This is a genomic window from Acidovorax sp. 35-64-16, assembly GCF_002281195.1.
Taxonomy (GTDB): domain Bacteria; phylum Pseudomonadota; class Gammaproteobacteria; order Burkholderiales; family Burkholderiaceae_C; genus Acidovorax; species Acidovorax defluvii.
Map to the genome: position 1 here is coordinate 166,136 of NZ_NCFM01000001.1, position 56,571 is coordinate 222,706.

The window sequence follows — 56,571 nt, forward strand, 5'->3', positions numbered from 1 at the left end:
CATCAAGCGCTAGCCGCTATGGTTTTCAAAGCACCGTATCTACGTCGGTGATGCGCCGCACGATGTCCAGGGTCATGCCCTGGTGGTGCAGCAGGGCCTCGCCCGCCACGCCGTACCAGTAGGCTTCGCTGCCAGCAGTCTGGCGCCAGGCATGCAGGCGGCGCGTGAACAGCTGCAGGTCGTACTCCTCGGTGAAGCCGATCGCACCATGGATGGCATGCGCCAGCTCGGACACCACCAGCGCCGCCTCACTGCAGCGCGCCTTGGCCGTGGCCACGCGCAGGCGGTCGGGCACCACGCCCATCCCGTCATGTCCAGCGCTGCAGCCCAGCTGCGCAGCCATGCGCGCGGCAAACACGTGCTCGCTCATCACCGCCAGCTGGTGCTGGATGGCCTGGAACTTGCCGATGGGGCGGCCAAACTGCTGGCGCTCATTGGCGTACTGCAGGCTGCGCTGAAACACGCTGCTGAGCGCGCCCGCCATTTGTGCGGCCACCACGGCGGCCTGCAGGGTTCGGACGTCCAGCGCGCCATTGACTTCGACGGCGGGCGCGGCCTGCACCTGCGCGGCCGTCCAGGTCAGTGCGGCATCGAGCGCCAGGGCCTGGGCGGCGCCTTGTGCGTCTGCGGTATTCAGCAAGCGCCATTCCGTGCCCGTCTGCACCAGCACCGCGGCGGCCACCTGGCCACTGCGCACCAGCGCGCAGCGCAGGCCGCCATTGGCCAGATGCTCGCCGCGTGCCAGCGCGATGCTGCCTGGCGGACGCGCCACGCCGGCCCGCGCCAGCAGGGCACGCGCCACCATGGTTTCGCCCAGGGGCAAGGGCAGCGCATGCGCGCCACATTGCTCCAGCACGCCGAACACCTGGCCCAGCCCCAGCCCTGCCCCACCTGCGTCTTCGCTCAGCAGCGCGTCGGCCAGGCCGGTGGCTTCAAGCTGCTCCCACAAAGCGGTGGTGGCCTCGGCGGTGCGGCCACCCTCTTCAATGGCGCGCACCACCTGCGGCGTGCATTGGTCCGCCAGCACATCGCGGGCGGCGTCGGCAAACATGTCGTTGTTGTTCGTGGTCATGTATCTCTCCCAATCAACGCAAACCCAGGCCGCGGGCGATCATGCCGCGCAGGATGTCGCGCGTGCCGCCGCGCAGCGAGAACGAGGGCGAGGCCTCCGTCACATACTTGAGCGTCTGCAGCAGCTCGACCGGTACGTCTTCGGCATCGCGCGAGAACAGGTCTTCCGCAATGGCGGCAGGAATCATCTGCTCCAGCGTAGTGCCCAGCTCCTTGACCAGTGCGGCCTCGACGATGGGGCTGGCACCCTGGGTGAGCTTTTCCTGCACCGACACCGACATGGCGCGCAGCGGCGCGAGCTGAGTGAGCACCTTGCCTGCCAGTTGCCGGGCCGATTCGGTGCGGCCCTGGGGCGTGCGCACATAGTCCAGCCACTGGTCGAACAGCACGATGCTGGAGTACAGGCGCTCGGGCCCGCTGCGCTCGAAGGCGAGTTCGGCGGTCACCTGCTCCCAGCCCTGGCCTTCGGCGCCGACGATCGCGTCCGCACCCAGCTGCACGCTGTCGAAGAACACTTCGCAGAAATGGCTGTCGCCCGAGAGGTCTTCAATCGGGCGCACGGTGACGCCGGGCAACGACAGGTCCACGATGACCTGCGACAGGCCCTTGTGGCGGTCTTCGGTGGTACCCGAGGTGCGCACCAGCGCGATCATGTACTGGCAGTGGTGGGCGTTGGTGGTCCAGATCTTCTGGCCGTTGAGCACAAAGCCCTGGTCGTTGGGCGTGGCACGCGTCTTCACGCTGGCCAGGTCCGAGCCCGCATTGGGCTCGCTCATGCCAATACAAAAGAACGCCTCGCCACGGCACACGCGCGGAATGTAGAACTGCTTTTGTGCCTCGGTGCCGTATTTCAGGATCAGCGGCGCGCTCTGGCGGTCGGCAATCCAGTGCGAGCCCACGGGCGCGCCGAAGTTGAGGAACTCCTCGACCAGCACATACCGTGCAAAGGCGCTGCGCCCGCCGCCGCCATATTCCGTGGGCAACGTGACCCCGAGCCAACCCTTGGCGGCCAGCCGGCGGCTGAACTCGGTGCTGTAGCCGCTCCAGGAGCGGGCGCGGATGTGCGCGGGGATATCGCGTGTGGCCTCGGCCAGAAAGGCGCGCACCTCGGCGCGCAGGGCTTCGTCTTGCGCAGGGATGCGCGTGAGCGTGAGTGAATCCAGGGTACTCATCCCAATACTCCGTTGTCTCTATAGGTTTGCAGTGCCTCGGCCGTGAGGCCCAGGTGGCGGGTCAACACCTCGTCGGTGTGCTGGCCCAGCTGCGGGGGGGTGTGGCGATAGGAAACCGGCGTGTCCGACAGGCGAATCGGGCTGGCGACCAATGGCACCTCGCCTGCTTGCGGGTGCTGCATGGCAATTTGCAGGCCACGGGCTTTGACCTGCGGGTCCTCGAACACGTCGCGCACGGTGTTGATGGGGCCACAGGGCACGGCATGCTGCTCAAGCAGCGCTATCCAGTCGCGCGTGGTGCGCATGACGGTCACGGCGCGGATGCGCTCCACCAGCTCGGTGCGGTTTGCCAGGCGCGCCGCATTGCGCATGAAGCGTTCGTCCTGCGCCCAGCCGGGCTCGCCGATGGCCTGGCAGAAGCGCGCAAACTGGCCGTCGTTGCCAATGGCCAGGATCATGTGGCCGTCGGCAGTGGGAAAGTCCTGGTAAGGCACCGTGTTGGGGTGCGCGTTGCCCATGCGCTGCGGCACCTTGTCTCCATATAGGAAGTTCATGCCCTGGTTGGCGAGGCAGGCCACACCCACGTCGAGCAGCGCCAGGTCGATGTGCTGACCCCGACCGGTGTGTTCGCGCGCCTGCAGGGCGGCCAGAATCGCCGTGCTGGCATACAGGCCGGTGAGGATGTCGGTGAGCGCAACCCCCACCTTCATGGGGCCGCCGCCGGGCTCGCCATCCGAGCGGCCGGTGACGCTCATGAGCCCGCCCATGCCCTGGATCAGGAAGTCATAGCCTGCGCGCTGCGCATAGGGGCCATCCTGACCGAAGCCCGTGACGGAGCAATAGACCAGTCGCGGATTCATCGCGCTCAGGCTGGCGTAATCGAGCCCATATTGCGCCAAGCCGCCAGTCTTGAAGTTCTCGATCAGCACATCGCACTGCGCTGCGAGCTGGCGCACGATCTGCTGTCCTTCTGGCCGCGTGAAGTCCACCGTCACCGACTGCTTGTTGCGGTTGGTGCACATGTAATAGGCCGACTCGCCCGTGGGCTGGCCCTGAGGGTCGGTCACATAGGGTGGCCCCCAGGCGCGGGTGTCGTCGCCCGTGCCGGGGCGCTCGACCTTGATCACCTCCGCACCCAGGTCGCCCAGGGTCTGGGCAGCCCAGGGGCCTGCCAGCACCCGCGACAGATCAAGCACCTTCACATGCTGCAGCGCACCCGGCTGCACGGCGGGGCGTTCGCTCATTGCTGGGGTACCTTGGCCTGGGTCACGATGCGCTTCCACAGCGCGATTTCGTTCTTCTGGAACTCCTGCATCTGCGCGGGGCCGCCAGTCATTGGGGTAGCACCAATGCGCTCGTAGAACGCTCGGGTTTCGTCCATCTTGGAAATCGCCGTGAACAGCTCAGCCAGCTTGGCCGTCTCCGCCGCTGGCGTCTTGGAGCTCACCATCGCGCCCACCCAGGTGTAGGCCTCGAATCCGGGCAGGCCGGCCTCGCTGGCGGTGGGCACATCGGGCGACGAGTCCACGCGTTTGTCCGCCGCAACGGCGAGCACCTTCACGCGGCCACCCTTGGCGAGCTCTTGTACGGCAGTCACCTCGGCAAAGGCATAGTCCACCGTGCCTGACGCCACGGCGGTCATGGTTTCTCCTGCACCCTTGAAGGGCACATGCACCGTCTGCACCTTGGCCGCATCGTTGAGCAGCTCACCCATGAGCTGATAGCCTGCAGACCCGGCGCCGAAGTTGACCTTGCCGGGGTTCGCCTTGGCATAGGCCAGCAAACCCTTGAGGTCCTGGTACGGCGCCTGCGGGGTGACGGTGAGCATGGCGGGCGAGCGCATCATCATCGTCAGGGGGGCGAAATCCTTGACCGGGTCGTAGGGCAACTCCTTGAACAGCGCGGCGTTCACTGCGAGCGTGGAGTTGCTGCCAATGAACACGGTGTAGCCGTCGGCTGGCGCCGTCAGCACCTGCTTGACGGCGATGAAGCCGTTGGCGCCCGGCTTGTTCTCTACCACCACCGCTTGGCCGGTAAGGTCTTGCAGTTTGCGGGCGAAGTACCGTGCCGAGGTATCGGTACCGCTGCCGGGCCCGAAAGGGACCACAAACTTGATGGTCTTGGACGGAAAACTCTGTGCGTACGCGGCGGGCGCAAGTGCTGCGCCGAGCGTGATCAGAGCGGCGGCGCCGAAGGTGCCCAGGATGAATCTGCGCTGTTGCATGGGGTTTGTCTCCTTGAATGGTTTGCAGCTGTGTCGGCCCTTCGTGGGGCTCTGTCTGGCACTCTAGCCAGCAGAACAAACACCGTCTAATATTAAGAATTGAAAAGCCAATACCTTTTGGATATCGCATGAACCTGCGCCAGTTGCGCCAATTCGTCACGCTCGCAGAAACGGGCAACTTCCACCGCGCTGCAGAGATGCTGCACATGGCTCAGCCGCCGCTGTCGGTGTCCATCCGCAAACTCGAAGAAGAAATGGGCGAGGCACTGTTCGAGCGCCGGTCCACCGGCGTTTTCCTCACCACGGTGGGCGAGGCCATGCTGGCGGACGCGCGGCTCACGCTGTTCCATGCCGAGCAATGCCGCCAGGCCGTGATGGATGCGCGCCAGGGCCAGGGCGGGCTGCTGCGCATGGGCATCATCGGCTCGGCCACCTATGCGTTGCTGCCCGAACTGATTCCTTCGCTGCGTGAGCGCTTTCCCAAGATTGAGCTGGAACTGACCGAGGCCACCTCGTCCGAGATCCTCGACGGCCTGGTCTCGCGCCGCTTTGATGTGGGTTTTGTGCGCTACCCGGTGTTGCATCCGGCACCGTTTGAGCTGCTGCCCATGGACCGCGATGACTTCGTGCTCGCCGTCTCGGAACACAGCCCGCTTGCGGCGCACGACGCGATTGCGTTGTCAGACGCGGCCCGCCAGCCCTTCATCATGTACCCACAAGACAAAGTGCCCGGCCTCTCGACCCTGGCGCTGATGCGCTGCCAGCTCTCGGGTTTCACGCCGCGCGTAGCCCAAGAGGCCATGCAGGTGCAGACCATCATGAGCCTGGTGGCCTCGGGCCTGGGCGTGGGGCTGGTCGCTGGCGTGGCGCGGCTGGTGATGCCGCGCGGCGTGAAATGCCTGGCACTGACCGACAATCCGCCGGGGTTTCATGTGGGCATTGCGCTGGCGCGGTTGCAGGGCAATACCAGTCGGCTCGTCGAGCGCTTCACCGAGCATGCCCTGCGCTTTTCCACAGCGACCGATGTAACGCTGCCGCCCGCAGCGCAGCCGTCAGCCGGCTGAAGGCGTGCCCGCACCACGCCAGCGCCACCCCGCAGCAGGCGCTGCGTTCAGCCGGCGGCAGCGGCCGGCACCGCGCGGCGCTCCGCAAACGCCACATACCAATCGAGGCACTGTGGGTTGGCCATCGCATCCTTGTTGACCACCTTTTCCAGCGGCTGGCCCAGCAGCAGTTTCTTGATGGGCAGCTCCTGCTTTTTGCCGCTGAGGGTGCGCGGCACTTCGGCCACGGCAAAAATGTCGTCGGGCACGAAGCGCGGGCTGAGTGCGGTGCGGATGGCGCCGTGGATGCGCGCGCGCAGTGCGTCGTCGAGCACATGGCCGGGGCGCAGCACCACGAACAGCGGCATGTAGCTCTCGCGGCCCAGGTATTCGAGGTCCACCACCAGGCTGTCGAGCACCTCGGGCAGCGATTCGACGGCGCTGTAGACCTCGCTGGTGCCCATGCGCAGGCCGTGGCGGTTGATGGTGGCGTCCGAGCGGCCGTAGATGACGCAGCCCGCCGCCGCGCCAGTGCCGATCTGGATCCAGTCGCCATGGCGCCAGACGGCGCCCATGCTGGCCGGGCCGTCGCCGCCGCCGGGCTGGCGGCCGTGGCCCGCCGGGTACATGTCGAAATAGCTCACCAGATAACGCGTGCCGCGGTCGTCACCCCAGAGGTACAGCGGCATGGACGGAATCGGCTGGGTGCAGACCAGCTCACCCACGGCGTCCAGCACCGGGCGACCCTGCTCGTCCCAGGCCTCGACGGCGGCGCCGAGCATGCGGCACTGCATCTTGCCGGGAGTTTGCGGCAGTTCGCGGTGGCCGCCGATGAAGGCGCCGGCAAAATCTGTTCCACCCGAGATGTTGCTCCACCAGATGTCGGGCACACCCGCCTGTGCCATGAAGTCCGTGCCCCACTGCTGCACCTCGGCGCTGAGCGGCGATCCGGTGGAGCCCAGCGCGCGGATGGACGACAGATCGCCGCACTGCGCGGGCGTGATGCCCGCCTTCATGCAGTTGGCATAGAAGGCCGCGCCCGCGCCAAAGAAGGTCACGCCGGTCTCGGAGGCAAAGCGCCACAACAGGGCCCAGTCGGGGTGCTCTTTGCTGCCGCCAGGGTTGCCGTCAAAGATCACGCAGGTGGTTCCCGCCAGCAGGCCACCCACCTGCGCGTTCCACATCACCCAGCCGGTGGAGCTGTACCAGTGGTAGCGCTCGCCCCGGCTGTTGGGGGCGTAGCTGCAGCCGAGGTCGTTGTGCAGCGCGCCCAGTTGCAGCTGCACCAGCACCATGCCGCCGTGGCCGTGCACGATGGGTTTGGGCAGGCCGGTGGTGCCGCTGGAGTAGACGATCCACAGCGGATGGTCGAACGACAGCCAGAGCGGCTCGAACGCATCCGTTTCATGGTCATTCTGACCTGTAGCGCTTGTCCAGCTTGCGCAACCAGCTACTGAAACCGTAGCATTCAGATTGCCCAGCAGCAGCGCGTGCTGCACGCTGGGAAGCTGGGCGCGCAGCTCGGCCAGCACGCCCAGGCGGTCGTGGTCGCGCCCGGCGTAGGTCACGCCGTCCACGGCAATCAGCACCTTGGGTTCGATCTGGCGGAAGCGGTCGAGCACGGCGTGGGTGCCCATGTCGGGCGCGCACAGGCTCCAGACGCCGCCGATGCTCACCGTGGCCAGAAAGGCCACCATGGTCTCGGGCACGTTGGGCAGGTAGGCGGCCACACGGTCGCCCGGCTGCACACCCTGGGCCTGCAGGTGCAACGCCAGCGACGCCACCTGGCGGCGCAGCTCGGGCCACGACATCTCGCGGTGCGCGCGCTTTTCGTTGCTGCTGACGATGGCCGGCACGCCCGCCGCATGGGCGGCATCCACATGGCGCAGCACCTGGCGCGCATAGTTGACCTGTGCACCCGGGAACCACTGCGCGCCGGGCATGCGGTTGTGCGCCAGCACGGCGCTGTGCGGCGTGGGGGACTGGAGGTCGAAATAGTCCCAGATGCTTTGCCAGAAGGCGTCGAGGTCGGTGGTGGACCAGCGCCACAGCGCGTCGTAATCGGAAAACTCCAGGCCACGCTGTTCGCGCAGCCAGTTCTGGTAGAGACGTATCTGGGGAATATAGGGAGCACTCATGGCGGCAAGCCTAGCCCCGCGGCAGCGCGCGGCGCCACGGGGTTTTACCGCGTACCCAGTCGCTGGCGCGACAACCCAACCACCGCAACGGCAAGGTTTGCAGCGATTGCCCCCGCGCCGTGCATCCGCTCCCAAAAAGACAGCGGCGCGGCCTGCGGGAGATCGTGAACCCGCACCAAATCCCCTACCATGCGCGTCATCAATTCACAACGGAGAAATATCCATGGGCTTTATGACCTGGAGGGAGAAAAGCGCCGACGCGCTGCAACAGGGCGGCGTGATCGGACCGGACGAGCGGCTGCCCTGGCCGCAGACGGCAGTGATGGGCGTGCAGCACGTGATTGCGATGTTTGGCGCCACGGTGCTGGCACCCATCCTCATGGGCTTTGACCCGAACCTCGCCATCTTGATGAGCGGCGTTGGCACCTTGATCTTCTTCTTCATCACCGGCGGCAAGGTGCCCAGCTACCTGGGGTCGAGCTTTGCCTTCATCGGCGTGGTGATTGCGGCCACCGCCTACGCGGGCAAGGGGCCCAATGCCAATATCGGCCTGGCGCTGGGCGGCATCATCGCCTGCGGGGCGGTGTACACGCTGATCGGTGTCATCGTGCAGATGGTCGGCACGGGCTGGATCGAGCGCTTCATGCCGCCCGTGGTGACGGGCTCGGTGGTGGCGGTGATCGGCCTGAACCTGGCCGGGATCCCCATCAAGAACATGGCGGCCAGCAACTTTGACAGCTGGATGCAGGTGGTGACGTTTGTCAGCGTGGGCCTGGTGGCCGTGCTCACGCGCGGCATGGTGCAGCGCCTCTTGATTCTGGTGGGCCTGATCGTGGCCAGCATCATCTACGCCGTGCTGACCAACGGCCTGGGCCTGGGCAAACCGCTCGACCTCTCTGCCGTGCTGGCTGCGCCCTGGGTGGGCATGCCGGGCTTCTCGGCACCCGTATTCAGCGGCCCGGCCATGCTGCTGATTGCCCCGGTGGCCATCATCCTGGTGGCCGAAAACCTGGGCCACATCAAGGCCGTGACGGCCATGACCGGCAAGAACCTGGACCAGTACATGGGCCGCGCGTTCATTGGCGACGGCATTGCCACCATGGTCAGCGGCGGCGCCGGCGGCACTGGTGTTACGACTTATGCCGAGAACATCGGCGTGATGGCGGCCACCAAGATCTATTCGACCGCCGTGTTCCTGGTGGCGGCGCTCATTGCCGTGGTGCTGGGATTCAGCCCCAAGTTTGGCGCCGTGATCCAGGCGATTCCGCTGCCGGTGATGGGCGGTGTGTCCATCGTGGTTTTTGGCCTGATTGCCGTGGCCGGGGCCAAGATCTGGGTGGACAACAAGGTCGATTTCTCACAGAACAAGAACCTCATCGTCGCCGCCATCACGCTCATCCTGGGCACGGGCGACTTCACGCTCAAGTTCGGCCAGTTTGCGCTGGGCGGCATCGGCACCGCCACGTTTGGCGCCATCGTGCTGTACGCGCTGCTCAACCGCAAAAGCTGAAGGCGCGCCGACCGGTCGGCGTCGATCTCGGGTAAACCCTTATATATCTGACCGTCCCGGGTAAGATCAAAGGATTTGCCTGGCGCGCCTGGCGCGCCGGCGCCCATTCACCGTTGCGGAGTTTTCCCCATGTCTCTGGCCGATCGGGTACGCCACCCTGCCTTTCTTGAACGCGTCATGTCGGCCGAAGAGGCTGCGGCGCTCATTCCCGCTGGCGCCAACGTCGGCATGAGCGGATTCACCGGTGCGGGCCACCCCAAGGCCGTGCCCCAGGCCCTTGCAGCCCACGCCAAGGCCGAGCATGCCGCCGGCAAACCCTACAAGATCAACCTCTGGACCGGAGCTTCGACCGCCCCCGAGCTTGATGGCGCCCTGGCCGCGGCCAACGCCCTGGGCCAGCGCCTGCCTTTCAACACCGACCCCATCTGCCGCAACAAGATCAACACGGGCGAGATCGACTTCATCGACATGCACTTGTCGCACGTCGCCCAGCACGCATGGTTTGGCTTTCTCGGCCCCCTGCACGTTGCGGTGATCGAGGTGCTGGGCGTGACGGCAGACGGTCTGCTGATCCCCGCTGCGGCCGTGGGCAACAACAAGACCTGGCTGGAGATTGCCGACAAGGTGATCCTCGAAGTCAATACCAAGCCCTCCGCCAAGATGGAAGGCATGCACGACATCTATTACGGCACCGCCATTCCGCCACGCCGCGTGCCCATCAACATGACCCATGCGGACGACCGCATCGGCCAGCCCTATCTGCGCGTGGACCCGGCCAAGGTGATTGCCGTGGTGGAGACCCACAAGGGCGATCGCGACAACGTGTTTGCCACGCCGGACGAGAACTCCAACAAGATTGCCAGCTACATCATCGACTTTCTCGCGCACGAGATGAAGATGGGCCGGTTACCGAAAGAAATGCTGCCCATCCAGTCGGGCGTGGGCAACGTGGCCAACGCCGTGCTGGCAGGCCTGCTGCACAGCCCGTTCGAGAACCTGCTGGGTTTTACCGAAGTGCTGCAAGACGGCATGCTGGACCTGCTGCGCGCGGGCAAGATGAGCAAGGCCTCTGCCACCGCCATCTCGCTGAGCCGCAGCGCGCTGCAGGACTTCGAGGACAACATCGACTTCTACCGCGAACGCATCATCCTGCGCCCGCAAGAAATCTCGAACCACCCCGAGCTGGTGCGCCGCCTGGGCATCATCGCCATGAACTCGATGATCGAGGCCGACATCTACGGCAACATCAACTCCACCCACCTGATGGGCACGAGCATGATGAACGGCATTGGCGGCTCGGGCGACTTTGCGCGCAACGGCTACCTGTCGTTCTTTGTGACACCCTCGGTGGCCAAGAACGGCGCCATCAGCTGCATCGTGCCCATGGTTTCGCATGTGGACCACACCGAGCACGACACGCAGATCATCGTCACCGAACAAGGCCTGGCCGACCTGCGTGGCCTCTCGCCGCGCCAGCGCGCCCAGGTCATCATCGATCACTGTGCGCACCCCGATTTCCGGCCCATGCTGCAGGACTACTTTGACCGCGCCCAGCATTCATCGGGTGGCCTGCACACACCCCACCTGCTGAACGAGGCCTTGTCGTGGCACCAGCGCTTTGTGGAAACAGGGTCGATGCGAGCGCCTGCCTGAGCGGGACCTAAGCGTGGCATGGGCGTGTCCCCGCCCCTGCGCAGGGGCTGGCGGCGCAACGATTGCCGGCCTGGCGGATGATCATAGGCGCCGGCACTGCGCCGGTGCCAACGCCCGTTTTCTGGGCTGTGGGTCTGGCCGAGATCAGCCCAGGAAACGCCCCGAACCGCCCAGCACCCCCAGATCGACATAGCGCGAGCCCACATACGGGGCCTGACCGCTGTAGTCCACCACAAACCCGCCCAGATCCCAGTTGCGAATGCCTGCCAGCGCGCTGCGCAGCTTGGCACGCGTCGGGTCGGCGCCTGCGCGCTCCAGCCCTTCGGCCAGCACGCGCATGTTCACATAGGCCTCCAGGCTGCCCTGGGTGAACTCCTGCTTTCCATTCGCCCGCATGGCAGACTGGTAGTCGCGCACCACCTGTGACTTGGCACGGTTGGGATCGGGCACGACCATGGTGATGGCGATGCCGCTGCCGACATCACCCAGTTTCTTGAGACTGTCGCTGGGCAGGGTCACGCTCACGCCGGCCAGCAAAACGCCCGGCGCATTCTTCTTGAGACCCCGCACCAGCTCCACCGAAACGGTGCCGGCGGTAGCCAGCAGCACGGCGGCCGTGCGCGCCTCGGCCACCTGGGCCAGCACCTGCGAAAGGTTGGCGCCATCGGTGGCCAGCGCGGCCTGCACCGAGGGCTTGAGGCTTTGCTCGGCCAGCGAGCGGGTGGCGTCCTCGAGCATTTCGCGGCCGTAGCCGTTGTCCAGATACACCACCCCAATGCTCTTGAGACCCATGCCGGCAAGGCGCTGCACCAGGCGACGCACCTCGTCGGTGTAGCTGGCTCGCACATGGAACACATTGCGCGCGCCCTTGCGCAGCGACGATGCCCCCGTAATCGGCGCCACATACGGCACACCCGCCTCTTCGATCAGTGGCAGGATGGCCGTGTTGTTGGGCGTGCCAACGCATGACAGCAGTGCAAAGGTATTGCCCTGCGACAAAATCTGCTTGATGTTGTCGGTGGTGCGCTGGGGTACATACGCGTCATCCACGATATTGAACTGAAGCGTGCGGCCGTTTATGCCGCCCCGGCTGTTGATGTGTGCCAGCGCCGCTTCGGCACCCAGCTTCACGTCCTGGCCCAGCCCAGCCAGCGGGCCCGTGAGGGCGGCTGAGCAACCAATGGTGAGGGTTTTGCCGGTGATGCCCGCCTCTTGGGCAAAGGCATTGCGAAGAAAGGCAGGTGCGGCTGCAGCAGCGACCACAGCACCGGGGGCAAGAGAGACAAATTGGCGACGTTGCATGAGGGTCCGGACTCCGGGAAATAAGCACAATGACAAAAGCCCGGTGCGCAGCCCATGCGGGTGACAAGTTCAGCCAGCTACCAACTTCCGGGAAACCCTACATTCTAGTCGGCCACTCGCCACCGGCATCCTGCGCGCGCTCACCCACACTTTGGAGGAACCCATGTCCATCTGGAAGAAACCCATCTCGCTGTCTTTGCTCAACGAGACCAACGCCAACACTGCAGCCACGCACCTGGGCATTGAAATCACCGAAGTGGGCGACGATTTTCTGCGCGGACGCGTGCCGGTGGACGAGCGCACCCGGCAACCCTTTGGCATCCTGCATGGCGGGGTCAGCGTGGTGCTGGCCGAGACGCTGGGCTCCATCGGAGCCTTCTACGCCTGCCCCGAAGGGCACCGCGGCGTGGGCCTGGACATCAATGCCAACCATATCCGTGCAGCCAGCAGCGGCTGGGTGACGGGCACGGCCCGTGCCGTGCACATTGGCCGCACCACGCAGGTGTGGCAGATCGACATGGTCAACGACGCCGGCGAAGTGACCTGCGTTTCGCGCATCACCATGGCGATCCTGGCGCCGCGCTGAACCCACAGCGCGCCTGCGCACGCATCTGTGTCAGGCCGGTGCCCGGCTGCGACTTTGTTGCTGCGTGAATTTCAGCATGTCTTTGTCATAGCGCCGGATGTGCAGCGACAGCCAGTCCCGCAACACGGTAGACAGTTGCGAGGCCACGGTGCTGCTGCCGCCCTCGAACTTGCGCTGCAGGCCCTGCAGATCGGCCACGAACTGGTCGTGGCCCTGCTTGTGCTGCACCAGGCGCGGATAGCCCATGCGGGCCATTTCCTGCTCTTCACGCCGGATGTGCTCGACGGTGTCGCGGATCAGCTCATCCAGCAGGCGCCCCACCACCTCGTGGCCACGGCCCTCACTGGTGGCGGTGTGCAATTCGTTCACCTGCCTCACCAAAATCTGATGGTCCTTGTCGATGGGGCCGTTGTCGATGACCATGTCATCGGCCCATTCAAAATACGCCACGGCGAAGTCTCCTGGAAACAATTGAGGTAACGCGTGCGGCCCTCTGGCCTTGTCTCAGCGGCCCGACAAGGCCAGCTGGCCAGACGCCACACCCAGCTTGCCCAGCTCGCCCAGTTTGAACACGCTGACCGCCTGCACCAGCCCCTTGGCCTGGTGTTCGAGCGACTGTGCCGCTGCAGCGGCTTCTTCCACCAGCGCCGCATTCGATTGCGTCACCTGATCCATCTGCCCCACAGCCTGATTGACCTGGTCGATGCCCGAGGTCTGGTCCTGGCTGGCCGAGGTGATCTCGTTCATGATGTCCGTCACCCGGCGCACATTGACCACGATTTCATCCATGGTGCTGCCCGCGCGCTCCACCTGCTGGCATCCTTCCGTCACGTTGTTGACCGAGGTCTCGATCAGCGCCTTGATCTCCCGTGCGGCGGTGGCCGAGCGGCCGGCGAGGCTGCGCACCTCGCTGGCCACCACGGCGAAGCCCCGGCCCTGCTCACCGGCACGGGCAGCTTCCACCGCCGCGTTGAGCGCCAGGATATTGGTCTGAAAGGCAATGCCATCAATGACCCCGATGATGTCGGCGATCTTGCGCGACGAGGTGTTGATGGCCTCCATGGTGTGCACCACCTGCGACACCACCGATCCGCCCTTCACGGCCACTTGCGAGGCAGCCTCGGCAATTTCGTTGGCGTGGCGGCTTTGCTCGTAATTGCGTTTGACGGTGTCGGCCAGCTCTTCCATCGACGCAGCGGTCTGCTCCAGCGCACTGGCCTGCTCTTCGGTTCGCGAAGAAAGGTCAATGTTGCCCGCCGCGATCTGGCTGGTGGCCGTGGCGATGGCTTCGGTGCCGCCGCGCACATTGCTCACGATGTCGATCAGGCTCTCGTTCATGCCCCGCAACGCTGAAAGCAGTTCGGCGGTTTCGTCGCTGCCGTCCACCTCGATGCGGCTGCCCAGATCACCCGCCGCCACGTTCTGGGCCACCGCCACGGCACGGCGCAGCGGCATGATGATGGAGCGCGTGATCCAGTAGGCGAGGGCCACGCCGATCAGCAGGCCCGCGGCACCCAGTGCGAGCATCTGGATGCGCGCACTGGCAATGTCGCGCACCACCGTGCGACCGCCGGTCTCCACCAGTTTTTTCTCCAGCGCATTCATCGCATTGATCGGCTCCTGCAACGCATCCAGCGCAGGCAGCGTCTCGGACTTGAGCAGCGCGGTGGCCCCTTCGCGGTCGCCGGCTTCCACCATTTGCACGACCTTGCTGAACGACTGCACGTATTTGCCCCGCAGGTCCTTGAGGCGCAACAAAACGGCCTTGGCCTCGGGCAGATACACCCGCTGGTCGAGCACCGCGATGGCGTCGTCAATGGTCTTTTTGTTGGTGCCAATGGCTGCCTTGACCAGCTTCTGGTGCTCGGCATCAGAGGCAATGACCAGCTCCATGGTGCGCCGCGCATTGGACCGCGTGGTGGTGTCGATCACGCTGGCGGCCTCGGCCCTCACCCAGTCATCTTCGATGAGGCGGGTGTTGATCTCGCCCACTTTCCCCAGGCGCAGCACCCCGATGAGGGCAATGCCCAGCATCATCACGATCAGCAGGCCAAAAGCCAGGCCGAGGCGGGTGCCGATTTTGAGGTGGCTGATATTCATGGGGAGACCTCCGAAAAAGATGCAATTTGTTACCACTTTGCATTGTCGGTCGTTTTCTCCCGACAGGTTGCCGCGCATCCTTGACGCGTGTCAAAAGAACGCGGCGCACACCGCCCAGGGCCGCAACAGCCCCCTGGCCGCTACTCGGTGGCCGCCCGCGCCAACCGCTCGCTCTTCCAGTACACGTCGTCGCCGCCATCCATGCGGTTGAGCACACGCGACAGCACAAACAGCAAATCGGAAAGCCGGTTGAGGTAGTGGCACGGGGCCTCGCGCACGGTTTCGTGTTTGCCCACCGCCACCACGGAGCGCTCGGCGCGGCGGGCCACGGTGCGGCACACATGGGCCTGGGCGGCGGCGCGCGTGCCTGCGGGCAGGATGAACTCTTGCAGGCGCGGCAACGCGGCGTTGTAGTGCGCCAGCGCCTCATCGAGCTGCAACACGGCCTCGTCCTTGAGCAACTCAAACCCCGGAATCGACAGCTCGCCGCCCAGGTTGAACAGCTGGTGCTGCACATCGATCAGCAGCTCGCGCACATCCTGCGGCAGTGGCTCGCACAGCAGCAGGCCCAGGTGCGAGTTGAGTTCGTCCACATCGCCCATGGCGTGGGGGCGCGGGCTGTCTTTGGACACGCGCGTGTTGTCGCCCAGGCCGGTGGTGCCATCGTCGCCCGTGCGCGTGGCGATCTGTGTGAGTCGGTTGCCCATGTGTGTTCCTTGTGCTGCAGCGTGCATTGTCCGATACCGCGTTTGAAGGCGTGTTGCACAGGGCCATAGACCGTAAGCAGACCCTTACACCGCGCAGGAAAATGTTGGCTGGGGCAACAGCAGGCAAAAGTGCTGGTCAGGCACGGCATGCTGCGGTGCAATGAAACCCTGTTCAACTTTGACGGAGCTCTTCATCCCATGAAAGCCACCTCACGCCGCACCTTTGCCTTTGACACCCGCAGCGTATTGCTATTCACCGCACTCTCTCTGGGCGGCGGCGCTGCCCTGCAGGCGCAGACCGCACCGGGCGCAGCGCCCAAGGCACAAGGGGGGGCGTCTTTCGGACCCGGCAATTCGTCTTCTGCCAGTTCTCCCAACTACTCCACTGGCCCCGGCAAGGGCTCATCGGCCACAGCCGCCTTTGACCGGGCCGACGCCAATGCCGATGGCAAGCTCAGCCCCCAGGAAGCCGCCACACTGCCAGCCATTGGCAACCGTTTCGAGCAGCTTGACACCGACCGTGACGGGAGCCTGTCGCACACCGAGTTCGACAAAGGCGCCAAGTCCTGACCGTTGATACGCCGGCGGCGCGATAGCCGCCACTCCCGTTGAAAGCGCAGCGCCGCGATCGGGCTTAACCGCCCCATCGCGGCGCATTTGCGGGTGCCCGGTGGTATTCTTTTGCGTTACCCGGAGACCGCCATGAACGCCCCTGCCACCGCCTTGCACCTGCTGCCCCAAATTCACTTGCGCGAGGTGCCGCAGGCGCTGATCGACGCGCTGCAAAGCCGGTTTGGCGCGCAGTGCTCGCTGGCGCAAGCGGTGCGCGAACAGCATGGGCGCGACGAAGGCTCGCTGCAGGCGCCCCCGCCCAGCGCCGTGGTGTTTGCCGAAAGCACCCAAGATGTGGCCGATGCAGTGAAGCTCGCCAGTCAATACGACGTACCCGTGATTCCCTACGGTGCAGGCTCATCGCTCGAAGGCCACCTGCTGGCCGTGCAAGGCGGCATCAGCATCGACGTGGCCCGCATGAACCGGGTGCTCAGCATCAACGCCGACGACCTCACGGTGACGGTGCAGCCCGGCATCACACGCAAGCAGCTCAACGAAGCCATCAAGGACACAGGCCTGTTCTTTCCCATCGACCCCGGCGCCGACGCCAGCATTGGCGGCATGAGCGCCACGCGCGCCAGCGGCACCAACGCCGTGCGCTACGGCACCATGCGCGAAAACGTGCTGGCGCTCGAAGTGGTCACCGCCAGCGGCGAGGTGATTCGCACCGGCACACGCGCCCGCAAAAGCGCTGCGGGTTACGACCTCACGCGCCTGATGGTGGGCAGCGAAGGCACGCTGGGCGTGATCACCGAAGTGACCGTGCGCCTGTACCCGCTGCCCGAAGCCGTGAGTGCGGCCATCTGCTCGTTTCCGAGCATCGAGGCCGCCGTGCGCACCACCATCCAGACCATTCAACTGGGTGTGCCCATTGCGCGCGTGGAGCTGATCGACCGCCACAGCGTGCGCATGGTCAACGCGCACAGCAAGCTGAATCTGCGCGAAGAACCCATGCTGCTGATGGAGTTCCACGGCTCGCCCGCCAGCGTGAAGGAGCAGGCCGAAACCGTGCAGACCATCGCCAGCGAGTTTGGCGGCAACGCCTTTGAATGGGCCAGCACGCCCGAAGAGCGCACGCGCCTGTGGACCGCGCGGCACAACGCCTACTTTGCCGCCGTGCAAAGCCGCCCCGGCTGCCGCGCCATCAGCACCGACACCTGCGTGCCCATCAGCCGCCTGGCCGATTGCCTGCTCGAATCGGTGGACGAGGCCGAGGCCAGCGGCATCCCCTACTTTCTGGTCGGCCACGTGGGCGACGGCAACTTCCACTTCGGCTACCTGCTCGACCCCAACATCCCGCAAGAGCGCATTGCCGCCGAAGACCTGAACCACAAGCTGGTGGCGCGCGCGCTCAGCATGGGCGGCACCTGCACCGGCGAGCACGGCGTGGGCCTGCACAAGATGGGCTTTCTGCTCGACGAAACGGGCGTGGGTGCGGTGGACATGATGCGCGCCATCAAGCGCGCGCTGGACCCGAAGAACATCCTGAATCCGGGGAAGATCTTTGCGCTGTGAGTGCGAGGCAGCCCGCACGCGAAACACTCCATTTTTGATAGCTAGTAGCGCTTTAAACATAAGCGCCACAGGCACTTTTACCTTAAAACAGAGCCCCACCAACGCGGTACGATGGCCCTGCGACCCGGCCACGCACCGCACACCCGATGTGCCCCGCGCCGGTGCTGGCGCCTGCGCTGCATCGCTGCCCTGCCCTTGCCTTTCCCCGCGCGATCAAAGCCATGCCTGAAACCAAAACCGTCCTGCTCTTTCTTGTCACTGCGCTGGCAGAAATCGTGGGCTGCTATCTGCCCAGCCTCTGGCTCAGCCACGGCAAAAGTGCATGGCTGCTCGTTCCTGGTGCACTGAGCCTGGCGGCCTTCGCCTGGCTTTTGTCGCTGCACCCCACGGCGTCTGGTCGGGTGTATGCCGCCTACGGGGGCGTGTATATTTTTGTGGCCATTGTCTGGCTGTGGGCGGTGGACGGTGTTCGCCCCACGCCGTGGGACATTGCCGGCGCGGCACTGGCGCTTGCAGGCATGGGGGTCATCATGTTTGCCCCGCGAAGTGCATGAACTGAGCATCGCAGATGCTTCGTCGGGTGCGGCGCCGGTACGGCCAAACCCGCGACAATCACCGACCTCCCCCAGCCCGTTGGCCTATTGGCCCATCGGCCCCACTTTCTGGAAACCCTCATGACCTGTTCATCCCCTTCGACCCGCACCCTCATCAAAGCGGTGCTCGCCAGCGCTGCGGTGGCACTGGCCGGCCTGGCGCAGGCCCAGGCGGTCTTCAAGATCACAGCAATCCCCGACGAATCGCCCACCGAACTGGCGCGCAAGGCCGCGCCGCTGGTGAAGTATCTGGAGCACAAGCTGGGCACCCAGGTGGAATTCACGCCCGTGTCCGACTACGCCGCCGCCGTGGAGGCGCTGGCCAACAAGCAGGTGGACATGGCCTGGTATGGCGGTTTCACCTTTGTGCAGGCCAGCATCCGCTCGGGCGGCAAGGTGGTGCCTTTGGTGCAGCGCGAAGAGGACGAGAAATTCCGTTCGGTGTTCATCAGCGCCGACCCCGCCATCCGGGCGCTGGCCGACCTCAAGGGCAAGACTGTGAGCTTTGGCTCGCAATCCAGCACCTCGGGCCACCTGATGCCGCGCAGCTACCTGCTGCAGGCCCAGATCGACCCGGACAAGGACTTCAAACGCGTGGCCTACTCGGGCGCACACGACGCCACCATTGCCGCCGTGGCTTCGGGCAAGGTGGACGCGGGCGCGCTCAACATTTCGGTGTGGGAAAAGTTTGTGGCCGACAAGAAGGTGGACACCGGCAAAGTGAAGGTGATCTTCACCACCCCGGCCTACTTTGACTACAACTGGACGGTGCACAGCGACATGCCAGTGGCCCAGCGCGAAAAACTTGCCAAGGCGTTTCTCGACCTGAACCGCAACACCCCCGAGGGCAAGGAAATTCTGGACCTGCAGCGCGCCACGCGCTTCATTCCCACCCAGGCCAGCAACTACAAGGGCATCGAAACCGCAGCGCGCAGCGCGGGCCTGATCAAGTGAACGGGTATTTGCTATTATTTTAATAGCTGCTTGCGCTTTTGCAATAAGCGCTGCAGCCTGATTTGCCCATGAAAGTTCAGCTGGACAACACCACCGTGCGCCACCCGGCCGCACGCGCCGGTGCACCCGCAGCGCTGCGTGGCCTGGATCTGGTGGTGGCGCAGGGCGAGCAGGTGGCGGTGATCGGCCCTTCGGGCGCGGGCAAGACCACGCTGCTGCAGCTGCTGGCCTGCGCACAGCGGCCCGACGAGGGCAGCTTGCAGCTCGATGGCATCGACCCCTGGGCATTGCCGCGCCGCGCATTGCAGCGCTTGCGCGGTCGCCTTTTTCTGGCGCCCCAGGTGCCGCCGCTGCCACCCCGGCAGCGTGTGGTGACGGCGGTGCTGGCGGGGCGCCTGCCGCACGAAAGCCTGTGGGCCAGCGTGCGCAGCCTGGTCTATCCCACCGGCATCGGGCTGGCCGAGGCCGCGCTGGCGCATTTTGACGTGGCCGACAAACTGTTCGACCGGGTAGACCGGCTCTCGGGCGGCGAGCGCCAGCGGGTGGGTCTGGCGCGGGCGCTGGCTTCGCAGGCCAGTCTGTTGCTGGTGGACGAGCCGCTGTCCGCGCTTGACCCGGCGCGTGCGCAGCAGGCCCTGGCCTCGCTCACGCAGGCGGCCCACGAGCGCGGCGCCACGCTGGTGGCCACGCTGCACCATGTGGACATGGCCTTGGCGCATTTCCCGCGCGTGATCGGGTTGCGCGACGGTGCGCTGGCCTTTGACCTGCCTGCGGCGCAGGTGACGCCCGCGCACCTGCACCAGCTGTATGCGCAGCACCTGGACGAGCTGGCCCAGACGGCGCCGCCCGCCCCCGATGTGCCTGTGGCCGCGTCCCCTGTGCCGATGCAGTGCCGCTAACCCACGGGCCATCTCGCCGCCATGACTGCCCTGTCGCCTGATCTGCCTGCACCCCCCGACAAGAGCCCGCCGCCCGAACGGCGCGACCCCGCCTGGCGCGGCCGCCTGGCCGGGGCCGCGGTGGCGCTGGTGCTGCTGTGGCCCATGCTGGTGCTCACCGAGTTCAAGCCCTGGCTGCTGCTGGCGCCGGATGCGCTGAAGCCCTCTCTGCGGTTTCTGGCGGATTTTGTGCCGCCCCGGCTAGACGCCGAGTTTCTGGCCCTGGTGGCGCGCGAGACCTGGCGCACGGTGGCCATTGCCACCGCAGGCCTCACGCTGGCGCTGGTGCTGGCCGTGCCGCTGGCGCTGCTGTCGGTGCGGGTGCTGTCGATCTCGGCGCTGACCGGCCCGATGGCGCCGCTGCCGGCGCTGGTGCGACTGCTGGTGCGCTGGCTGCTGGTGGTGCTGCGCAGCGTGCCCGAGCTGATCTGGGCGCTGGTTTTTGTGCGCGTGGTGGGCCTGGGGCCCACGGCCGGCGTGCTGGCCATTGCGCTGACCTTTGCCGGCATGCTGGGCAAGGTGTATGCCGAAATCCTGGACAGCGCCGAGCCCCATGCCGCCGCCAGCCTGCTGCGCAACGGCAGCGGGCGGCTGCAGGCATTTTTGTATGCGCTGCTGCCGCAAAACGCCGCCGAGCTCACCAGCTACACGGTGTACCGCTGGGAATGCGCGATCCGCTCGTCGGCCGTACTGGGCTTTGTCGGCGCGGGCGGGCTGGGCCAGCAGATGGACGCCTCGATGAAGATGTTCGAAGGCGCCGAGGTGGCCACCATGCTGCTGGTGTTCATGGCGCTGGTCTGGCTGGCGGACCGCATCAGCGCATGGTTGCGGCAAAGGCTGGCATGAATACGCGCGGCACTTCAGCGCCCCGACCCTCTGCCAACCGCTGCCTGGCCTGCTGGTGCGTAGCCGCTGGTGCGCTGGCGCTGGTAGGCCTGAGTTTCTGGTCGCTGGACCTGCAGTGGGCGCAGTTTGTGTCCGCCCCGGCGCTGGCCAAGATGGGCCGGTTTCTGGGCGAGCTGCTGCAGCCCGAAACCAGCCCGGCGTTTTTGCAAAAACTGCTGTGGGCCACGCTGGAGACGCTGGCCATGTCGGCGCTGGGCACCTTGCTGGCAGTGCTGCTGGGCCTGGCGCTGGCCCTGCCCGCCAGCAAGGCGTTTGAGGGCGACCCGGCGCGTTGGCGCGGCCCCACGCGGCTGCTGCTCAACGCCCTGCGCAGCATTCCCGAACTGGTGTGGGCCACCTTGCTGCTGATCGCGGCCGGGCTGGGGCCGTTTGCCGGCACGCTGGCGCTGGCACTGCACACCTCGGGCGTGCTGGGCCGCCTGTTTGCCGAGGCCATCGAAAACGCTCCGCCGGGCCCCGGCTTTGCCCTGCGTGTGCGCGGCGTGGCCAGTGGCCGCGTGTTTTTGTATGCCACCCTGCCCCAGGTGCTGCCGCAACTGCTGAGCTACACGCTGTACCGCTGGGAAAACAACATCCGCGCCGCCGCCGTGCTGGGCGTGGTGGGGGCAGGCGGGCTGGGGCAGATGCTGGCGTTCCACATGGGGCTGTTCCAGATGGGCGAGACCAGCAGCGTGCTGGTCGCCATGCTAGCGCTGGTGGCGCTGGTAGATGCGCTGAGCTTTGCCAGCCGGCGCTGGCTGGCTATCTGACACAAATTGCTATTATTTTAATAGCTTATTGCGCTTGATGGACGTGCGCCAGAGCCACTTTTCATTCAAATCCCTGCCGGTACGGTTTGCATTCAATCGGATAACCAGGCGGGGCGCCGCAGACAGTGCTGTCGTACGTGCAGCACGGCAAGGCGACCAACGACTTTAGACGTTTGAAGGCCCTACCGCATCAGGCCGCCACTGCGGCAGCGCGCCGTTAGACGTTTGAAGGCCCTACCGCATCAGGCCGCCACTGCGGCAGCGCGCCGCAGCCGTGCCGCCACGCCCACGCCCACCAGCGCGGCAGACACCACGCTCAGCGCCAGCGTGATGGCCGAACCGTAGAAGATGGCCGAGGTCATGCCCCGGTCGAGCAGCGCGCCAAACACCGGCGCGGCCAGGCAAAAACCCAGGTCCAGCCCCGAATACACCGTGCCATACACCCGGCCCGTCGCACCCGGTGGGGCCGCGCGCTTGATGAGCATGTCGCGCGATGGGCTCGCCAGCCCCGTGCCCACGCCAGCCAGCGCGGCCACCACCACCGCGGCCATGCCGGGCAGCCAGCCCGTGCCCACCAGCACCAACAGGGCGGCCGAGGCCAGCAGGCACACCGAGATGATCTTTTCCAGCCGCACCACGCGGCCCACCAGAAAGCCGCCCACTACCATGCCCGCCGCGCCGCACAGCATGTAGCCGGTGACCACCAGGGCCGTCACGCTGAGCGGCAGGCCATACATGCTTTGCAGCGCGGGGCTGGCAAAGCTCTGGATGGCGCTCAGCGCGCAGGTGCTCCAGAAAAAGAACGAGAAACACAGCCACACCGAAGGCAGCTTGAGGAAGGCCATGGGATGCTCGTCGGCCACGGCCTTGGCGCCCGGCGCCTGGTGCGCCCAGGCGCCCTGGCGGTCGTCGAGTGCATCGCGATTCCACACCATGACGGCCAGCACTACCAAGGCCAGCAGCGCGCCGCACAGGCAGGCCGCACGCCACGAGCCCGTGGCCGAGGCAATGCCCGCCATGAACACCGGCGCCGTGGCCCAGCCCAGATTGCCACTGATGCCGTGCACCGAAAAGCCATGGCCCAGGCGCTGCGGCGATACGCGCTTGTTGAGAATGGTGAAGTCCACCGGGTGGAACGGCGCATTGCCCAGCCCCGCCAACGCCGCCGCCGCCAGCAGCCCCGCATAGCCCTGCGCCGTGCCCGCCACCAGCCCGGCCGTGGCAAAGCTGGCCAGCGCAAAAAACAGCACCGGGCGCGCGCCCACGCGGTCCACCAGAAAGCCCGACAGCGCCTGCCCCACGCCCGACACCACAAAGAACACCGACACCAGCAGGCCCAGCTCGGAATAGCTGTAGCCAAACTCGCCAATCAGCCACGGAAACAGTGGCGGCAGCAGCATGTGAAAGAAGTGCGAGCTGCCATGCGCCAGGCCGATGAGGGCGATGGTGCGGGCATCTTGCCGCAGGGGAACCGCGCCGGGTGCGCCAGGGGAAATGAGGGTCATGGCGCTGATCTTAGGCAAGCCGGCCGCGGCAGGTTTACGATAGCCTGCCAATTTCTATCGCCAACATGCCAAAAGCAGCCCCGCCCGCCGACACCGCACCGCCACCGCGCCCCCGGCGGGCGCTGTCGTATGTGGATTCGCTCACGCCGCATCTGTTTGTACCCAGCGCCGAGCGCCCGGTGCGCGCCAAGGTGCGCCAGCTGGCAGCCGACACGCAGGTGATGCCGCACAGCCACCCGTGGGCGCAGGTGGCCATCTCGACCACGGGCGTGATCCGGCTCACAGTGGACCGGGGCACCTACATCGTGCCGCCCTCGCGCGCGCTGTGGATTCCGCCCGGCGTGGAACATGCCGTGACCATGGTGGAAGACGCCGATCTGCGCACGCTGTATTTCCACCAGCCGCGCGGGCGCTGCGGCCCGGGCGTGCCGCGCCACCAAGAGGCCGCCTGGCGCCAGTGCCGGGTGCTGGAGGTGTCCGACCTGCTGCGCGCCCTGGTGCGCGAGCTGCCCACCGCGCCCGACGACGGCCCCACCTCCACCCCACCATCCACCCCCGACGAGCGCACGCGCGAGCGCCACCTCAACGCCCTGGTACTGGGCGAGCTGCGCCGCGCCGCCGCCGTAAAGCTGGGCGTAGACCTGCCGCACGACAAGCGCCTGCGCCACCTGTGCGAGGCGGTGCTGGCCGACCCCACACGCCACGAAACCCTGAGCGCCTGGGCACAGGACACAGGCGCCAGCCCGCGCACGGTGGCACGGCTGTTTCGCACCGAGCTCTCGAGCACTTTCACGCAGTGGCGCCAGCAGGTGATATTGGCCAAGGCCGTGTCGCTGGCTGCGGGCCGCATGCCCATGGGGCAGATCGCCGCCGAACTGGGCTACAGCCCCAGCGCCTTCAGCGCCATGGTGCGCAAATCGGTGGGGCAGCCACCGGGGCGGTTTCTGGGGGCGGCGCGGTGAGGGGACGGGCGCGCACGGCACGGCGCCCGCCCGCCCCTTGGTCGCGTCAAACTTTGAACGTTTTTGACCTGTAGCCATTGCAAATAAAGCGCTATCAGCTATCTAATTAACAGCAAAACGGGCCCGGCAGGCGACGAAATGCAGAGCCTCTGGCGCCAGAATATTGAGAAACCCCGCTTCCCCCTACCGCACCTTTGCCCATGACCGCTGACATCCACACCTACGAACCCCGCCTGGGGCACGGCCTGCCGCACGATCCGTTCAATGCCATCGTGGGCCCCCGCCCCATCGGCTGGATCTCCACGCAAAGCGCCACGGGCGCGCTGAACCTGGCGCCCTACAGCTTCTTCACCGCGTTCAACTACGTGCCGCCCATCGTGGGCTTTGCCAGCATTGGCGCCAAGGACACGCTGCGCAACATCGAGGCCACCGGCGAGTTTGTGTGGAATTTGGCCACTCACGATCTGGCCGACGCCATGAACCAGAGCTGCGCCGCCGTGCCCCCCGAAGTCAGCGAGTTTGAGCTGGCGGGCCTCACCCCCCTGGCCTCCGAGAAAGTGCGCCCACCCCGCGTGGCCGAAAGCCCTGTCACGTTTGAATGCCGCAGCACGCAGATCGTGCAGCTGCAGGGCATCGACGGTGAAAAGGTGCCCACCTGGCTGGTGCTGGGCGAAGTGGTGGCCGTGCACATCGCCAAGGCGCTGCTGAAAAACGGCGTGTACGACACGGCAGGCGCCGGCCACATCCTGCGCGGGGGCGGCCCGGCCGACTATTTCACGGTGGGGCCAGAGCAACTGTTCCGCATGCACCGGCCCGCCTGAGAAGGGGTGAACGCCGCAGCGCCGGGGCCGGCCCAATACCCCACAGTGGACGGCCCTGCTCCCCAGCGGGCACACTCGATTCCCTCATGGTTCTGAATCTGGTGTTTTGATGCTGCATTTTCTGATGTTCGCCGGCGGGCTGGCCGCGCTGGTGGTGGGGGCCGACCTGCTGGTGCGGGGCGCTTCGCGACTGGCCCTGTCGTTTGGCATTTCGCCGCTGGTGGTGGGGCTGACCATCGTGGCCTTTGGCACCAGCGCCCCCGAGATGGCGGTGTCGACCGGGGCCGTGCTCAATGGCCAGACCGGCCTGGCCATGGGCAATGTGGTGGGCAGCAACATCTTCAACGTGCTGTTCATCCTGGGCCTGAGCGCCCTCATCGCCCCGCTGGTGGTGCATGTGCAGATCATCCGGCAGGAGGTTCCCATCCTCATGGGGGCCTCGCTGTTGCTGCTGGTGCTCGGGCTCGATGGCCGCATCAGCCTGACCGACGCCGCGCTGCTGTTTGGCCTGCTGCTGGCCTACACCGTATTTCTGGTGGTGCAGTCGCGCCGGGAAACCCAGGCCGCCCAGGCCGAGTTCGAGGCCGAAATCCACGCCCCCGCTGCCGGCGCCTGGGATGCCCGCCTGCCGGTGCAGATCGCGCTCATCGTCGCCGGGCTCGCGCTGCTGGTGCTGGGCTCGGACTGGCTGGTGGGCGCGGCCGTGGTGTTTGCCAAGGCGCTGGGCGTGAGCGACCTGGTGATCGGCCTGACCATCGTGGCAGCGGGCACCTCCATGCCCGAGGTGGCCACCTCGGTGGCCGCCGCCCTCAAGGGCGAGCGCGACATCGCCGTGGGCAACGTGGTGGGCAGCAGCACCTTCAACATTCTGGGCTGCCTGGGGCTGGCCGGACTGGCGGCGGGCAGCGAAGGCCTGGTCGTGGCGCCCTCGCTGATGGCCTTCGACATCTGGGTGATGCTGGCCGTGGCGCTGGCCTGCCTGCCCATCTTCCTGTCGGGCCGCGAGATCGCCCGCTGGGAAGGCGCCGTGTTCCTGGGCTACTACGCGGCCTACGTGTCCTACCTCATCCTGGCCGCGCAGCAGCACGACGCGCTGCACACCTACTCGGCCGTGATGCTGGGCTTTGTGATCCCGCTCACGGTCGTCACCTTGGTGGTGTCGCTCATCCGGCCCTCCCGGGGCGTGCAGTAAACCCACGCCGCCCTGCCTCCAGGCGCCTGTTGCCGGGCATGCGGCTGCACCCCTGGCACGGGAAATTCCAGACTCACCAGCCAGGCGCCCGGGGCCATTTCGGCGCAGCCTTTGGCCCAGGCACGGGCCATGCTTTCGGGGCGCTGGAACAGGTAGACGAGCTGGTAGCCGCTCCAGTCGGCGCGCCACAGGTCGCCCTGCGCAACCCGCGCCCAAGGGCAGCGGCGGGCGCACAGCCAGCGCAGGGGGCGGCTCCATTCCAGCCCCTCCAGCCGGGCTAGGGGGTAGGCCTGGCGCAGTGCGATCAGGCCGTCACCCAGGCCGCAGCCCGCATCGAGCACGCGCGCGCCGGGCTCCAGGGGGGCTGCGTCGGGAAGGTCGTTCAGCGCATCAGGCGGGGTGGGGAACAGCGGGGCATCGCGCCAGGCGTTCAGGGGATACACCAGCAGCAGCAGGGCCAGCGGCACCAGCCAGGCCCAGGCGGGCAGGCCCGCAGCGCCCGTGAGGGCCAGCGACAGCGGAAACCCCGCCGCAATCAGCCCGCGCCGCCACCAGGTGCCGCCCAACACGCTGGCAGCCGTGCCCAGGCCACAGGCCAGCACCAGCGCCCATGCCGCGGGCAGGTGCGCGCGCTGCAGGGCCACAAACGCCAGCCACGCCGCCGCCCAGGCCAAGAGCGCCGGCAAGGGCCATGGCAAAAAGCGGCGAACCATGTGGGGCAAGGGCCCTGCGTCCGGCCGGGTCAGGCGTTGCCGCGCAGGCGGTCGATCAGCCCGTTCAGGGCTTCCAGCGAGCCGAACTGGATGGACAGCTCGCCCATGTCTTCCATGCGGCCATTGCGTTTGACGCGCTTTTTCACACGCACCTCCACCTCGGCCATGAGCAGGTCCGAGAGTTCTTCTTCCACCCGCTTGAGGTCGCGCGATTTTTCCTTTTTGGGCCGCGTGGCCACCAGGTTGAACTCGGCACCGATCTTTTTGACCAGGGCCTCGGCCTCGCGCACCGAGAGTTTTCGGGCGGCGATCTGGTTGCCGGCGGTGATCTGCGCAGCGCGGTCCAGCGCCAGCAGCGCACGCGCGTGGCCCATGTCAATGTCGCCCGCCATCAGCATGGTCTGCACGGGCTCGGCCAGGTTCAAGAGGCGCAGCAGGTTGCTGGCGGCGCTGCGCGAGCGGCCCACGGCCTGCGCGGCCTGCTCGTGCGTGAGGCCGAACTCGCGCACCAGCCGCTGCAGGCCCTGGGCTTCTTCCAGCGGATTCAGGTCTTCGCGCTGGATGTTCTCGATGAGCGCCATGGCGGCGGCGGCCTCGTTGGGCACGTCGCGCACCAGCACGGGCACGCTGTCCAGCCCCGCCAGGCGCGCCGCACGAAAGCGCCGCTCGCCCGCAATGATTTCGTACCGGCCCGCGTTGTCGCCCTCAACGAGGCGGCGCACCAGAATCGGCTGCATGATGCCCTGGGCCTTGATGGATTCGGCCAGCTCGTACAGCGCGCCCTCGTCCATGCGGGTGCGCGGCTGGTACATGCCGGGCACCATGTCATCCAGGCGCAGGCTGCTGGGCAGCCCCGCATCGGCGGCCTGCGCCTTTTCAGCCGCCTCGGCCACCTTGGGGCCCAGCAATGCTTCGAGTCCGCGGCCGAGGCCCTTGGGTTTTTTGGTGACCATGTTCGTCAATCTTTCAAAAGGGTGTGCAGCAGGTGGTGGCCCTCGGGCCAGTCTGCCAGGCCGGATTCGGCATTGATGTGGCCGCGTGCGCCGCCGTCGACAAAGCGTGCGCCCCAGGCCTCGCCCAGGCCTTCGGCGCGCTCATAACTGCAATACGGGTCGTTGCGGCTGCCCACCAGCACGGAAGGAAACGGCAGCGGCTGGCGCGCGATGGGTGCCCAGCCGTGGATTTGTGCGGCGATATCGGGGCGCTCCACATCACCAGGCGCCACCAGCAGCGCGCCCTGCACGCGGTGGGCGTTGGCCGAATGCGCCGCCCACCAGGCGGTGAGGATGCAACCCAGGCTGTGCGCCACCAGCACCACGGGGCCGTCGGCATCGACCACGGTTTCTTCCAGCCTTGCCGACCAGTCGCCGCGCAGCGGGCGCATCCAGTCGTGCTGCTCTATGCGGTGGTAGCCGTGGCGGGCCTCCCACAGGCTTTGCCAGTGGTCGGGGCCAGAGTTCTGCCAGCCGGGCAGCAGCAAAATGTTGGATGCCTTCATTACTATTGTTTTGATAGCTATCAGCGCTTATCCATCAAGCGCCAGAGGCCATTTTGACCATGGAACTTGCTGCTGCAGGCATGCTTTGCACGCGCTCGACCATCTCTTGCGCAAACTCCACAAACGCCTGGCTACCCTTGGCGGCAGGGTCGAACACCACACCGGGCAGCCCGTAGCTGGGCGCCTCGGCCAGGCGCACATTGCGCGGGATCACGCTGTTGAACACCTTGTCGCCAAAGTGGCCCTTGAGCTGCTCACTTACCTGCTGCTGCAGCGTGATGCGGGGGTCGAACATCACACGCAGCAGGCCAATGATCTGCAGGTCGGTATTGAGGTTGGCGTGCACCTGCTTGATGGTGTTGACCAAATCGGTCAGGCCTTCGAGCGCGAAGTACTCGCACTGCATGGGCACGATGACGCCGTGGGCGCTGCACAGGCCGTTGAGGGTGAGCATCGACAGGGACGGAGGGCAGTCGATGAGCACAAAGTCGTAGTCGCCCCCCACCTCGGCCAGCGCGGCCTTGAGGCGCTTTTCGCGGTGCTCCAGCGCCACCAGTTCCACCTCGGCACCGGCCAGTTCGCGGTTGGCACCCAGCACCCAGTAGCCGCATTTGTCGGACAGCGCTGCTGCCTCTTTGACCGACGCAGATTCGAGCAGCACGTCGTACACCGTGAGGTCGAGGCTGCGCTTGTCCACGCCCGAGCCCATGGTGGCATTGCCCTGCGGGTCCAGGTCGACCATCAGCACGCGCTGACCAATCTTGGCCAGGCCCGCAGCCAGGTTGACGGTGGTGGTGGTCTTGCCAACGCCACCCTTCTGGTTGGCAACGCAAAAAATCTTGGCCATGTGGATGCTGTGGGGTGGGGGGTTATTTGGAGATGGCCAGCTTGATGCCAAAGCCGATCAAAAAGACGCCTGCCACTTTTTCAAGCACGCGGGCAATGCGGGGATTGGCGCGCATGCGCTCGGCCAGGTGGTGCGTAAGCAGCACCACGGTGAGGCCGTAGGCCAGGGTCAGGGCGGCAATGGTGGCGGCCATCACGCCAAAGGTGAGCATGCCCTGATGGCGTGCCGGGTCCACAAACAGCGGGAAGAACGCCATGTAGAACACGATGGCCTTGGGGTTGAGCAAGGTGATGAGTGCAGCCTGCTTGAAATAATGGCGCGGCTGGATGTTGAGGATGGGCTGGGCACCCGGCTTGGCCGTGAGCATCTTGAAGCCCAGCCAGGCCAGATAGGCCGCGCCCAGCCACTGCACGGCATGGAAAGCCGTGGGGTAGGTGGCCAGCAAAGCCGCCACACCAGCCACCGCCGCCCACATCAGCACCTGGTCGCCCGCGATCACACCCAGCGTGGCCGCCAGACCACCACGCACGCCGCCCTTGCTGGTGGAGGTGATGAGCGCCAGGTTGCCGGGGCCCGGGATGGCCAGAAACAACACAATGGCGGCGACAAAGGCGCCGTAGTCTGCAATGCCGAACATGTGGGATTCCTCTGGAAGGCTGGAAGGTCTGCGCAGCGCTGCGGACCGGAGCCCGAGTTTACGCGACCGCCCTTCCCTCCCCTCAAAAAGATCCGTCAGACAGGCTTCATCCAGACAATGCAGCGCTCGGCATCCAGCCCCGGAACGGTGAGCTGTTCCACGTGAAACACCTGCACTTCGGCGGGCAAGGCGGCGATTTCGTCTGCGGGGTGCTTGCCTTTCATGGCCAGCCAGACCCCGTGCGGCATGGCCAGCGCACTCTGTGACCAGGTCACAAAATCGGGCAACGAGGCAAAGGCGCGGCAGCTGATGATGTCAAACGGCGTCGTGAGGGTCTCGACACGTGCGTGCACGCCATGCAGGTTGCGCAGTTTCAGGGCCACCGCCGCCTGCTGGATGAACGCCGCCTTCTTGCCCACCGTGTCCACACAGCTCACATCCACATCCGGGCAGCAGATGGCAATCACCACGCCGGGCAAACCGCCACCCGAGCCTACGTCAAGCAAGCGCACTGCCCCCCCGCCCTCGCCCGTCTGCGCAGCCACATGGCGGCGCAGCGGCCCCACCGCTGCAAGGCTGTCGAGCAAGTGGTGGGTGAGCATCTCCTGCGGGTCCCGCACGGCCGTGAGGTTGTAGACCTTGTTCCACTTTTGCAGCAGGGACAGAAAGTCGAGCAACTGGGTGATTTGTGCCTCGGTCAGACCCAGGGCCAGGGCGTCTACACCCGCCTGCAGCTTCGTGCGAAGCGCGTCGTTGTGGACCGCTGCTGTCGTCATGCCACCACCTGCCCTTCGGCCGTGGCAGGCAAAGCCGGGGCCACCGCAAACTCCTTGAACCCGCCCTTCTTCAAATGCACCATCAGCAACGAGATAGCTGCCGGCGTAATGCCTGTGATGCGCGAGGCATGACCCAGGGTTTCGGGCCGGTGGCGGCTGAGCACCTGGCGTGCCTCGATGCTCAGAGCCGTCACCTGCATGTAGTCCAGGTCTGGGGGCAGGCGCAGTTTTTCGAAATGCGCGGCGCGCTCCACCTCGCCTTTTTGCCGGTCGATGTAGCCCGAATATTTGGCGGCAATCTCCACCTGCTCCACCACGGGCGCGCTCAGCTCCCCCATCGTTTCACGTGAAACATCGATCGAAGCGTACTTGCCGCCGTCCATCGACATCAGGTTGGCGTAGTTCACGTCGGGGCGGCGCAGCAGCTCGAACAGGTTGTATTCATGCTCGATGCTCTTGCCCAGCACCCGCTCCGACTCGGCCGCAGGCAGGTTGCGCGGGTTCACCCAGGTGGCTTTGAGACGCTCGGTTTCACGTGAAACCGCATCGCGTTTGCGGCTGAAAGACTCCCAGCGCGCATCGTCCACCAGCCCCATGCGGCGCCCGGCTTCCGTCAGGCGCATGTCGGCGTTGTCCTCGCGCAGCTGCAGGCGAAACTCGGCCCGGCTGGTGAACATGCGGTAGGGCTCGGTCACGCCCTTGGTGATGAGGTCATCCACCAGCACGCCCAGGTAAGCCTCGTCGCGGCCGGGCAGCCAGGGCGCCTCGCCCCGGCACTGCAGCGCGGCGTTGAGCCCGGCGAACAATCCCTGCGCCGCCGCCTCTTCGTAGCCCGTGGTGCCGTTGATCTGCCCGGCAAAAAACAGCCCCTGAATCTGCCGCGTCTCGAAGCTGCCCTTCAGCGCGCGCGGGTCAAAGTAGTCGTATTCGATGGCGTAGCCGGGGCGCAGAATGTGCGCGTTCTCCAGCCCCGGCATGCTGCGCACCAGCTCGTACTGGATGTCGAACGGCAGGCTGGTGCTAATGCCATTGGGGTAAAACTCGTGCGTGGTCAGCCCCTCGGGTTCCAGAAAAATCTGGTGGCTGTCCTTGTCGGCAAAGCGGTTGATCTTGTCCTCCACGCTCGGGCAGTAGCGCGGGCCCACGCCCTCGATCTTGCCGGTGAACATGGGGCTGCGGTCAAAGCCGCTGCGGATGATGTCGTGCGTGCGCTCGTTGGTGTGGGTGATCCAGCAGGGCATTTGTTTGGGGTGCATGGCCGCACCACCGTACGCATGGGCCATGAAGCTGAACACCGGCACCGTGCCCTCGTTCACACCGCCGGGCATGCCGTCGCCGGGCTGCTCGGTGCATTTCGAGAAATCGATGCTGCGCCCATCCAGCCGGGGTGGTGTGCCGGTCTTCAGGCGGCCCTGCGGAAGTTGCAACTCCTTGAGCCGTGCCGACAGCGACACCGCTGGTGGATCGCCCGCCCGGCCAGCTGCGTAGTTGTTCAGCCCCACATGGATCTTGCCGTCCAGGAAGGTACCCGCCGTCAGCACCACCGTGCGGCTGCGAAATTGGATGCCCACCTGCGTGACGGCGCCCACCACGCGGTCGCCCTCCACCATCAGGTCGTCCACCGCCTGCTGAAACAGCCACAGGTTGGGCTGATTCTCGAGCATGCGGCGGATGGCGGCCTTGTACAAAATGCGGTCGGCCTGCGCGCGCGTGGCCCGCACGGCCGGGCCCTTGCTGCTGTTGAGGATGCGGAACTGGACGCCGCCTTCGTCCGTGGCCAGCGCCATGGCACCGCCCAGCGCGTCCACCTCTTTCACGAGGTGGCCCTTGCCGATGCCGCCGATGCTGGGGTTGCAGCTCATCTGCCCCAGTGTCTCGATGTTGTGCGTGAGCAGCAGCGTGCGGCTGCCCATGCGCGCTGCGGCCAGCGCGGCCTCAGTGCCTGCGTGGCCACCGCCGACAACGATCACATCAAATTCCTGGGGATACAACATCGGACAACTCCGGGGCCACCGGCCCATAACGACACACACCACACACACCACACGGGCCAAATTCTGGCCAAACACTTACCGAGCACCTGCCGCAGCGGCCCGCCCCGCCTGCCAGCCCTGAGGCCCCCCTGCGGGAAACCCGCAATTTTCCCACCTTTGTCTGGCGCACGCCGCCGCCGCTGCAGACAACCTTTGCAGCACACCTGCACTGCGCGCCTGGGGCAGACCGTTTCACGTGAAACACCGCCCGCCAGCAAGGCCCCGAGGCGTTGGATCAAAGGGGCTGCACAAGCCCCCATGCGCCGTCAAAGGCCATGACCAGCCCGCCAGCACCCCCGCCACACGCCTGTGCTCCAATGCCAGACATGCACCAACAACTTCTCGTTTTTGCGGGCAGCACCCGCCAGCAGTCCTTCAACCGCAAGCTGGCCCACGCCACCGCCGCCATCGCGCGCGAAGCGGGGGCCCGGGTCACAACGCTTGAGTTGTCCGACTTTGACATTCCGATGTACAACGCCGACCTGGAAGCGCAAGGCACACCCGCCGATGTGCTGCGCCTCAAGCAGCTGCTGCACGACCACCCGGCCTGGATCATCTGCTCGCCCGAGTACAACGGCAGCTACACCGCGCTGCTCAAAAACACCATCGACTGGGCATCCAGCCCTGTCCAGGGCCACCCCGACTGGCAGGACGGCACCCGGTCTTTTCGCGGCAAGGTCGTGGGCATGCTCAGCGCCTCACCCGGCGCCTTGGGGGGCCTGCGCTCGCAAAGCCATCTGGCCCCGCTGCTCATCAACCTGGAATGCTGGCTGGCGCCCCGCGCATTTGCGCTGGGCGGCGCAGGCACCGCGTTTGACGACAGCGGCACCCTCGTCCAGCCCGCCCACCGCGACCGCGTGCGCGCCGTGGTGGACCAGGTGCTGTGGGCTGCAGAGCGGCTGCAGCCGGCGGCTGGCTGATCATTTCAAGCCAAAACGGCCTCTGGCCTCCGCCTGACCAGCGCAAGCAGCTATCAAAACCGATACCCCTGGATTGCCGCCCCCGATGCGGCGCCTGCTGCACCGCCCCCTCCATCAGCTCGCCCATACCCGGCATGCCACACGGCAAACCGGCGGGCGTGCGCTGCATTCAACTGGGCGATGACGCGCGCTGCCTCATTTTTGGGCAACCCGGGCGCCCGGCAGTTTGCAGCGGGCTGATGCCTTCGGCCGAAATGTGCGGGCATGACGCCGACCAGGCCATGCGCTTCCTGGACGAACTGGAAGTCCTCACCCACCCCTGATGCGGACGAAGATGCGCGCATCGATCACTGAAACATGCCGACGAGGCACGCAAGCCGCCAGACGGAAAAAATTGAATCGAATAAGGCTCTGACGCTTATCCAGCAAGCGCTCGCTGCTATTATTTTTTGCATAGTCATGGCACGGCAGCTGTTGTCGCCCGTGTAGCCTGCCGGACAGCCGCCTGCGCCGCGCCGCCCTACAGTGGCGCGTCTTACCTTTCCCCAAACCGCGGAGACAAAACCATGCTCAACATCCCCTCTTTGCAAGCCAGCGTCAGCCCCGAAGAATGGCAACTGCGCTGCGACCTGGCCGCGTGCTACCGGCTGGTGGCGCTGTATGGCTGGAGTGACCTGGTCTTCACCCACATCAGCGCCAAGCTGCCCGAATCGGTGTCGGGCGTGGGCGAGCACCACTTCCTCATCAACCCCTACGGCCTCATGTTCGACGAGATCACTGCGTCAAGCCTGATCAAGGTGGACATGCAGTGCAACCAACTGCACGAATCGCCCTTCCCGGTAAACCCTGCGGGTTTTGTCATCCACAGCGCCGTACACGAGGCGCGGCCCGAGGCCGGTTGCGTGTTGCACACCCACACGCGCGCGGGCGTGGCCGTCAGCGCGCAAAAGGGCGGCGTGCTGCCGATCAGCCAGCAAAGCACCTTTGTGCTGGGCTCGCTGGCGTACCACGCGTACGAGGGTGTAGCCTTTCGCGATGCAGAAAAACCGCGTCTGCAGGCCGACCTGGGCGCGGCCAACTTCCTCATGCTGCGCAACCACGGGTTGCTCACCGTGGGCAAGACAATTGCCGATGCGTTTCTGTCGATGTACACCTTCGAGAACACCTGCCGCATACAGATCGACGCCCAGGCCGGTGGCGAGTTGATCGACGTGAACCCACAAATCGTGAGCGGCGTGGCCCAGGCCATGCGCGTGCAAACGGGTGGCCTGGGCGGGGCGTTTGCCTGGCCGGCGCTGCTGCGCAAAGTGCAGCGCGAATTGCCCGGCTGGAACACCTAACCCCTGTGTCGCCTGCGGCGCCTCGGTGCGGTTGCTAGAGGCGCCAGACCTTCGCGCACGTCATGGCCTGCACAGGCAGGCTCGGAGCTGCGGCCCTCAGCCTCAAGGGGATGCCCACCCGTGCAGCCCAAAGGGAACGCAGCCCTTGCGGCGGGGGTGGCCCTTGCACGGCTGCCGCTGGCTTCGAGGGCACCAGTTGCGCGCCCGGGTATCCCTGCCAGCCTTGCCCCGCGCCAGCAAAAAGCCGGCGCAGCGCATAGCATCGGGCGCTCATGTTCCGATTTGTTCACAAGGATTCGCCCATGAAGCTTTACTACTCGCCCGGTGCCTGCTCCCTGTCTGCCCACATTGCCCTGCACGAGGCCGGCCTGGCCTGCACGCCCATGCTGGTCAGCACCAAAAGCCACCAACTGCAGGACGGCACCGATTTCTACAGCATCAACCCGCTGGGTTATGTGCCCGTGCTGGAGCTGGACAACGGAGAGCGCCTGCGCGAAGGCCCCGCCATCGTGCAGTACATCGCCGATCAGGTGCCCGAAAAGAACCTGGCCCCCGCCAATGGCTCCATGGCGCGCTACCGCCTGCAAGAGTGGCTGACCTTCATCGGCACCGAACTCCACCAGGGTTTTGGGCCGCTGTTCAACCCCGCCACGCCTGCCGACTACCAACCCCAAGTGCGTGAGCGCCTCCTCAAGCGCCTGCAGTGGATAGATGGCCAACTCGCGGGCAAGCCCTACCTGATGGGCGAGCAGTTCACCGTGGCCGATGGTTACCTGTTCACCGTGGCCAACTGGGCCGGGTTTGTGCGCCTGGACATTTCGGGCCTGAAGAACCTCAGCGCCTTTCAGGCCCGCGTGGCCGCCCGCCCCGCCGTGCAGGCGGCCATGAAGGCCGAAGGCCTGCTCAAGTAAGTGCCAGCGGCCGCTGGCGCGCTGCCACCAGCGCCCCCAGCCACAGCGCGCAGGCCGAATACACCAGGCCGCGCGCCAGCCCGCCGGGGCCGTCGGCAATCCAGCCCACCACCGTGGGCCCCACGATCTGCCCGGCAGCGAACACGACAGTGAATGCGCTGATGCCGCCGGCCCACTGCGCGGGCGGCAGGTTGTGGCGCACCAGCGCGGTGGTCGAGGCCACCACCGCCAGGAACACCCCGCCAAACAGCAGGCCCGAAGCCAGCACTACGGGCCAGACCGAGGTCAGTGCCGGCAGCAGCGTGGCCACACCCAGCAGGCCATTGAGCAGGGCCAGCGCACGCCCGCCGCGGCTGCGGTCCAGCAAGCCCGCCCAGATGCGCGACGACAGCACCACCGCCAGCCCCAGCAAGGCATAAAACAGCGTCACGGTGCCGCTGGCCATGCCCTGCTCGCGCAGCAGCGCCACCACAAAGGTCATGTAGCCGATGTAGCCCACACCAAACAAGGTGTAGCCCAGCAGGGCCGGTGCCAGCGCGCGCAGGGGCACGGCGGGCACGGGCGCGGCCGAAGGGGGCGCCGCGTGTTGCGCAACGGCCTTCGCGCCCTCAGCCCCACTGGCGCCCACACTCAGGCCTTTCGCAGGGGCGGGCGCGGTTGCAAGCGCCGTCAGCCCGCGCAGCGCCCGCACGGGCCACACCAGCACCGCGGTGGCCAGCGCACACACGGCTGCCAGCGCCCACCAGGCCCAGGTCCAACCGTGCAGTGCCGGGGCCACGGCCAGCACGGGCGGCACCAGCAGCGCCGAGGCGCTGATGCCCCAGCCCACGCCACCGTAATACAGGCCCAGCAGCAGGCCACTGCGGCCCACGTCCAGGGCGCCCAGGCGCGCCGCCATCAGCCCGCCAGCGATAAAGATGACGGCGCTGGCCACGCCCGCCAGCAGGCGTTGCAGCAGCAACGGGACGGCCTCGATGAAGAAACCACTCAAGGCCATGAACAGCGTGGCCAGCACCGCACCCCACAGCAGCAGGGTGCCGGGCGCCAGGCGCCGCAGCAGCGCGGGGGCGGCCAGGGCGCCCAGCAGGTAACCGAGCGCATTGACGGTGTTCATGGCCCCGGCCAGGGTGTAGCTCCAGCCCAGGTCGGCGCGCATCACGGGCAACAGCAGCGCATAGGCAAAACGCGTGATGCCCAGCGACACCGCCGCACCCAGGGACAGCGCCAGCACCACGCCCACCGGGTGGGCGCGCAAGCCCTGCAAGCTCCTTGTGTGGTTTGTCTCCATGGGCGCTGATTGTGCCTGCGGGCTGCGCATTTGGCCTGTGGGTGCGCTCAGATCAAATATTGATCAAAATGGCAGATAGCGCTTATGGATAAAACGCTGGTAGCTATCATTTTTGAACATTCCGGTTCTTTTGCGGCAGTGCGGTTAGCACACAATGGCTTTACCGCGCTGTCCGCCGCGTACTGCAGCGTTTGCGGCACTGCAGTACCCTTATGCCAAACCCTGCCTTCGGGCAAGCCCCCTTTCACTCTCTCGACGAAAGCCTTTCATGCCCTCTTTGTTCGAACCCGTACAGGCCGGTGACCTGCACCTGGCCAACCGCATCGCCATGGCGCCGCTCACGCGCAACCGCGCGCCCGACGCCATCCCCACGCCGCTCATGGCCACCTACTACACGCAGCGCGCCAGCGCCGGCCTGCTGATCACCGAGGCCACCGCCATCAGCCCCCAAGGCCAGGGCTATGCCGACGTGCCCGGCCTGTATGGCACCGAGCAGCTCGATGGCTGGAAGCGCGTGACCAGCGCCGTGCACGCCGAAGGCGGCAAGATCGTGGTGCAGCTGTGGCATGTGGGCCGCGTCTCGCACACCGACCTGCAGCCGGGCAACGCCGCCCCCGTGGCGCCCTCGGCCATCCGCGCGCACACCAAGACGGTGCTGCTCAAGGACGGGGTGCCCACCTTCACCGACACCTCGATGCCCCGCGCGCTCGATCTGGGCGAGCTGCCCGGCATCGTGCAGGACTACCGCCACGCCGCGCGCAACGCCATTGCCTGTGGTTTTGATGGCGTGGAAATCCACGCGGCCAACGGCTACCTGCTCGACCAGTTCCTGAAAACCGGCGCCAACGAGCGCACCGACGACTACGGCGGCAGCGTCAAGAACCGCGCCCGCCTCACCCTCGAAGTGGTGCGCGCCATCGTCGATGAAATCGGTGGCGGCCGCACCGGCATTCGCCTGTCGCCCGTGACACCCGCCAACGACATCGTGGACGAAAACCCCCAGCAGCTGTTTGACTACCTGCTGGCCCAACTCGCCCCGCTGGGGCTGGCCTATGTGCACATCATCGAAGGCGCCACCGGCGGCGCCCGCGAGCTGGCCGACCGCCCGTTTGACTACGCTGCCCTCAAGGCCGTGTACCGCAAGGCCGGCGGCAAGGGTGCCTGGATGGTGAACAACGCCTACGACCGCGCACTGGCCGATGCCGCCGTGGCCGCCGGCGCCGACATCGTGGCCTTTGGCCGACCCTTCATCGCCAACCCCGACCTGGTGGCCCGCCTGGAAAAGAACGCGCCCCTGAACGAGCCCGACCGCGCCACCTTCTACGGCGGCGGCGCTGCCGGATACACCGACTACCCCACGCTGTACTGAGACGTAAAATTCAGGTCAAAAGTGGCTACAGCGCATGTTCATAAAGCGCTTACAGCTATCGAATAAATAGCAAACGCCGCCCTCGGGCGGCGTTTTTTCTGGGGCACCGGCAAGCCAGCGGCATGCCGCTGGTCCCTCGGTCGCTCAGCCCGCCAGCTGGGGCGTGGCGCGGCCGATCAAGGCACGGTCCGGCGCGGAGGCCGGCATGCGGGACAGGGACTCCATGCCGTTGCCTTCATCGGCCAGGCGGAACTGCTGTACCACCTTCGACAGACGGGCCGCCTGCTCGCGCAGCGACTCGGCGGCGGCGGCCGACTCTTCCACCAGCGCCGCGTTCTGCTGGGTCATGCGGTCGATCTCGCCCACCGACTGGTTCACCTGGCCAATGCCGGCCGACTGCTCCGAGGCAGCGGCAGTGATCTCGCCAATGATGTCGCCCACGCGCTGCACGCTGGCCACGATTTCCTTCATTGCGGCGCCCGCATCTTCCACATGGCGCACGCCACCGTCCACGGCGGTCACGCTGTTGTGAATCAGCCCCTTGATGTCGCTGGCCGCCGCGGCCGAGCGCTGCGCCAGGCTGCGCACTTCGCTGGCCACCACGGCAAAGCCCCGGCCCTGCTCACCCGCGCGGGCCGCTTCCACGGCAGCGTTCAGCGCCAGAATGTTGGTCTGGAAGGCAATCGAGTCGATCAGGCCGATGATGTCGCCGATCTTGCGGCTCGATGCCGAGATCTCGTGCATGCTGGCCACGGCCTGCGCCACCACCGAACCGCCGCGCGTGGCCGTGCTGGACGCCGAGCTGGCCAGCTGGTTGGCCATCTGCGACGACGACGCGGTTTGCTGCACGTTGGACGTGATCTGCGACAGCGATGCCACCGCTTCCTGGGCATTGCTGGCGGTCTGCTCGGTGCGCTGCGACAGGTCCTGGTTGCCCGTGGCGATCTCCTGGCTGGCCGTGGCAATGCTGCCGCTGGCATCGCGCACCTGCGCCACCAGCGCCCCCAGGCCCTGCTGCATGTCGGCCAGCGCGCGCTGCAGGTCGGCCACTTCGTCTTTGCCCTCGGCGGCAATGCGCTGCGACAGGTCACCACCGGCAATCGCCAGCGCCATGCGGCGGGCATCAGCCAGTGGGCGGCAGATGGACAGCATGTTCATGAGCGTGGTGGGCACCACCACCAACACGGTGATCAGCACCGCCAGGGCAAACAGCCACAGGGTCTGGTTGGACACATCGGTCTGGTCGGCCACGGCCGCTGTCACCTCGCCACGCAGCACGCCATCGAGTTCCTTGAGCAGCTTGTCGGCCTCGTCAAACTCGGCCACCGCCTTGCCGCTCATGCGGTTGGCAATGGTGGCCGTGTCGTAGCCCCCGGCTTCCAGCTGGCGCGCCACATGCGCAAACTGGTCGCGGTAGCTGTCCAGGCGCTTGACGATGGCCTGGGCGATGGCGTTGTCGGCGTCCTCTGGGCCTTCAAGGAAGCGGGCCGCCACTTTTTTCGACTGCTCCAGGCTGGCCAGCCACTTGGTGTGGGCCGCCTTCACGCTCTCGGGCTTCTCGTACGCAATGATCATGTCCTTTTCATGCTGGCGGATGGCCCCCATCTCGCCGCGCAGCTCGGCCATGTGGCTCACCTCGGCAAACGAGTTGGCCATGAAGTCCTCGCTCATGTCGTGGATGCGGAACATGCCCAGCATGCCCGCGCCGCCCAACAGGCCCAACAGCCCCAGCACAACGCCAATGGCCCCCAGCATCCGAAAGCGGATGGTGAAAAGCCGCATGAGCGATAAGAGATTCATGGTGTGTCCCCTTCTGATGTCTGAAAAGTGCCCCGGCCGCTTGTGATGGCCACGGACATGCAACAAAACGTTGCAGTTTGCCAGACATTGGTGACCGCACCGCGCCAAACTGTCGCGGTGGTCACATGCGCCAGCGCTTGAGCAGCAGGGCGTTGGCCATCACGCTCACCGAACTCAGCGCCATGGCCGCCCCGGCCACCACCGGGTTCAGGTAGCCCAGCGCCGCCAGTGGAATGCCGGCCACGTTGTAGAAAAAGGCCCAGAACAGGTTTTGCCGGATTTTCGCTACGGTGCGCCGCGAGATGTCCAGCGCGGCGGCCACCAGCATCGGGTCGCCCCGCATCAGCGTGATGCCGGCCGCGTGCATGGCCACATCGGTGCCGTTGCCCATGGCCATGCCCACGTCGGCAGCGGCCAGGGCCGGGGCGTCGTTCACGCCGTCGCCCACCATGGCAACAATGTGGGCGCCATGCTGGGCCGCTGCGCTGGGGCGCTGCCCCCCCGGGTGGGCTTCTTCGCCATCGCCTTGCTGCAGCGCCACCACCTGGGCCGCCTTGTCGCCCGGCAATACCTCGGCGCGCACATCGGCGGCGTCCAGCCCCAGGCGCTGCGCCATGGCCAGGGCAGCGCCCCGGTTGTCCCCCGAAATCATCACGGTGCGAATGCCGCGCGCGCGCAGCGCCGCCAGCGCCTCGCGCGCCCCGGGCTTGGGCTCGTCGCCAAAGGCCAAAATTGCACGCAGGGCCAACCCGTCGGTGGTGCGCTCGGCCAGGGCCGACACCGTGGCGCCATCGTTTTGCAGGCTTTTCGCCCGGTCCGCCAGCGTGCCCAGCCCTACGCCCAACTCGTCCATCCAGCGCAGGCTGCCCACCAGATAGCTGCGGGCCTGCACCTCGCCCTCGGTGCCGCGCCCAGGCACGGCGCGCACGCCGTCGGGCGCCACGGGTTGCAGGCCGCGCTCTTGCGCAGCCGCCACCACGGCACGGGCCAGCGGGTGCTCGCTGCCGCTTTGCACGCTGGCCACGGCCGCCAGCACGGCCGCCTCGTCCTGGCCCGGCACCACCTCGAACGCGGTGAGCCGTGGCCGGCCCACGGTGAGGGTACCGGTCTTGTCGAACGCCACCACATCCACCTTGTGGGCCAGCTCCAGCGCCTGTGCGTCCTTGATCAGGATGCCGTGCTTGGCCGCCACGCCGGTGCCCGCCATGATGGCCGCTGGCGTGGCCAGCCCCAGCGCGCAAGGGCAGGCAATCACCAACACCGCCACGGCATGGATCACGGCCACCTCGAAGCCCGCGCCCGTCCACAGCCAGCCCAGCAACGTGGCCAGCGCCACCACCAGCACCACCGGCACGAAAACGGCCGACACCTGGTCGACCAGGCGCTGAATGGGCGCCTTGGCGGCCTGCGCGTCTTCCACCAGGCGGATGATGCGCGCCAGCACCGTCTCGGCACCCACCGCCGACACCTGCATCACCACCCGGCCATCACCATTGATGGACCCACCGGTCAGCGGCGCCCCCACCTCGCGCGTCACGGGCAAGGGCTCGCCCGTGAGCATGGATTCATCCACCTGGGTGTGGCCCTCCAGAATGCGGCCGTCCACCGGAATGCGCTCGCCGGGGCGCACCACCAGCCGGTCGCCCGCCATCACCTCGGCCACCGGCACATCCACCTCGCCGTCACGCCCGAGCATGTGGGCCACATCAGGGCGCAGCGCATGCAGTGCGCGGATGGCCGCCGTGGTCTGGCGCTTGGCGCGGGCTTCCAGCCACTTGCCCAGCAACACCAGCGTCACCACCACCGCCGAGGCCTCGAAATACAGGTGCGGCGCATGCCCCTCGTGCGCCGTGAGCCACAGCCACATCGACAGCCCCCAGCCCGCCGACGTGCCAATGGCTACCAGCAGATCCATGTTGCCCGACAGCGCCTTGAGCGCGTGCCAACCCGCCTTGTAAAAACGCGCCCCCAAAATGAACTGCACCGGCGTGGCCAGCGCAAACTGCGCCCAGGCGGGCAGCATCCAGTGCGCGCCAAACAAATCGCCCAGCATGGGCAGCACCAGCGGGGCCGACAGCAGCAGGCCCACACCCACCGGCAAAAAACCCGCCCAGGGCGACTGGTCCTCGGGCGCATCTTCTTGCCCCGCCGCGCGCGGCTCGTAGCCCGCATTGCGCACCGCGCGGCGCAGCAGGGCGTCCATGGCCGGGCCTTGCGCATCCGGGGGCACCACATAAGCGATGCGCGCCGACTCGGTGGCCAGGTTCACGGAGGCATCTTGCACGCCAGGCACCTTGCGCAGCGCCCGCTCCACGCGGCCCACGCAACTGGCGCAGGTCATGCCGCCAATGCCAAGGTCCAGGGTTTCCAGGGCGTCCAGAGATTCGGGGGAAGTGGCAACAGTGTTCATGGGGGCTACCGTAATCCTTGCCATGATGGCAAGGTCAAGCCCTGGCACACATCAACCATGCGTGTGTCAGTGCCTTTGTGGGCGCTTGACTATGCCACGATGTCAATGTTCATCATGTGCCTGTTGTCCACCATTTAACGGAGAAACCCCATGCAATACACCCTTCAAGTAGAGGGCATGACCTGCGGCCACTGCGAACGCGCCGTCACCCAGGCCGTGCAGCAGATCGACCCGGCCGCCACCGTGCGCATTGACCGCGCACAAAACCGCGTCGATATCGACAGCACCCAGCCCCGCGAGGCACTGGCCGCCGCCATTGCCGAAGAAGGCTACACGGTCGCCGCATGACCGCCCGCGCACCCCGAAACGATGGGCCCGTGCCCATCAGCGAGGCCGCCCGGCGCGCCGGGGTATCGGCGCGCATGGTGCGCCACTACGAGGCCCTGGGTCTGCTCAACGGCGTGGCGCGCACCGACAGCGGCTACCGCCAGTACACCGAGGCCGACGTCCACGCGCTGCGCTTCATCGGCCGCGCGCGCACGCTGGGCTTCTCGATGGAAGAAATCCGCGAGCTGCTGGGCCTGTGGCAAGACAAGGGGCGTGCCAGCGCCAGCGTCAAGCGCATTGCCCAGGCGCACATCGACGATCTGGCCGAGCGCATCGCCGCCATGCAGGCCATGCAGCGCACCCTGCAGTCGCTGGTGTACTGCTGCCACGGCGACCAGCGGCCAGATTGCCCCATCCTGGATGACCTGGCTGCCGCCCAGGACAACGGCACAACAGCGCGCAAAATGCCTTTACTGATCCAGTAGGCTCCTCTTTCGGGCCCGCTGCACTACGATTTCACCCATTTTTCAACGGAGCCCTTTACATGACCCACCGCGACGTTTTCGTTGTCAGCACCGCCCGCACCGCCATCGGCACCTTTGGCGGCAGCCTCAAAGACGTGCCCAACACCCAGCTCGCAACCACCGCCGTGAAGGCAGCCATCGCCCGCTCGGGCCTGGCGCCCGACGCCGTGGGCCATGTGGTCATGGGCAACGTGATCCCCACCGACACCAAGGACGCCTACCTCTCCCGCGTGGCCGCCATCGACGCGGGCTGCCCGATCGAGACGCCCGCCTTCAACGTCAACCGCCTGTGCGGCTCGGGCCTGCAGGCCATCATTTCGGCCGCGCAGGCCATTGGCTATGGCGACTGCGACGTGGCCGTGGGCGGCGGTTCCGAGTCCATGAGCCGCGGCCCCTACTTCGATACCGCCGCGCGCTACGGCGCGCGCATGGGCGACGCCAAGAGCATCGACTACATGCTCGGCATCCTGCACGACCCCTGGCAAAAAATGCACATGGGCATCACCGCCGAGAACGTGGCCGAGCGCTACAAAATCTCGCGCGAGATGCAAGACCAGCTCGCCTGCGAGAGCCAGCGCCGCGCCGCTGCCGCCATCGCCGCCGGGTACTTCAAGGACCAGATCGTCCCGGTTGAAATCGCCACACGCAAGGGCACGGTGCTGTTCGACACCGACGAGCATGTGCGCGCCGCCACCACGCTCGACGTGCTGGCAGGCATGAAGCCCGCGTTCAAGAAGGACGGCGGCACGGTGACCGCCGGCAATGCCTCGGGCATCAACGACGGCGCCAGCGCCGTGGTGCTGGTGGCGGGCGACCGACTGCAGGCGCTGGGCGTGAAGCCCCTGGCCCGCCTCGTGGGCTACGCGCACGCGGGTGTGGACCCGGCTTACATGGGCATCGGCCCCGTGCCCGCCACGCAGAAGGTGCTGGCGCGCACGGGCCTGAAGGTGCAGGACATGGACGTGATCGAGGCCAACGAAGCCTTCGCCGCCCAGGCCTGCGCCGTGGTGCAAGAGCTGGGCCTGGACCCCGCCAAGGTCAACCCCAACGGCTCGGGCATTTCGCTCGGCCACCCCGTGGGCGCCACCGGCGCCATCATCACCACCAAGGCGATTGCCGAGCTGCACCGCACGGGCGGGCGCTACGCGCTGGTGACCATGTGCATCGGCGGCGGCCAGGGCATCGCAGCCATCTACGAGCGGGTGTGATCAATATTTGAGTGTTTTTGACCTCCAGCGCTTGTGTATCAAGCGCTGGTAGCTCTTATTTATATAGCAATATTACCGCCATGCTGCCCAATCATTTCATCAGCGCCGACGAGCAGGCCGAACTGCAGCTCTTCACCGAGTCGCTGGAGCGCTTCTGCGACGCCGAGATCGAACCCCACTACCGCACCTGGGAAAAAGCCGGCCGCGTGCCGCGCGAACTGCTGCGCAAGATGGGCGAGAACGGCTACCTCTGCGCCGACGTGCCCGATACCTACGGCGGCCCGGGCGCCAGCGTGCCCTTCTCGTTCGCCGTGGTCGAGGTGCTCTCGCGCCGGGGCTACGGCGGCTTTGTCGGCGGGCTGCAGGTGCACAACGACATCATCCCGCCCTATCTGCTGCACTGCGGCACCGAGGCGCAGCGCGCACACTGGTTGCCGCGCATGGCCAGCGGCGAGGCGATTGCCGCCATCGGCATGACCGAGCCCGGCGCGGGCAGCGACCTCAAGGCGATCCGCACCACGGCGCGCAAGGACGGCGACCACTACGTCATCAACGGCAGCAAGATCTTCATCAGCAACGGCCAGAACTGCGACCTGCTGGTGCTCGCCGCCAAGACCGACCCGGCCTTGGGCGCCAAGGGCGTGAGCCTGTTCCTGGTCGATGCGGCCACGCCCGGCTTCACGCGCGGTCAGAACCTCGAAAAAATCGGCCAGCACGCGGGCGACACCTCCGAGCTGTTCTTCAACGACATGCGCGTGCCCCAGGATGCCCTGCTCGGCGGCGTGGAAGGCCAGGGCTTCGTGCAGATGATGCGCGAGCTGCCGCGCGAGCGCCTCATCATCGGCGTGCAGGCGGTGCACGGCGCCAAGGGCGCGCTCGACGCCACGCTGAAATACGTGCAAGAGCGCCAGGCGTTTGGTCAGGCGATCGGCCAGTTCCAGAACACGCGCTTCACGCTGGCGCAGTGCGCAACCGACATCGCCGCCGCCGAAGCCTTCCTCAACGCCAGCGTGGCGGCCTACCAGCAGGGCCAGCTCACGCCCGAGGCGGTGAGCGCGCTCAAGCTGCACACCACCGAGCTTTTCAGCCGCGTGGCCGATGCCTGCCTGCAATTGTTTGGCGGCTACGGCTATATGGCCGAGTACCCCATCTCGCGCTTCTGGACCGACGCGCGCGTGCTGCGCATCTACGGCGGCACGTCGGAGATCATGAAGGAGCTGGTGGCGCGCTCGCTGCTGGGGCGGTAACTGGCGATGTGCCCCAGGTGATCAGAACGGCGCCGACTCGGGGTCGGTGTCCACCGGCGCGTCCCTGGGCCCGGTCACCATGCCACCGCCCGCACTTTTGCGTGCGGGTGCGGAGTGTGCGGTAGGCGCGGAGGATGGCGCCGTGACGGCTGCAGGCGCAGCGCCTGCGGCAACCGCCTGCGCTGCACTGGCCACGCCGCTCTCGGCCTCGCCGCCCAGCGCTTCGATCAGGTCGGGAATCAGCTTCACCAGCTCACCCGTGGCAATGACCACGTCGGTGTCAAAACCGCCATCGTCGGCCTTGGTGCCTTCAAACACGGTGTCCAGAAACGACACCTTCTTGATCTGCAGGCCTTCGGTCAGCATGAAGCTCACGCGGTCGTCCCAGGTCAGCGCCAGCTTGGTGGGCAGCTTGCCAGCGGCGATGTGCGCCTGCACTTCTTCGATGTCGAGCGGGTGGCGGGCATAACGCACCACGGCCTTGGCTTCATCGGCGCTTTTGAGCTCGCATTCGCGGTCCACCGTGAAGCCCACGGGCGGCTCTTGCGTGCTCAGCCAGTGCGACATTGCGGCCTGCGGGCTGGTCTGGGTGTTGATCAGCGACACCGACAGGCCCGGCAGCGATTCGACCAGCAGCGTCACCACCTCGTCGGCACGGCCTTGGGCTGAGGTGTCGAGCACCAGCAGGCGCGACGCGGTGTCAATCCACACCCACATCGAGCCCTGCTTGGTGAAGGCCATGGGCAGCAAATCCAGCTTGGCTTCGTCCTTGAGCTCTTTGCTTTCCTTCTTGCCGGGCTTGCGGCCGGTTTCCTGCTCGATGCGCTCGGCTTTTTCCTTCACGCGGCGGGCCAGCACGCTGCCGGGCAGCACCTTGGACTCGACCATGAAGCGCAGGATCCACTGCCCGCCCACCGACTCGGCCAGCGGGCCATGCGCATCACCGCGCGGCGGCACCCAGCCGAGCGACTTTTCCTGCGTGGCGCCACATTCCATGAAGGGCGCCTTGGCCAGCGCTTCTTCCACCTGCGTCAATTCCACCTGCCATTGCGGTGCAATGCGGTACACGATCATGTTCTTGAACACGGACAACCTTTGTTTCTTCTGGCCATTTCCAGCCATTGCGGAGTACAGACCACATTGTCGGGGGTCGGCTGGCCCGCTTGCGGGTGCAGTGGCTGCTTACGCTCTATTTTTGATAGCTATGAGCGCTTTATCAAAAAGCGCTTGAGGGCATTTTTATGGTGAATTCACTGGGAGCCCGCAACGGACTTCTTGTTGCAACTTTACACAGGCACACCATTGGCACACGGGCGGGTTACACGGGCCGCGCAAACTGACTTTCAACCGCTGAAACGGTCGTTCCAGCGGACCAACCCCTTGATAAGGACTCACACCATGTCTTTCTTCCAAAGCCGTATTGCCGCCGCCGCCATGATGACCGCCCTGGCCCTGCCCGTTCTGGCCCAGCCAGCCCCCTCTGCACTCTCGGCGCCACCCGCCGCAACGGCCTCGGCCGAGCAAGCCCGCACGCCAGGCGACCGGCAAGAGCGCCGCCAGGCCTACATCGCCAAACGCGCCGAAGCCTTCAAGGCACAACTCCAGCTGACACCCGCACAAGAACCGGCCTGGGCCGCCTTCACCGCAGCCATGCAACCGGGCGAGCGCTCTGCCCGCCTGGGCCGCGCCGACATGGAAAAGCTCACCACCCCTGAGCGCATCGACCGCATGCGCGCCCTGCGCGCCCAGCAGTCCGCTGAAGCAGACCGCCGGGGCGAAGCCACCAAGACCTTCTACGCCGCCCTCACGCCAGAGCAGCAAAAGACCTTCGACTCCCGGGGTCAGAACATGCGCGGCAAGGGCGGGCATCGCAGCGACTGGGGCCATGACAACGGCCGCCACGGCGGTATGCGCGGCTGCGACATGCCCATGGGAGGCCCCGGCCGCTAAAAACCTGTTCAAAAGCCTCCAGCAGTTGTCCACACGGACAGCGCTCCCCCGAGCCCGGTGCCCACCAAAGCACCGGGTTTTTTTCATTGTGGACAAGCCTGGGGATAGTTTTGGCACAACCGGGCGGTTATCCACAGACTCACCGCAAAACCCAAAGTTGTTATCTGCCAGCATCCAAGTTCAGGGGGCCCTGCGCACATACTTTCAGGCAACGCAACTGCGCGCCAGCATTCACAAAAATGACCTTGTCCACAAAAAAAGGCGCCCTCTACTACTACTGCTATTTATATATAGAACCATAGAAGAACAACCGAAACCTCCTTCGCGCCGCAGCCAACGCCTTGAATGGCACAAAAAATGGGGGCGCGGCCAGCCCACCCACCGGAAAAGCCTGTGCACCTGGCAAGTCGTCTGAAAACCTGGGCACAGAGCGTCAAGCGCAACGGCATCACGCTGTGGTTTGCCGCACGGCACCCGCAGGCACCCTGGTATGCCAAGGCGCTGGGCGTGTTGGTGGTCGCCTATGCCTTGAGCCCCATCGACCTGATCCCAGACTTCATCCCCGTGCTGGGTTGTGTGGACGACCTGCTCTTGCTTCCAGGGCTGATCTGGCTGGCGATCCGGCTGATTCCGGCGCCGGTGTTGCAGCAATGCCGCGACCAGGCCGACCTGTGGATAAAAACCAGCGGCGGCAAACCCACCAGCCGCATCGGCGCGGTGCTGGTGGTGGCCGTCTGGATGGGCGCAGGCCTGGCGTTGTGGCACTGGCTCGCAGCCTGAAAGCCATCAAGATCTGATAGATGCTATCAACTTAATAGCTTATTGCGCTTATTTTCATTGGGCTAGAGGCCGATTTGACCCATATTCTTCCATCCACCACCACCCGTGCACAACACTGGGGATAGTTTGGGCACAACCGGGCGGTTATCCACAGAAAACCGGCGATGGACCGTTTTATCCCCGTCGGGCAGACAGCGGCAGCCGGGCCAGGTCCACAGGGTTGGGTGTGGCGCAAGTGGCTGTCAGGCCTGGGCAAAAGACACTTGTCCACAGAAACAGGCGCCTTCTACTACTACGACTATGTATTTATAGAAGTCTTTAATTAATAACAACAAAAACACCCGGTGCCGTTTTGGACCCCCTTCACGGACTGCGGTACGGCCTGAACGGGAAAAAGGGCAAAAAAAACCGCAGGCCAGGCTGCGGTGGGTGGAAAAACCGGCGGGCTGAACCTGCCTCAATGCATGGCGGGGTGCAGGAAGGCCTCCAGAAGGTCCGGGGGCAAGGGGCGGCTGAACAGGTAGCCCTGGTAGAGGCGGCAGCCCGCGCGGGCCAGCAGATCGCGTTGTGCGGGGGTTTCCACACCTTCGGCGATGACTTCCAGCCCCAGGCTGCGCGACAGGGCAATGATGGTGTCCACAATGGCCGCATCGTTGGGGTCGGTGAGCAGGTCGCGCACAAAGCTCTGGTCGATCTTGAGCTGGTCCAGTGGCATGCGCTTGAGGTAGCTCAGGCTCGAGTACCCGGTGCCAAAGTCATCCAGCGCAAAACCCACCCCATAGCCGCCCAGGGCCGTCATGGTGGCAATGGTGGTCTCCATGTCTTCGACTAGCAGGCTTTCGGTCAGCTCCAGCTTCAGCAGGCCCGATGGAGCGCCCGTGATGGCCAGCACCCGGGCCACGTCGTCCACAAAGCTGGCGTGGCGGAACTGGCGGGAGCTCACGTTGACCGCCATGGTCAGCTCGCGCAGTTCCGGGTCGTCCTGCCAGCTGGCCAGCTGCTTGCAGGCGTTGTGCAGCACCCAGCGGCCCAGTGCAAGGATGAGGCCGGTTTCTTCGGCCAACGGAATGAAATCTGCCGGCGACACCATGCCCCGCTGCGGGTGGGCCCAGCGCATCAGCGCCTCCACCCCCACGCATTCGCCGGCAAGGTTGACCTGGGGCTGAAAGTGCAGCAAGAACTCGTCTTTTGCCAGGGCCGCACGCAAGTCTTCCTCGAGCGCCGCGCGGGCCGTCACCACGGCCTGCATTTCGGGGTTGAAAAAGCGCAGGGTGTTGCGCCCGGCCTTTTTGGCCTGGTACATGGCCAGGTCGGCCTGTTTGAGCAATTCGCCCACGCTGGCCTGGTCACCATCAAAGGGCGCGATGCCGATGCTGGGCGTGCTGCGGTACTGGTAGCCCTTGAGCGCATAAGGCATTGCCAGCGTGGTCAGGATTTTTTCGCCCACGCCGTGGGCTTCCCGGGCCAGATCGTCGGGATGCTGGCTGAGCTCTTCCAGCATCACCACGAACTCGTCGCCACCCAGGCGGGCCACGGTGTCCACGTTGCGCACGCATTTGTTCAGGCGCTCGGCCACAAGCTGCAGCAGCAGATCGCCCTGGTCGTGGCCCAGGGTGTCGTTCAGGGTCTTGAAGTTATCGAGGTCGATGAACAACAGCGCACCGCCCTGCTGGCGCCGCTGGGCGCTGGCCAGCGCCTGGGCCATGCGGTCCATCAGCAGCATGCGGTTGGGCAGACCGGTGAGCGCGTCGTAAAACGCCAGGCGCTGGATCTCGCGCTCGGTGGCCTTGCGCTCGCGGATGTCGGTGTTGATGGCCAGCACCGAATGGTTCTGACCCAGATCGTCTTTCACCAGCGTCCAGCGCCCTTCCACATGGATGGCGCTGCCGTCGCGGTGCCGCTGCACGATTTCGCCGTTCCACTCGCCATGCTCCAGGGTGGCCTGGGTGGCGCGGCGAAACTGCGTGGGGTCGTCGTACAGCAGGGTTTCGATGGACTGGCCCAGCACCTGCAACTGCGTCCAGCCATAAAGCCGCTCGGAACTCTTGTTCCAGTAGATGATGCGGTTTTCGAGGTCGCGCACGATGATGGCGTCCTGGGCTTTGTCGAGCAGCGATGCCTGGTGGCGAATGCGCATGTCGGATGTCTGCCGGTCGATCTCGGCCGAGGCGCGGCTGGCAAAAATGCGCAGTGTCGAGGTAACGAAATCGTGGTTGGTCAGCGGCTGGCGGAACAGCACGAAGATCATGCCCACCACCTCGCCGTCGCCGTTGCACAGCTGCTGCCCGGCATAAGCTTGCGCTGCCAGTTTGCGCAGGATGGGCGCCTCGGGGTACAGCTGCGCCACGTTTTCCGTCACCACCACCTGGGGCTGGCTGAGCAGCAGCAGGCTGGGCGTGCCAGCCAGCGTGTATTCGCTGTTGGGCAGTGTCTGGCCATCGAACACGGCTGCCAGAGTGGTGGCGCGTGCTGCCTGCCCCTGCTGGGCTGGCAGCAGGCGGCCCACGCAGCCGACCTGTGCGCCCAGCGCCTCGGCCATGTTGCTGGCCAGTTGCACAAAGAATTCGGTGCCCGTGCTGGCCGACACGGCAGCGGCCATTTTGAGCACCGAGGCCTGCAGGCGTTGCTGCTCATGGCGTGCGCGCAGGCTCATGATGCCGAAGGCCAGGTCGTTGGCCAGTTGCTGCAGCAAGGTGGTTTCGTCGCCGCTGATGTGCAAAATTTCTGGCGCATACAGGTACAGCAGGCCAAAGGTTTGCTCGCGTTCGCGCATGGGCAGGCAGATCACGCCATGAAACCCGTGCTCCAGCATGCGCTCGGTCCAGTCAGTAAAGCTGTCGTCGGTGCGGATGTCCTGCACGATCACGGGCTGGCCGCTGCGCACGGCCACCCCGGCCGGGCCCCGCCCAAAGGCGCTGCTTTCGGACCAGCTCAGTTGCAGCTGTTCGATATACCCGTGGTTGTAGCCCGCATGGGCCACCGGTTCGATGGTCTGGGCTTCGTCATTGAGCGCAAAGCCCACCCAGCCCATACGGTAGCCACCAATGTCCACGGCAATCTGGCAGATTTCCTGCAGCAGCGTGGTCTCGGAGGTGGCGCGCACCAGGGCCTCGTTGCAGGCGCTGAGCAGGCGCTGTGCCCGGCCCATGCGGCGCAGGTCGTCTTCGGTGCGCAGGCGCTCGGTGATGTCGATGGCCAGCACCTGGCGGGCCGGCACCCCATTGAAGCTGATGTTGCCCGCCGAAATTTCCATGTGCATCACTGCACCGCTCTTGTGGAGATGGCGGCGCACCGTGGACGCATCGCGCGGCAGCTGGAACACGTCCTTGAGCCGTTCCCGCAGGCCAGGGCGGTCCTCGGTGGTGCACAGGTCTGTCAGCTCCATCTGCAGCAGCTCGGCCTCGGTGTAGCCATAGTGGGCCACCATGGCCCGGTTCACCGCCAGCAGGCGCAGGCTGTCCCTTGCATACACCCACATGGGATGCGGGTGCTCGTCGAACAGCATGCGGTATTGCAGCTCGGAGGCGTGCAGCTTGCTGGCCACCTGGTGCAGTTGCACCATGGTGCCCAGGGATTCGGTCAGGATTTCCAGGTGGGCCACGCTGCGGGCCGAAAAGGCGTGGGGCTGGTCGGAGGTGACCAGCAGCGATCCCACCACGGTATCGCCCGCCCGCAAGGGCACCGCCGCCACCGAGCGCAGGCCGCGCGAGTGGGGAAGGTGCGACAAGTCCCAGCCTTCGGCTTCGATGTCATGGCAAACGATGGTGCGGGCCTGGCTGAGCGTGTGCCACAGCAGGCTCATGTGCACCGGCAACGGGTGGCCCAGGGGGCGCACCATGACCCCGGCAGACGCATAGACCACCAGGTGCTGGCCTTCGAGCAGGTCCACCTGTGCACCGCGCGCGCCGGTCTGATCAAGCACCGTGCGGGCCACCATGCCCAGCACATCGGGCAGCGGCTGGTCGATGGACGAAATGCGCTGTTGCAACTGCAGCAGCTGTGCGTGGTTTTGCGCATCGCGTTGCGCTTCGATCTCGGCAAGCGTCTGGGCGCTGATGTCGGTCATTCCACCCACCATGCGCACCGCCAGGCCTTCCTGATCACGGATCAGGAAGCCGCGGTCCAGCACCCAGGCATAGCTGTCGTCGTGGCGGCGAAAGCGGTATTTGGCCGACCAGTGGCTGGCGCTGCCCCTCACGGCCGCATGGATGCTTTGCAGCACCTCGGCGCTGTCTTCGGGGTGCAGGCGCAGGGTCCACGAGCGGCTGTCGGGCAGCACCTCATGGGGTGGAATGCCGAACAGGTGCTGCATGCCTTCGTTCCACCACATGGCGTCGGTGGCGAGGTTCCAGTCCCAGATGGCATCGGCCGTGGCGCGCGCCACCAGATGAAAGCGCTCTTCGCTCAGGCGCAGCGCCTGGTCGGCCTGGTGCTGCGCGGTGATGTCCTGGAACGCGCCCTGCACGCGCACCACGCGGCCCTGCGCATCGCGTACGGCCAGGCCAGCCGTGCGAACCCAGAAATGCCGCTCGCCTGCAATCAGCACTTCGGATTGCAGATCAAAGGGCGTTCCATGGAGGATGCACTCCTCCAGGGCCTGTTCGAGGGCCGGGCGGTAAGGTGGGGTGTGCAGCGCCAGGATTTGCGCCACCGGGCCCGTTCGCCCGGCGAGACCGAAAGTGTCAACAATTTCTTGCGACCAGTTCAGCTGCCGCGCTGGCAGTTCCAGTGACCACCCGCCAATGCGGGCAATGTTGCCGGCCACGCGCAGGGTTTCACTCTGGTCCACCAGCTCGGCGTGCATCTGGTCGCGTTCCTGCACCAGCTGGGACAACAGCCGTTGCTGGCGGCGCAGCTCCAGCAACACCATCACCTGGCCGGCCAGGATCTTCAGGCCCTCCAGCTGTTCATCGGTCAGCGCGCGGGGCACGGTGTCCAGCACTGCCAGCGTGCCCAGTGCGGCACCTTCGGGGGTAATCAGCGGCACGCAGGCATACAGCCGGACATGGGGCTCGCCCACCACCAGCGGGTTGTCGGCAAACAGCGGGTGCTGGCGGGCATCTGCCACCACCATCGGGGTGCGGGTGCCGCTCAGCGCGTGCGTGCAAAACGAAATGGCCCGATCGGTCTGCTGAAACGGCACACCCACTGCCGCCTTGAACCACTGGCGTCCGCTGTCCAGAAAATTGACCACCGCCATTGGCGTGCTGCACAGGCGCGCGGCCAGGGTGGCCAGCTGGTCATACGCTTCTTCGGCCGGTGTGTCCAAAATGGCGTAAGACTGCAACGCTTGCAGGCGCGCGGTTTCCTGGGGGGCGTGCACAGGTGCCATGGGCTCTAGCGCCCTGCGCCGCAAGGGCGGCAGGGTGTGGCGGGCATGAAGAGCGGCTTTTCCTGCATGGAGTGACCGTAACGCGAAGAACGGGAAAGTGTTTGAACGCTGAAAAAGCCAGGGCGGCGCCAGAGGCAGGCTTTACCCACCGGCGCCTTGCCGGCATGGGGGCTGCAAAAGGTGCGCCTGTGCAACGGAGTGTTAATGCTACACCGCATGACTGTCATCAAGCGTCTCCAAGGGACCACAGTGCAACCACAGCGCGTGGGCGCCGACTAGGCGGCCAGTTTCTGGCGCCGGGCCCGCACGGCAGCGGCCAGGCCTTCCAGCACCGGCAGCGTCTGCGCCAGGCTGATGCAGGCGTCCGTCACCGAAACCCCATGCTGCAGCGGCTGTCCGGGCACGATGTCCTGGCGGCCCTCTTGCAGGTGGCTTTCGATCATCAGGCCGGTGATGCGTGCGTCGCCCGCGGCAATTTGCTCGGCCACCTCGGTGGCCACCGTGATCTGGCGCTGATGCTGCTTGCTGCTGTTGGCGTGGCTCACGTCAATCATCACCTGCGGGCGCAGCCCGGCGGCCTGCAGCATGGCGCAGGCGGCGTCCACATCGGCCTTTTGATAGTTGGGCTGCTTGCCTCCGCGCAAAATAACGTGGCAGTCGTTGTTGCCGCGCGTCTCAAAAATGGCGGCCTGGCCCATCTTGGTCATGCCCATGAAAGCGTGCGATGCCTGCGCTGCCTGGATGGCGTCGCTGGCCACCTTCACGCCGCCATCGGTGCCGTTCTTGAAACCCACGGGGCACGACAGGCCGCTGGCGAGCTGGCGGTGGCTCTGGCTCTCGGTGGTGCGCGCACCAATGGCGCCCCAGCTCACCAGGTCGCTGATGAACTGCGGCGACAGCAGGTCGAGGAACTCGGTGCCCACCGGCAGGCCCACGGCCAGCACGTCCAGCAGCAGCTGGCGCGCCAGCTCCAGCCCCTCGTTGATGGCGAAGCTGCCATCCAGGCGCGGATCGTTGATGTAGCCCTTCCAGCCCACGGTGGTGCGCGGCTTTTCAAAGTACACGCGCATCACCACGATCAGGTCCTTGCTCAGTGCATCGGCCTGCGCCATGAGCGCGTGCGCGTATTCCATGGCCTGGCCGTGGTCATGGATGGAGCAGGGCCCCACCACCACGATCAGCCGGTCATCCTGCCCGTGCAGCACGCGCGAGATGGCGGCGCGGCTGGTCTCCACCAGGGTTTGCGCGGCGTCGGGCGCAGGCAGCCACTCTTGCAGCAGGGCGGGGGTGATGAGCGGGCGCACGGCTTTGATGCGCGTGTCGTCGATGCGCGTGGTGTCGTGCGTGGAAACGGGGGTGGCAGAGTGGTGTGCGTGGGTCATGGTGGCCCCGATTGTCGCGCCGCACCCTCACAGCACCCTGACGGCGCTGCCCAGCGCGTCAAAGTCTGCGAAACGACGCGTTCTGCCGCGACCAGTAACGCGACTGCAGATGGTCCATGCGCACCTCGCCGCCCGCAGAGGGCGCATGCACAAAACGGCCCGCGCCCACGTAGATGCCCGCATGGGTGGGCGTGCGCCCCTTGCCAAACACCACCAGGTCGCCGGTGCGCAACTCGCCATTGGCAACCGGCTGGCCCCAGCCACTGAGCTGCGCCACGGTGCGCGGTGGCGCTGTGCCCACCCGGTGGCGGTAGACATAGCCGATGAGACCGCTGCAGTCAAAGCCCGAGTCCGGCGTGTTGCCGCCATAGCGGTAGGGCGTGCCCACCAGCCCCAGCGCGTGGATGGCGATGTCGTGCGCATGCTCGTCCGACAGCTGCGCTGCCGTGCCGCGCAACGGGGCCGAACGGGACGACGGCGGTGGGGTGCTGCAGCCGCTCAGCAGCAAGGCGGTAATGAGGGCGAAGCAAAGAGCAGGTGCGCGCATGGGTGCCGAGCGTAGCGGATGGGGCACGGGCTCGCAACCGCGGGCGCTGATACCTCTGCATGGCGCTGGGCGCCAACGGGGGCATTGACGGGCACTTGCCTTCCCCCTGGATGGGTGCAAAGCGTCACGGGCTTGTCACCCAATTTGCATACAACCGCAGCTTTTGTAGCCCTTTGAAACACCCACCCCATGCAGCCCTTCACGTTGGCCTCTTTGCGCGCGCCCAGCCGTCTTTTCATCACCACGCTGCTCGCCAGTGCAGCGCTGGTTGCCTGCGGGGGCAGCGATGACGAGCCCCGCACCCCCGTGAGCCTGAAGCTGGAGAAAATCGGCAGCTTTGAGACCGGTATTTTTGGCAAGAGCGCGGCAGAGATTCCGGCGTTTGACGCCGCCTCCAGGCGTGCCTTCGTGGTCAATGCGCAGGCTGGAGCGGTGGACGTGCTGGACCTGAGCAACCCCACGCAGCCCAAGCGCCTGGG

At 66.2% G+C, this 56,571-nt stretch carries 50 protein-coding genes (1 of these 50 running past the window's edge); 26 read left to right on the plus strand and 24 right to left on the minus strand.

The genetic code is table 11. The features are described from left to right. Positions 1 to 25: 25 nt before the first annotated feature. From B7Y64_RS00830 to B7Y64_RS00845, 4 genes are read right to left on the minus strand one after another with little or no spacing between them, the layout of a single operon-like run. Complete coding sequence (locus tag B7Y64_RS00830; RefSeq protein ID WP_291328170.1) at positions 26 to 1,072, minus strand: acyl-CoA dehydrogenase family protein; 1,047 nt, start codon at positions 1,070 to 1,072, stop codon at positions 26 to 28. 13 nt (positions 1,073 to 1,085) lie between these two features. After that, positions 1,086 to 2,243 (minus strand): acyl-CoA dehydrogenase family protein, encoded by a 1,158-nt coding sequence (locus tag B7Y64_RS00835; RefSeq protein ID WP_291328172.1) that lies wholly within the window; start codon positions 2,241 to 2,243, stop codon positions 1,086 to 1,088. Next, a complete protein-coding gene (locus B7Y64_RS00840; protein ID WP_291328175.1) occupies positions 2,240 to 3,487 on the minus strand; it encodes a CaiB/BaiF CoA-transferase family protein in 1,248 nt (415 codons plus the stop codon). Before B7Y64_RS00840 ends, B7Y64_RS00835 begins: the two co-directional genes overlap by 4 nt. Next, positions 3,484 to 4,467, minus strand: coding sequence for a tripartite tricarboxylate transporter substrate binding protein (locus B7Y64_RS00845; protein WP_024813558.1), 984 nt, complete (start codon positions 4,465 to 4,467; stop codon positions 3,484 to 3,486). Before B7Y64_RS00845 ends, B7Y64_RS00840 begins: the two co-directional genes overlap by 4 nt. Positions 4,468 to 4,595: 128 nt before the next feature. Here B7Y64_RS00845 and B7Y64_RS00850 point away from each other — a divergent pair, with 128 nt between their 5' ends. Then, the gene (locus B7Y64_RS00850; protein ID WP_291324273.1) at positions 4,596 to 5,531 is read left to right on the plus strand and encodes a LysR family transcriptional regulator; all 936 of its coding nucleotides are present in this window, start codon (positions 4,596 to 4,598) and stop codon (positions 5,529 to 5,531) included. A 47-nt stretch (positions 5,532 to 5,578) separates the two neighbouring features. Here the strand turns inward: B7Y64_RS00850 and B7Y64_RS00855 are convergent, their stop codons facing one another. Further along, positions 5,579 to 7,648: an acetoacetate--CoA ligase gene (locus B7Y64_RS00855; RefSeq protein ID WP_291324274.1), complete on the minus strand. Its 2,070-nt coding sequence runs from the start codon at positions 7,646 to 7,648 to the stop codon at positions 5,579 to 5,581. 223 nt (positions 7,649 to 7,871) lie between these two features. Between B7Y64_RS00855 and B7Y64_RS00860 the strand changes: the two genes are divergently transcribed. Beyond that, entirely contained in the window at positions 7,872 to 9,158 is a 1,287-nt protein-coding gene (locus B7Y64_RS00860; RefSeq protein WP_114656690.1) for a solute carrier family 23 protein, read from the plus strand. A 129-nt stretch (positions 9,159 to 9,287) separates the two neighbouring features. Then, on the plus strand, positions 9,288 to 10,811 hold the full coding sequence (locus B7Y64_RS00865; RefSeq protein WP_291324275.1) for an acetyl-CoA hydrolase/transferase family protein: 1,524 nt from the start codon (positions 9,288 to 9,290) through the stop codon (positions 10,809 to 10,811). 144 nt (positions 10,812 to 10,955) lie between these two features. On the opposite strand, the gene B7Y64_RS00870 is transcribed toward B7Y64_RS00865, so the two are convergent. Continuing rightward, positions 10,956 to 12,113 (minus strand): ABC transporter substrate-binding protein, encoded by a 1,158-nt coding sequence (locus B7Y64_RS00870; protein WP_291324276.1) that lies wholly within the window; start codon positions 12,111 to 12,113, stop codon positions 10,956 to 10,958. A gap of 163 nt (positions 12,114 to 12,276) precedes the next feature. Here B7Y64_RS00870 and B7Y64_RS00875 point away from each other — a divergent pair, with 163 nt between their 5' ends. Beyond that, entirely contained in the window at positions 12,277 to 12,699 is a 423-nt protein-coding gene (locus tag B7Y64_RS00875) for a hotdog fold thioesterase (RefSeq protein WP_114656687.1), read from the plus strand. A gap of 30 nt (positions 12,700 to 12,729) precedes the next feature. On the opposite strand, the gene B7Y64_RS00880 is transcribed toward B7Y64_RS00875, so the two are convergent. From B7Y64_RS00880 to B7Y64_RS00890, 3 genes are all read right to left on the minus strand, one after another. Continuing rightward, positions 12,730 to 13,149, minus strand: a complete 420-nt coding sequence (locus B7Y64_RS00880; protein ID WP_291324277.1) for a bacteriohemerythrin — start codon at positions 13,147 to 13,149, stop codon at positions 12,730 to 12,732. A gap of 54 nt (positions 13,150 to 13,203) precedes the next feature. After that, positions 13,204 to 14,799, minus strand: a complete 1,596-nt coding sequence (locus B7Y64_RS00885; RefSeq protein WP_024813550.1) for a methyl-accepting chemotaxis protein — start codon at positions 14,797 to 14,799, stop codon at positions 13,204 to 13,206. Positions 14,800 to 14,939: 140 nt separating this feature from the next. Next, a complete protein-coding gene (locus tag B7Y64_RS00890; RefSeq protein ID WP_024813549.1) occupies positions 14,940 to 15,506 on the minus strand; it encodes a cob(I)yrinic acid a,c-diamide adenosyltransferase in 567 nt (188 codons plus the stop codon). A 198-nt stretch (positions 15,507 to 15,704) separates the two neighbouring features. Between B7Y64_RS00890 and B7Y64_RS00895 the strand changes: the two genes are divergently transcribed. From B7Y64_RS00895 to phnE, 7 genes are all read left to right on the plus strand, one after another. Next, a complete protein-coding gene (locus tag B7Y64_RS00895) occupies positions 15,705 to 16,076 on the plus strand; it encodes an EF-hand domain-containing protein (RefSeq protein ID WP_111866018.1) in 372 nt (123 codons plus the stop codon). A 132-nt stretch (positions 16,077 to 16,208) separates the two neighbouring features. Further along, a complete protein-coding gene (locus tag B7Y64_RS00900; RefSeq protein ID WP_291324278.1) occupies positions 16,209 to 17,633 on the plus strand; it encodes an FAD-linked oxidase C-terminal domain-containing protein in 1,425 nt (474 codons plus the stop codon). A gap of 221 nt (positions 17,634 to 17,854) precedes the next feature. Further along, positions 17,855 to 18,187, plus strand: a complete 333-nt coding sequence (locus B7Y64_RS00905; RefSeq protein ID WP_024813546.1) for a YnfA family protein — start codon at positions 17,855 to 17,857, stop codon at positions 18,185 to 18,187. A gap of 120 nt (positions 18,188 to 18,307) precedes the next feature. Next, on the plus strand, positions 18,308 to 19,180 hold the full coding sequence (locus B7Y64_RS00910; protein WP_291324279.1) for a putative selenate ABC transporter substrate-binding protein: 873 nt from the start codon (positions 18,308 to 18,310) through the stop codon (positions 19,178 to 19,180). A gap of 68 nt (positions 19,181 to 19,248) precedes the next feature. Next, positions 19,249 to 20,079, plus strand: a complete 831-nt coding sequence (locus tag B7Y64_RS00915; RefSeq protein WP_291324280.1) for an ATP-binding cassette domain-containing protein — start codon at positions 19,249 to 19,251, stop codon at positions 20,077 to 20,079. 21 nt (positions 20,080 to 20,100) lie between these two features. Beyond that, entirely contained in the window at positions 20,101 to 20,964 is an 864-nt protein-coding gene (locus B7Y64_RS00920; RefSeq protein WP_291324281.1) for an ABC transporter permease, read from the plus strand. Continuing rightward, entirely contained in the window at positions 20,961 to 21,773 is an 813-nt protein-coding gene (gene phnE, locus B7Y64_RS00925; RefSeq protein WP_291328177.1) for a phosphonate ABC transporter, permease protein PhnE, read from the plus strand. The genes B7Y64_RS00920 and phnE overlap by 4 nt, the downstream gene beginning before the upstream one ends. Before the next feature lie 242 nt (positions 21,774 to 22,015). Here the strand turns inward: phnE and B7Y64_RS00930 are convergent, their stop codons facing one another. Next, positions 22,016 to 23,278, minus strand: coding sequence for an MFS transporter (locus B7Y64_RS00930; RefSeq protein WP_291324283.1), 1,263 nt, complete (start codon positions 23,276 to 23,278; stop codon positions 22,016 to 22,018). Between the two features lie 65 nt (positions 23,279 to 23,343). Between B7Y64_RS00930 and B7Y64_RS00935 the strand changes: the two genes are divergently transcribed. From B7Y64_RS00935 to B7Y64_RS00945, 3 genes are all read left to right on the plus strand, one after another. Further along, positions 23,344 to 24,240, plus strand: a complete 897-nt coding sequence (locus B7Y64_RS00935) for a helix-turn-helix transcriptional regulator (protein ID WP_291324284.1) — start codon at positions 23,344 to 23,346, stop codon at positions 24,238 to 24,240. 200 nt (positions 24,241 to 24,440) lie between these two features. Continuing rightward, a complete protein-coding gene (locus B7Y64_RS00940; protein WP_291324285.1) occupies positions 24,441 to 25,061 on the plus strand; it encodes a flavin reductase family protein in 621 nt (206 codons plus the stop codon). Positions 25,062 to 25,170: 109 nt separating this feature from the next. Further along, on the plus strand, positions 25,171 to 26,253 hold the full coding sequence (locus tag B7Y64_RS00945; protein ID WP_291324286.1) for a calcium/sodium antiporter: 1,083 nt from the start codon (positions 25,171 to 25,173) through the stop codon (positions 26,251 to 26,253). On the opposite strand, the gene B7Y64_RS00950 is transcribed toward B7Y64_RS00945, so the two are convergent. The 7 genes from B7Y64_RS00950 to mnmG form a co-directional block, all read right to left on the minus strand. Continuing rightward, entirely contained in the window at positions 26,163 to 26,966 is an 804-nt protein-coding gene (locus B7Y64_RS00950) for a class I SAM-dependent methyltransferase (RefSeq protein ID WP_291324309.1), read from the minus strand. The genes B7Y64_RS00945 and B7Y64_RS00950 overlap by 91 nt on opposite strands. A gap of 29 nt (positions 26,967 to 26,995) precedes the next feature. Further along, on the minus strand, positions 26,996 to 27,919 hold the full coding sequence (locus B7Y64_RS00955; protein WP_291324287.1) for a ParB/RepB/Spo0J family partition protein: 924 nt from the start codon (positions 27,917 to 27,919) through the stop codon (positions 26,996 to 26,998). A gap of 5 nt (positions 27,920 to 27,924) precedes the next feature. Continuing rightward, complete coding sequence (locus tag B7Y64_RS00960) at positions 27,925 to 28,464, minus strand: alpha/beta fold hydrolase (protein WP_291324288.1); 540 nt, start codon at positions 28,462 to 28,464, stop codon at positions 27,925 to 27,927. Positions 28,465 to 28,498: 34 nt separating this feature from the next. Continuing rightward, on the minus strand, positions 28,499 to 29,311 hold the full coding sequence (locus B7Y64_RS00965) for a ParA family protein (protein ID WP_291324289.1): 813 nt from the start codon (positions 29,309 to 29,311) through the stop codon (positions 28,499 to 28,501). 22 nt (positions 29,312 to 29,333) lie between these two features. Further along, entirely contained in the window at positions 29,334 to 29,948 is a 615-nt protein-coding gene (locus B7Y64_RS00970) for a LysE family translocator (RefSeq protein ID WP_024813533.1), read from the minus strand. Between the two features lie 95 nt (positions 29,949 to 30,043). Then, entirely contained in the window at positions 30,044 to 30,724 is a 681-nt protein-coding gene (rsmG, locus tag B7Y64_RS00975) for a 16S rRNA (guanine(527)-N(7))-methyltransferase RsmG (protein WP_291324290.1), read from the minus strand. Further along, positions 30,721 to 32,718: a tRNA uridine-5-carboxymethylaminomethyl(34) synthesis enzyme MnmG gene (gene mnmG, locus B7Y64_RS00980; RefSeq protein ID WP_291324291.1), complete on the minus strand. Its 1,998-nt coding sequence runs from the start codon at positions 32,716 to 32,718 to the stop codon at positions 30,721 to 30,723. Before mnmG ends, rsmG begins: the two co-directional genes overlap by 4 nt. Positions 32,719 to 33,083: 365 nt before the next feature. Between mnmG and B7Y64_RS00985 the strand changes: the two genes are divergently transcribed. The 4 genes from B7Y64_RS00985 to gstA all read left to right on the plus strand — a co-directional run bounded on the left by B7Y64_RS00985 (position 33,084) and on the right by gstA (position 35,928). Beyond that, positions 33,084 to 33,677: an NAD(P)H-dependent oxidoreductase gene (locus B7Y64_RS00985; RefSeq protein WP_291324292.1), complete on the plus strand. Its 594-nt coding sequence runs from the start codon at positions 33,084 to 33,086 to the stop codon at positions 33,675 to 33,677. A 68-nt stretch (positions 33,678 to 33,745) separates the two neighbouring features. Then, the gene (locus B7Y64_RS00990) at positions 33,746 to 34,000 is read left to right on the plus strand and encodes a YkgJ family cysteine cluster protein (protein ID WP_114655614.1); all 255 of its coding nucleotides are present in this window, start codon (positions 33,746 to 33,748) and stop codon (positions 33,998 to 34,000) included. 243 nt (positions 34,001 to 34,243) lie between these two features. Further along, on the plus strand, positions 34,244 to 35,017 hold the full coding sequence (locus tag B7Y64_RS00995; protein WP_291324293.1) for a class II aldolase/adducin family protein: 774 nt from the start codon (positions 34,244 to 34,246) through the stop codon (positions 35,015 to 35,017). Between the two features lie 302 nt (positions 35,018 to 35,319). Beyond that, positions 35,320 to 35,928, plus strand: coding sequence for a glutathione transferase GstA (gene gstA, locus B7Y64_RS01000; RefSeq protein WP_291324294.1), 609 nt, complete (start codon positions 35,320 to 35,322; stop codon positions 35,926 to 35,928). On the opposite strand, the gene B7Y64_RS01005 is transcribed toward gstA, so the two are convergent. Then, positions 35,921 to 37,216 (minus strand): YbfB/YjiJ family MFS transporter, encoded by a 1,296-nt coding sequence (locus tag B7Y64_RS01005; RefSeq protein ID WP_291324295.1) that lies wholly within the window; start codon positions 37,214 to 37,216, stop codon positions 35,921 to 35,923. The two genes, gstA and B7Y64_RS01005, sit on opposite strands and share 8 nt — an antisense overlap. A 268-nt stretch (positions 37,217 to 37,484) precedes the next feature. Between B7Y64_RS01005 and B7Y64_RS01010 the strand changes: the two genes are divergently transcribed. Beyond that, positions 37,485 to 38,585 (plus strand): alkene reductase, encoded by a 1,101-nt coding sequence (locus tag B7Y64_RS01010; RefSeq protein WP_291328179.1) that lies wholly within the window; start codon positions 37,485 to 37,487, stop codon positions 38,583 to 38,585. Between the two features lie 144 nt (positions 38,586 to 38,729). On the opposite strand, the gene B7Y64_RS01015 is transcribed toward B7Y64_RS01010, so the two are convergent. Beyond that, positions 38,730 to 40,385 (minus strand): methyl-accepting chemotaxis protein, encoded by a 1,656-nt coding sequence (locus tag B7Y64_RS01015; protein WP_291324297.1) that lies wholly within the window; start codon positions 40,383 to 40,385, stop codon positions 38,730 to 38,732. A gap of 121 nt (positions 40,386 to 40,506) precedes the next feature. After that, positions 40,507 to 42,795 carry a heavy metal translocating P-type ATPase gene (locus B7Y64_RS01020; protein ID WP_291324298.1) on the minus strand — a complete coding sequence of 763 codons (2,289 nt, stop codon included), beginning with the start codon at positions 42,793 to 42,795 and terminating at the stop codon, positions 40,507 to 40,509. A 150-nt stretch (positions 42,796 to 42,945) separates the two neighbouring features. On the opposite strand from B7Y64_RS01020, the gene B7Y64_RS01025 reads away from it, so the two are divergent. The 4 genes from B7Y64_RS01025 (at position 42,946) to B7Y64_RS01040 (ending at position 46,101) form a co-directional block, all read left to right on the plus strand. After that, positions 42,946 to 43,143 (plus strand): cation transporter, encoded by a 198-nt coding sequence (locus B7Y64_RS01025; RefSeq protein WP_024813522.1) that lies wholly within the window; start codon positions 42,946 to 42,948, stop codon positions 43,141 to 43,143. Further along, complete coding sequence (gene cueR / locus B7Y64_RS01030; RefSeq protein WP_291324299.1) at positions 43,140 to 43,607, plus strand: Cu(I)-responsive transcriptional regulator; 468 nt, start codon at positions 43,140 to 43,142, stop codon at positions 43,605 to 43,607. The genes B7Y64_RS01025 and cueR overlap by 4 nt, the downstream gene beginning before the upstream one ends. 59 nt (positions 43,608 to 43,666) lie before the next feature. After that, the gene (locus tag B7Y64_RS01035) at positions 43,667 to 44,854 is read left to right on the plus strand and encodes an acetyl-CoA C-acyltransferase family protein (protein WP_291324300.1); all 1,188 of its coding nucleotides are present in this window, start codon (positions 43,667 to 43,669) and stop codon (positions 44,852 to 44,854) included. Between the two features lie 80 nt (positions 44,855 to 44,934). Then, positions 44,935 to 46,101 (plus strand): acyl-CoA dehydrogenase family protein, encoded by a 1,167-nt coding sequence (locus B7Y64_RS01040; protein WP_291324301.1) that lies wholly within the window; start codon positions 44,935 to 44,937, stop codon positions 46,099 to 46,101. A 21-nt stretch (positions 46,102 to 46,122) separates the two neighbouring features. Here B7Y64_RS01040 and B7Y64_RS01045 read toward each other — a convergent pair whose 3' ends face one another. Continuing rightward, positions 46,123 to 47,187 carry a recombination-associated protein RdgC gene (locus B7Y64_RS01045; protein ID WP_291324302.1) on the minus strand — a complete coding sequence of 355 codons (1,065 nt, stop codon included), beginning with the start codon at positions 47,185 to 47,187 and terminating at the stop codon, positions 46,123 to 46,125. Positions 47,188 to 47,499: 312 nt separating this feature from the next. Between B7Y64_RS01045 and B7Y64_RS01050 the strand changes: the two genes are divergently transcribed. Beyond that, positions 47,500 to 48,051: a Spy/CpxP family protein refolding chaperone gene (locus B7Y64_RS01050; RefSeq protein ID WP_291324303.1), complete on the plus strand. Its 552-nt coding sequence runs from the start codon at positions 47,500 to 47,502 to the stop codon at positions 48,049 to 48,051. A gap of 393 nt (positions 48,052 to 48,444) precedes the next feature. Further along, on the plus strand, positions 48,445 to 48,831 hold the full coding sequence (locus tag B7Y64_RS01055; protein WP_291324304.1) for a YkvA family protein: 387 nt from the start codon (positions 48,445 to 48,447) through the stop codon (positions 48,829 to 48,831). Between the two features lie 457 nt (positions 48,832 to 49,288). Here the strand turns inward: B7Y64_RS01055 and B7Y64_RS01060 are convergent, their stop codons facing one another. From B7Y64_RS01060 to B7Y64_RS01070, 3 genes are all read right to left on the minus strand, one after another. Next, complete coding sequence (locus tag B7Y64_RS01060; protein ID WP_291328181.1) at positions 49,289 to 54,163, minus strand: EAL domain-containing protein; 4,875 nt, start codon at positions 54,161 to 54,163, stop codon at positions 49,289 to 49,291. Positions 54,164 to 54,438: 275 nt separating this feature from the next. Next, complete coding sequence (locus tag B7Y64_RS01065; protein ID WP_291324306.1) at positions 54,439 to 55,545, minus strand: 3-deoxy-7-phosphoheptulonate synthase; 1,107 nt, start codon at positions 55,543 to 55,545, stop codon at positions 54,439 to 54,441. A gap of 58 nt (positions 55,546 to 55,603) precedes the next feature. Further along, complete coding sequence (locus tag B7Y64_RS01070) at positions 55,604 to 56,092, minus strand: C40 family peptidase (RefSeq protein WP_111865124.1); 489 nt, start codon at positions 56,090 to 56,092, stop codon at positions 55,604 to 55,606. A gap of 189 nt (positions 56,093 to 56,281) precedes the next feature. Here B7Y64_RS01070 and B7Y64_RS01075 point away from each other — a divergent pair, with 189 nt between their 5' ends. Further along, a protein-coding gene (locus B7Y64_RS01075) for a choice-of-anchor I family protein (RefSeq protein ID WP_291324307.1) crosses the window boundary here: on the plus strand, positions 56,282 to 56,571 show its 5' end (the start). The gene runs 1,570 nt beyond the window's last position; only the first 290 of its 1,860 coding nucleotides appear in the window; the start codon lies at positions 56,282 to 56,284; its stop codon lies beyond the right edge, outside the window.

Excerpts from the sequence above, each read along its gene's own strand:
- B7Y64_RS00950 (WP_291324309.1), bottom strand. The coding sequence starts at position 26,966 with ATGGTTCGCCGCTTTTTGCCATGGCCCTTGCCGGCGCTCTTGGCCTGG.
- B7Y64_RS00940 (WP_291324285.1), top strand. The coding sequence starts at position 24,441 with ATGACCGCTGACATCCACACCTACGAACCCCGCCTGGGGCACGGCCTG.
- B7Y64_RS00855 (WP_291324274.1), bottom strand. The coding sequence starts at position 7,648 with ATGAGTGCTCCCTATATTCCCCAGATACGTCTCTACCAGAACTGGCTG.
- B7Y64_RS01070 (WP_111865124.1), bottom strand. The coding sequence starts at position 56,092 with ATGCGCGCACCTGCTCTTTGCTTCGCCCTCATTACCGCCTTGCTGCTG.
- B7Y64_RS00955 (WP_291324287.1), bottom strand. The coding sequence starts at position 27,919 with ATGGTCACCAAAAAACCCAAGGGCCTCGGCCGCGGACTCGAAGCATTG.
- gstA (WP_291324294.1), top strand. The coding sequence starts at position 35,320 with ATGAAGCTTTACTACTCGCCCGGTGCCTGCTCCCTGTCTGCCCACATT.
- B7Y64_RS00875 (WP_114656687.1), top strand. The coding sequence starts at position 12,277 with ATGTCCATCTGGAAGAAACCCATCTCGCTGTCTTTGCTCAACGAGACC.
- B7Y64_RS00910 (WP_291324279.1), top strand. The coding sequence starts at position 18,308 with ATGACCTGTTCATCCCCTTCGACCCGCACCCTCATCAAAGCGGTGCTC.
- rsmG (WP_291324290.1), bottom strand. The coding sequence starts at position 30,724 with ATGACGACAGCAGCGGTCCACAACGACGCGCTTCGCACGAAGCTGCAG.
- B7Y64_RS00845 (WP_024813558.1), bottom strand. The coding sequence starts at position 4,467 with ATGCAACAGCGCAGATTCATCCTGGGCACCTTCGGCGCCGCCGCTCTG.
- B7Y64_RS01015 (WP_291324297.1), bottom strand. The coding sequence starts at position 40,385 with ATGAATCTCTTATCGCTCATGCGGCTTTTCACCATCCGCTTTCGGATG.
- B7Y64_RS00865 (WP_291324275.1), top strand. The coding sequence starts at position 9,288 with ATGTCTCTGGCCGATCGGGTACGCCACCCTGCCTTTCTTGAACGCGTC.
- B7Y64_RS01020 (WP_291324298.1), bottom strand. The coding sequence starts at position 42,795 with ATGAACACTGTTGCCACTTCCCCCGAATCTCTGGACGCCCTGGAAACC.
- B7Y64_RS00860 (WP_114656690.1), top strand. The coding sequence starts at position 7,872 with ATGGGCTTTATGACCTGGAGGGAGAAAAGCGCCGACGCGCTGCAACAG.
- B7Y64_RS00835 (WP_291328172.1), bottom strand. The coding sequence starts at position 2,243 with ATGAGTACCCTGGATTCACTCACGCTCACGCGCATCCCTGCGCAAGAC.
- B7Y64_RS01060 (WP_291328181.1), bottom strand. The coding sequence starts at position 54,163 with ATGGCACCTGTGCACGCCCCCCAGGAAACCGCGCGCCTGCAAGCGTTG.
- B7Y64_RS00920 (WP_291324281.1), top strand. The coding sequence starts at position 20,101 with ATGACTGCCCTGTCGCCTGATCTGCCTGCACCCCCCGACAAGAGCCCG.
- B7Y64_RS00895 (WP_111866018.1), top strand. The coding sequence starts at position 15,705 with ATGAAAGCCACCTCACGCCGCACCTTTGCCTTTGACACCCGCAGCGTA.
- B7Y64_RS00850 (WP_291324273.1), top strand. The coding sequence starts at position 4,596 with ATGAACCTGCGCCAGTTGCGCCAATTCGTCACGCTCGCAGAAACGGGC.
- B7Y64_RS00945 (WP_291324286.1), top strand. The coding sequence starts at position 25,171 with ATGCTGCATTTTCTGATGTTCGCCGGCGGGCTGGCCGCGCTGGTGGTG.
- B7Y64_RS00985 (WP_291324292.1), top strand. The coding sequence starts at position 33,084 with ATGCACCAACAACTTCTCGTTTTTGCGGGCAGCACCCGCCAGCAGTCC.
- B7Y64_RS00915 (WP_291324280.1), top strand. The coding sequence starts at position 19,249 with ATGAAAGTTCAGCTGGACAACACCACCGTGCGCCACCCGGCCGCACGC.
- cueR (WP_291324299.1), top strand. The coding sequence starts at position 43,140 with ATGACCGCCCGCGCACCCCGAAACGATGGGCCCGTGCCCATCAGCGAG.
- B7Y64_RS00830 (WP_291328170.1), bottom strand. The coding sequence starts at position 1,072 with ATGACCACGAACAACAACGACATGTTTGCCGACGCCGCCCGCGATGTG.
- B7Y64_RS00890 (WP_024813549.1), bottom strand. The coding sequence starts at position 15,506 with ATGGGCAACCGACTCACACAGATCGCCACGCGCACGGGCGACGATGGC.
- B7Y64_RS01005 (WP_291324295.1), bottom strand. The coding sequence starts at position 37,216 with ATGGAGACAAACCACACAAGGAGCTTGCAGGGCTTGCGCGCCCACCCG.
- B7Y64_RS00930 (WP_291324283.1), bottom strand. The coding sequence starts at position 23,278 with ATGACCCTCATTTCCCCTGGCGCACCCGGCGCGGTTCCCCTGCGGCAA.
- B7Y64_RS01065 (WP_291324306.1), bottom strand. The coding sequence starts at position 55,545 with ATGACCCACGCACACCACTCTGCCACCCCCGTTTCCACGCACGACACC.
- B7Y64_RS00935 (WP_291324284.1), top strand. The coding sequence starts at position 23,344 with ATGCCAAAAGCAGCCCCGCCCGCCGACACCGCACCGCCACCGCGCCCC.
- B7Y64_RS00840 (WP_291328175.1), bottom strand. The coding sequence starts at position 3,487 with ATGAGCGAACGCCCCGCCGTGCAGCCGGGTGCGCTGCAGCATGTGAAG.
- phnE (WP_291328177.1), top strand. The coding sequence starts at position 20,961 with ATGAATACGCGCGGCACTTCAGCGCCCCGACCCTCTGCCAACCGCTGC.
- B7Y64_RS01010 (WP_291328179.1), top strand. The coding sequence starts at position 37,485 with ATGCCCTCTTTGTTCGAACCCGTACAGGCCGGTGACCTGCACCTGGCC.
- B7Y64_RS00905 (WP_024813546.1), top strand. The coding sequence starts at position 17,855 with ATGCCTGAAACCAAAACCGTCCTGCTCTTTCTTGTCACTGCGCTGGCA.
- B7Y64_RS01035 (WP_291324300.1), top strand. The coding sequence starts at position 43,667 with ATGACCCACCGCGACGTTTTCGTTGTCAGCACCGCCCGCACCGCCATC.
- B7Y64_RS00900 (WP_291324278.1), top strand. The coding sequence starts at position 16,209 with ATGAACGCCCCTGCCACCGCCTTGCACCTGCTGCCCCAAATTCACTTG.
- B7Y64_RS00885 (WP_024813550.1), bottom strand. The coding sequence starts at position 14,799 with ATGAATATCAGCCACCTCAAAATCGGCACCCGCCTCGGCCTGGCTTTT.
- B7Y64_RS01050 (WP_291324303.1), top strand. The coding sequence starts at position 47,500 with ATGTCTTTCTTCCAAAGCCGTATTGCCGCCGCCGCCATGATGACCGCC.
- B7Y64_RS00970 (WP_024813533.1), bottom strand. The coding sequence starts at position 29,948 with ATGTTCGGCATTGCAGACTACGGCGCCTTTGTCGCCGCCATTGTGTTG.
- mnmG (WP_291324291.1), bottom strand. The coding sequence starts at position 32,718 with ATGTTGTATCCCCAGGAATTTGATGTGATCGTTGTCGGCGGTGGCCAC.
- B7Y64_RS00965 (WP_291324289.1), bottom strand. The coding sequence starts at position 29,311 with ATGGCCAAGATTTTTTGCGTTGCCAACCAGAAGGGTGGCGTTGGCAAG.
- B7Y64_RS01040 (WP_291324301.1), top strand. The coding sequence starts at position 44,935 with ATGCTGCCCAATCATTTCATCAGCGCCGACGAGCAGGCCGAACTGCAG.
- B7Y64_RS00995 (WP_291324293.1), top strand. The coding sequence starts at position 34,244 with ATGCTCAACATCCCCTCTTTGCAAGCCAGCGTCAGCCCCGAAGAATGG.
- B7Y64_RS00960 (WP_291324288.1), bottom strand. The coding sequence starts at position 28,464 with ATGAAGGCATCCAACATTTTGCTGCTGCCCGGCTGGCAGAACTCTGGC.
- B7Y64_RS00870 (WP_291324276.1), bottom strand. The coding sequence starts at position 12,113 with ATGCAACGTCGCCAATTTGTCTCTCTTGCCCCCGGTGCTGTGGTCGCT.
- B7Y64_RS01025 (WP_024813522.1), top strand. The coding sequence starts at position 42,946 with ATGCAATACACCCTTCAAGTAGAGGGCATGACCTGCGGCCACTGCGAA.